The sequence below is a fragment of the Paenibacillus lacisediminis genome (assembly GCF_046567315.2).
Genome location: NZ_JBKIAX020000003.1, coordinates 1 through 56261, shown reverse-complemented (window position 1 = coordinate 56261; position 56261 = coordinate 1). Strand labels below are relative to the sequence as shown.

59 protein-coding genes, 1 pseudogene and 1 riboswitch are annotated in these 56261 nt (G+C 53.5%); of the genes and pseudogenes, 16 read left to right on the top strand and 44 right to left on the bottom strand.

The genetic code is table 11. The features are described 5' to 3' along the window. The first annotated feature begins 192 nt into the window (after positions 1 to 192). A complete protein-coding gene (locus ACLD72_RS06475) occupies positions 193 to 375 on the top strand; it encodes a hypothetical protein (RefSeq protein ID WP_128633346.1) in 183 nt (60 codons plus the stop codon). A 70-nt stretch (positions 376 to 445) separates the two neighbouring features. Here ACLD72_RS06475 and ACLD72_RS06470 read toward each other — a convergent pair whose 3' ends face one another. The 5 genes from ACLD72_RS06470 to ACLD72_RS06450 form a co-directional block, all read right to left on the bottom strand. Beyond that, positions 446 to 1534, bottom strand: a complete 1089-nt coding sequence (locus ACLD72_RS06470) for a GerAB/ArcD/ProY family transporter (RefSeq protein WP_411000999.1) — start codon at positions 1532 to 1534, stop codon at positions 446 to 448. Between the two features lie 20 nt (positions 1535 to 1554). Next, positions 1555 to 2808, bottom strand: coding sequence for a Ger(x)C family spore germination protein (locus tag ACLD72_RS06465; RefSeq protein ID WP_411000997.1), 1254 nt, complete (start codon positions 2806 to 2808; stop codon positions 1555 to 1557). Positions 2809 to 2818: 10 nt separating this feature from the next. Further along, positions 2819 to 4390, bottom strand: coding sequence for a spore germination protein (locus ACLD72_RS06460; RefSeq protein ID WP_411000995.1), 1572 nt, complete (start codon positions 4388 to 4390; stop codon positions 2819 to 2821). Between the two features lie 157 nt (positions 4391 to 4547). Then, on the bottom strand, positions 4548 to 5795 hold the full coding sequence (locus tag ACLD72_RS06455) for an MFS transporter (protein WP_411000993.1): 1248 nt from the start codon (positions 5793 to 5795) through the stop codon (positions 4548 to 4550). Further along, positions 5792 to 6271: a MarR family winged helix-turn-helix transcriptional regulator gene (locus tag ACLD72_RS06450; RefSeq protein ID WP_411000991.1), complete on the bottom strand. Its 480-nt coding sequence runs from the start codon at positions 6269 to 6271 to the stop codon at positions 5792 to 5794. The genes ACLD72_RS06455 and ACLD72_RS06450 overlap by 4 nt, the downstream gene beginning before the upstream one ends. A gap of 176 nt (positions 6272 to 6447) precedes the next feature. On the opposite strand from ACLD72_RS06450, the gene ACLD72_RS06445 reads away from it, so the two are divergent. Next, the gene (locus ACLD72_RS06445) at positions 6448 to 7224 is read left to right on the top strand and encodes a YheC/YheD family protein (RefSeq protein WP_411000989.1); all 777 of its coding nucleotides are present in this window, start codon (positions 6448 to 6450) and stop codon (positions 7222 to 7224) included. Between the two features lie 62 nt (positions 7225 to 7286). On the opposite strand, the gene ACLD72_RS06440 is transcribed toward ACLD72_RS06445, so the two are convergent. Further along, the gene (locus tag ACLD72_RS06440) at positions 7287 to 8363 is read right to left on the bottom strand and encodes a glycosyltransferase family 4 protein (protein WP_411000987.1); all 1077 of its coding nucleotides are present in this window, start codon (positions 8361 to 8363) and stop codon (positions 7287 to 7289) included. Positions 8364 to 8458: 95 nt separating this feature from the next. Beyond that, positions 8459 to 8641 (bottom strand): hypothetical protein, encoded by a 183-nt coding sequence (locus tag ACLD72_RS06435; RefSeq protein WP_411000985.1) that lies wholly within the window; start codon positions 8639 to 8641, stop codon positions 8459 to 8461. Positions 8642 to 8844: 203 nt separating this feature from the next. Between ACLD72_RS06435 and ACLD72_RS06430 the strand changes: the two genes are divergently transcribed. The 6 genes from ACLD72_RS06430 to ACLD72_RS06405 all read left to right on the top strand — a co-directional run bounded on the left by ACLD72_RS06430 (position 8845) and on the right by ACLD72_RS06405 (position 15094). Further along, positions 8845 to 10650 carry an ABC transporter substrate-binding protein gene (locus ACLD72_RS06430; protein ID WP_411000983.1) on the top strand — a complete coding sequence of 602 codons (1806 nt, stop codon included), beginning with the start codon at positions 8845 to 8847 and terminating at the stop codon, positions 10648 to 10650. A 35-nt stretch (positions 10651 to 10685) separates the two neighbouring features. Continuing rightward, complete coding sequence (locus tag ACLD72_RS06425; protein ID WP_411000981.1) at positions 10686 to 11885, top strand: DUF4062 domain-containing protein; 1200 nt, start codon at positions 10686 to 10688, stop codon at positions 11883 to 11885. Then, positions 11882 to 12073, top strand: coding sequence for a hypothetical protein (locus ACLD72_RS06420; protein WP_411000979.1), 192 nt, complete (start codon positions 11882 to 11884; stop codon positions 12071 to 12073). The genes ACLD72_RS06425 and ACLD72_RS06420 overlap by 4 nt, the downstream gene beginning before the upstream one ends. A gap of 208 nt (positions 12074 to 12281) precedes the next feature. After that, a complete protein-coding gene (namA, locus tag ACLD72_RS06415; protein ID WP_411000977.1) occupies positions 12282 to 13289 on the top strand; it encodes an NADPH dehydrogenase NamA in 1008 nt (335 codons plus the stop codon). Between the two features lie 333 nt (positions 13290 to 13622). Continuing rightward, a complete protein-coding gene (locus tag ACLD72_RS06410) occupies positions 13623 to 14258 on the top strand; it encodes a futalosine hydrolase (protein WP_458475642.1) in 636 nt (211 codons plus the stop codon). Continuing rightward, positions 14255 to 15094, top strand: coding sequence for a 1,4-dihydroxy-6-naphthoate synthase (locus ACLD72_RS06405; protein WP_411000973.1), 840 nt, complete (start codon positions 14255 to 14257; stop codon positions 15092 to 15094). The genes ACLD72_RS06410 and ACLD72_RS06405 overlap by 4 nt, the downstream gene beginning before the upstream one ends. Positions 15095 to 15663: 569 nt before the next feature. On the opposite strand, the gene ACLD72_RS06400 is transcribed toward ACLD72_RS06405, so the two are convergent. The 3 genes from ACLD72_RS06400 to ACLD72_RS06390 all read right to left on the bottom strand — a co-directional run bounded on the left by ACLD72_RS06400 (position 15664) and on the right by ACLD72_RS06390 (position 18466). After that, positions 15664 to 16548 (bottom strand): radical SAM/SPASM domain-containing protein, encoded by an 885-nt coding sequence (locus tag ACLD72_RS06400; protein WP_411000971.1) that lies wholly within the window; start codon positions 16546 to 16548, stop codon positions 15664 to 15666. Positions 16549 to 16999: 451 nt separating this feature from the next. Then, positions 17000 to 17416, bottom strand: coding sequence for a metallothiol transferase FosB (fosB, locus tag ACLD72_RS06395; protein WP_411000969.1), 417 nt, complete (start codon positions 17414 to 17416; stop codon positions 17000 to 17002). Between the two features lie 87 nt (positions 17417 to 17503). Next, complete coding sequence (locus ACLD72_RS06390) at positions 17504 to 18466, bottom strand: DUF4183 domain-containing protein (protein WP_458475641.1); 963 nt, start codon at positions 18464 to 18466, stop codon at positions 17504 to 17506. A 358-nt stretch (positions 18467 to 18824) separates the two neighbouring features. Here ACLD72_RS06390 and ACLD72_RS06385 point away from each other — a divergent pair, with 358 nt between their 5' ends. The 4 genes from ACLD72_RS06385 (at position 18825) to ACLD72_RS06370 (ending at position 21349) form a co-directional block, all read left to right on the top strand. Next, positions 18825 to 19238 (top strand): DUF4183 domain-containing protein, encoded by a 414-nt coding sequence (locus tag ACLD72_RS06385; protein ID WP_411000965.1) that lies wholly within the window; start codon positions 18825 to 18827, stop codon positions 19236 to 19238. Positions 19239 to 19305: 67 nt separating this feature from the next. Further along, positions 19306 to 19366, top strand: a riboswitch (Fluoride riboswitch). A gap of 41 nt (positions 19367 to 19407) precedes the next feature. Continuing rightward, positions 19408 to 19797: a fluoride efflux transporter CrcB gene (crcB, locus tag ACLD72_RS06380; protein WP_411000963.1), complete on the top strand. Its 390-nt coding sequence runs from the start codon at positions 19408 to 19410 to the stop codon at positions 19795 to 19797. Further along, on the top strand, positions 19794 to 20168 hold the full coding sequence (crcB, locus tag ACLD72_RS06375) for a fluoride efflux transporter CrcB (RefSeq protein ID WP_411000961.1): 375 nt from the start codon (positions 19794 to 19796) through the stop codon (positions 20166 to 20168). The genes crcB (ACLD72_RS06380) and crcB (ACLD72_RS06375) overlap by 4 nt, the downstream gene beginning before the upstream one ends. Before the next feature lie 86 nt (positions 20169 to 20254). Continuing rightward, positions 20255 to 21349 (top strand): hypothetical protein, encoded by a 1095-nt coding sequence (locus tag ACLD72_RS06370; RefSeq protein WP_411000959.1) that lies wholly within the window; start codon positions 20255 to 20257, stop codon positions 21347 to 21349. 60 nt (positions 21350 to 21409) lie between these two features. On the opposite strand, the gene rpoD is transcribed toward ACLD72_RS06370, so the two are convergent. The 6 genes and pseudogenes from rpoD to ACLD72_RS06340 form a co-directional block, all read right to left on the bottom strand. After that, on the bottom strand, positions 21410 to 22303 hold the full coding sequence (gene rpoD, locus ACLD72_RS06365) for an RNA polymerase sigma factor RpoD (protein ID WP_251587871.1): 894 nt from the start codon (positions 22301 to 22303) through the stop codon (positions 21410 to 21412). 260 nt (positions 22304 to 22563) lie between these two features. Then, entirely contained in the window at positions 22564 to 23202 is a 639-nt protein-coding gene (locus ACLD72_RS06360; RefSeq protein WP_411001151.1) for a DsbA family oxidoreductase, read from the bottom strand. A 123-nt stretch (positions 23203 to 23325) separates the two neighbouring features. Continuing rightward, positions 23326 to 23481 carry a hypothetical protein gene (locus tag ACLD72_RS06355; protein WP_251587872.1) on the bottom strand — a complete coding sequence of 52 codons (156 nt, stop codon included), beginning with the start codon at positions 23479 to 23481 and terminating at the stop codon, positions 23326 to 23328. A gap of 168 nt (positions 23482 to 23649) precedes the next feature. Continuing rightward, positions 23650 to 24075, bottom strand: coding sequence for a VOC family protein (locus ACLD72_RS06350; protein WP_411000958.1), 426 nt, complete (start codon positions 24073 to 24075; stop codon positions 23650 to 23652). Between the two features lie 87 nt (positions 24076 to 24162). Next, on the bottom strand, positions 24163 to 24957 hold the full coding sequence (locus ACLD72_RS06345; RefSeq protein WP_411000956.1) for a helix-turn-helix domain-containing protein: 795 nt from the start codon (positions 24955 to 24957) through the stop codon (positions 24163 to 24165). Between the two features lie 194 nt (positions 24958 to 25151). Next, positions 25152 to 25381 (bottom strand): annotated as a pseudogene (locus tag ACLD72_RS06340) (IS4 family transposase); the annotation flags it as partial. Positions 25382 to 25467: 86 nt separating this feature from the next. On the opposite strand from ACLD72_RS06340, the gene ACLD72_RS06335 reads away from it, so the two are divergent. Beyond that, positions 25468 to 25623 (top strand): hypothetical protein, encoded by a 156-nt coding sequence (locus ACLD72_RS06335; protein WP_411000954.1) that lies wholly within the window; start codon positions 25468 to 25470, stop codon positions 25621 to 25623. Positions 25624 to 25640: 17 nt separating this feature from the next. Next, positions 25641 to 26543, top strand: a complete 903-nt coding sequence (locus tag ACLD72_RS06330; RefSeq protein ID WP_458475640.1) for a transposase — start codon at positions 25641 to 25643, stop codon at positions 26541 to 26543. Positions 26544 to 26997: 454 nt separating this feature from the next. Here the strand turns inward: ACLD72_RS06330 and ACLD72_RS06325 are convergent, their stop codons facing one another. From ACLD72_RS06325 to ACLD72_RS06315, 3 genes are read right to left on the bottom strand one after another with little or no spacing between them, the layout of a single operon-like run. Continuing rightward, entirely contained in the window at positions 26998 to 27510 is a 513-nt protein-coding gene (locus ACLD72_RS06325; RefSeq protein WP_411000952.1) for a hypothetical protein, read from the bottom strand. 29 nt (positions 27511 to 27539) lie between these two features. Further along, positions 27540 to 28283, bottom strand: coding sequence for a hypothetical protein (locus ACLD72_RS06320; protein ID WP_411000950.1), 744 nt, complete (start codon positions 28281 to 28283; stop codon positions 27540 to 27542). After that, positions 28283 to 29599, bottom strand: a complete 1317-nt coding sequence (locus ACLD72_RS06315; RefSeq protein WP_411000948.1) for an SPFH domain-containing protein — start codon at positions 29597 to 29599, stop codon at positions 28283 to 28285. The genes ACLD72_RS06320 and ACLD72_RS06315 overlap by 1 nt, the downstream gene beginning before the upstream one ends. A 180-nt stretch (positions 29600 to 29779) precedes the next feature. Between ACLD72_RS06315 and ACLD72_RS06310 the strand changes: the two genes are divergently transcribed. After that, the gene (locus tag ACLD72_RS06310; RefSeq protein ID WP_411000946.1) at positions 29780 to 30478 is read left to right on the top strand and encodes a metal-dependent hydrolase; all 699 of its coding nucleotides are present in this window, start codon (positions 29780 to 29782) and stop codon (positions 30476 to 30478) included. 71 nt (positions 30479 to 30549) lie between these two features. Here the strand turns inward: ACLD72_RS06310 and ACLD72_RS06305 are convergent, their stop codons facing one another. From ACLD72_RS06305 to ACLD72_RS06260, 10 genes are all read right to left on the bottom strand, one after another. After that, positions 30550 to 31791, bottom strand: coding sequence for an MFS transporter (locus tag ACLD72_RS06305; RefSeq protein ID WP_411001147.1), 1242 nt, complete (start codon positions 31789 to 31791; stop codon positions 30550 to 30552). Between the two features lie 80 nt (positions 31792 to 31871). Next, positions 31872 to 32372: an N-acetyltransferase family protein gene (locus ACLD72_RS06300; protein ID WP_458475638.1), complete on the bottom strand. Its 501-nt coding sequence runs from the start codon at positions 32370 to 32372 to the stop codon at positions 31872 to 31874. A 53-nt stretch (positions 32373 to 32425) separates the two neighbouring features. Further along, entirely contained in the window at positions 32426 to 32728 is a 303-nt protein-coding gene (locus ACLD72_RS06295) for an antibiotic biosynthesis monooxygenase family protein (protein WP_411000942.1), read from the bottom strand. Positions 32729 to 33114: 386 nt separating this feature from the next. Further along, positions 33115 to 33912 (bottom strand): ABC transporter ATP-binding protein, encoded by a 798-nt coding sequence (locus tag ACLD72_RS06290; RefSeq protein WP_411000940.1) that lies wholly within the window; start codon positions 33910 to 33912, stop codon positions 33115 to 33117. Beyond that, the gene (locus ACLD72_RS06285) at positions 33912 to 34826 is read right to left on the bottom strand and encodes an ABC transporter permease (RefSeq protein WP_251587891.1); all 915 of its coding nucleotides are present in this window, start codon (positions 34824 to 34826) and stop codon (positions 33912 to 33914) included. Before ACLD72_RS06285 ends, ACLD72_RS06290 begins: the two co-directional genes overlap by 1 nt. 30 nt (positions 34827 to 34856) lie before the next feature. Further along, entirely contained in the window at positions 34857 to 35939 is a 1083-nt protein-coding gene (locus ACLD72_RS06280) for an ABC transporter substrate-binding protein (protein WP_411000938.1), read from the bottom strand. 210 nt (positions 35940 to 36149) lie between these two features. Beyond that, on the bottom strand, positions 36150 to 36647 hold the full coding sequence (locus tag ACLD72_RS06275) for a metallophosphoesterase family protein (protein WP_411000936.1): 498 nt from the start codon (positions 36645 to 36647) through the stop codon (positions 36150 to 36152). A 66-nt stretch (positions 36648 to 36713) separates the two neighbouring features. Continuing rightward, on the bottom strand, positions 36714 to 38411 hold the full coding sequence (locus ACLD72_RS06270) for a glycoside hydrolase family 13 protein (RefSeq protein ID WP_411000934.1): 1698 nt from the start codon (positions 38409 to 38411) through the stop codon (positions 36714 to 36716). Positions 38412 to 38569: 158 nt separating this feature from the next. After that, positions 38570 to 39550, bottom strand: a complete 981-nt coding sequence (locus ACLD72_RS06265) for a hypothetical protein (RefSeq protein WP_411000932.1) — start codon at positions 39548 to 39550, stop codon at positions 38570 to 38572. A gap of 56 nt (positions 39551 to 39606) precedes the next feature. Further along, entirely contained in the window at positions 39607 to 40545 is a 939-nt protein-coding gene (locus ACLD72_RS06260) for a Gfo/Idh/MocA family protein (RefSeq protein WP_411000930.1), read from the bottom strand. Between the two features lie 157 nt (positions 40546 to 40702). On the opposite strand from ACLD72_RS06260, the gene chrA reads away from it, so the two are divergent. After that, positions 40703 to 41944, top strand: a complete 1242-nt coding sequence (gene chrA, locus ACLD72_RS06255) for a chromate efflux transporter (RefSeq protein ID WP_411001145.1) — start codon at positions 40703 to 40705, stop codon at positions 41942 to 41944. A 25-nt stretch (positions 41945 to 41969) separates the two neighbouring features. Here chrA and ACLD72_RS06250 read toward each other — a convergent pair whose 3' ends face one another. The 15 genes from ACLD72_RS06250 to ACLD72_RS06180 form a co-directional block, all read right to left on the bottom strand. Beyond that, positions 41970 to 42368 (bottom strand): hypothetical protein, encoded by a 399-nt coding sequence (locus ACLD72_RS06250; RefSeq protein WP_411000928.1) that lies wholly within the window; start codon positions 42366 to 42368, stop codon positions 41970 to 41972. 88 nt (positions 42369 to 42456) lie between these two features. Further along, positions 42457 to 42618 (bottom strand): hypothetical protein, encoded by a 162-nt coding sequence (locus tag ACLD72_RS06245; protein WP_411000926.1) that lies wholly within the window; start codon positions 42616 to 42618, stop codon positions 42457 to 42459. After that, positions 42615 to 43724 carry a winged helix DNA-binding domain-containing protein gene (locus tag ACLD72_RS06240; RefSeq protein WP_411000924.1) on the bottom strand — a complete coding sequence of 370 codons (1110 nt, stop codon included), beginning with the start codon at positions 43722 to 43724 and terminating at the stop codon, positions 42615 to 42617. Before ACLD72_RS06240 ends, ACLD72_RS06245 begins: the two co-directional genes overlap by 4 nt. A gap of 148 nt (positions 43725 to 43872) precedes the next feature. Next, positions 43873 to 44151 carry a DUF6597 domain-containing transcriptional factor gene (locus ACLD72_RS06235; RefSeq protein ID WP_411001143.1) on the bottom strand — a complete coding sequence of 93 codons (279 nt, stop codon included), beginning with the start codon at positions 44149 to 44151 and terminating at the stop codon, positions 43873 to 43875. Positions 44152 to 45101: 950 nt separating this feature from the next. Next, complete coding sequence (locus tag ACLD72_RS06230; RefSeq protein WP_411000922.1) at positions 45102 to 45656, bottom strand: nucleotidyltransferase family protein; 555 nt, start codon at positions 45654 to 45656, stop codon at positions 45102 to 45104. 56 nt (positions 45657 to 45712) lie between these two features. Beyond that, positions 45713 to 46918, bottom strand: coding sequence for an MFS transporter (locus ACLD72_RS06225; protein WP_458475635.1), 1206 nt, complete (start codon positions 46916 to 46918; stop codon positions 45713 to 45715). A gap of 32 nt (positions 46919 to 46950) precedes the next feature. Beyond that, positions 46951 to 47793 carry an aldo/keto reductase gene (locus ACLD72_RS06220; protein WP_411000918.1) on the bottom strand — a complete coding sequence of 281 codons (843 nt, stop codon included), beginning with the start codon at positions 47791 to 47793 and terminating at the stop codon, positions 46951 to 46953. A gap of 669 nt (positions 47794 to 48462) precedes the next feature. Further along, a complete protein-coding gene (locus ACLD72_RS06215) occupies positions 48463 to 48954 on the bottom strand; it encodes an RNA polymerase sigma factor (RefSeq protein WP_411000916.1) in 492 nt (163 codons plus the stop codon). Between the two features lie 127 nt (positions 48955 to 49081). Further along, the gene (locus ACLD72_RS06210; protein WP_411000914.1) at positions 49082 to 50203 is read right to left on the bottom strand and encodes a sensor histidine kinase; all 1122 of its coding nucleotides are present in this window, start codon (positions 50201 to 50203) and stop codon (positions 49082 to 49084) included. Next, complete coding sequence (locus ACLD72_RS06205; RefSeq protein WP_411000912.1) at positions 50193 to 50903, bottom strand: response regulator transcription factor; 711 nt, start codon at positions 50901 to 50903, stop codon at positions 50193 to 50195. Before ACLD72_RS06205 ends, ACLD72_RS06210 begins: the two co-directional genes overlap by 11 nt. A gap of 104 nt (positions 50904 to 51007) precedes the next feature. Beyond that, positions 51008 to 52069, bottom strand: coding sequence for a sensor histidine kinase (locus ACLD72_RS06200; RefSeq protein ID WP_411000910.1), 1062 nt, complete (start codon positions 52067 to 52069; stop codon positions 51008 to 51010). Next, on the bottom strand, positions 52066 to 52746 hold the full coding sequence (locus tag ACLD72_RS06195; RefSeq protein ID WP_411000908.1) for a response regulator transcription factor: 681 nt from the start codon (positions 52744 to 52746) through the stop codon (positions 52066 to 52068). Before ACLD72_RS06195 ends, ACLD72_RS06200 begins: the two co-directional genes overlap by 4 nt. A 13-nt stretch (positions 52747 to 52759) precedes the next feature. Next, a complete protein-coding gene (locus ACLD72_RS06190) occupies positions 52760 to 54586 on the bottom strand; it encodes an ABC transporter ATP-binding protein (RefSeq protein WP_411000906.1) in 1827 nt (608 codons plus the stop codon). 103 nt (positions 54587 to 54689) lie between these two features. Beyond that, entirely contained in the window at positions 54690 to 55403 is a 714-nt protein-coding gene (locus ACLD72_RS06185; RefSeq protein WP_251587932.1) for an MgtC/SapB family protein, read from the bottom strand. A 518-nt stretch (positions 55404 to 55921) separates the two neighbouring features. After that, positions 55922 to 56261, bottom strand: a 340-nt coding sequence (locus ACLD72_RS06180; RefSeq protein WP_458475633.1) for a hypothetical protein, incomplete at its 5' end; no start/stop codon positions are given.

Genomic DNA, 56261 nt, shown 5'->3' with positions numbered 1-56261 from the left:
AAGTGCAAATCAAGCCTTACGTTTTCGGTCGTTGGATATGAATAGCAAGGATGTCCTTAATTGTATTTTATTACAATTGGACAAGATGTGAAAGCAAGCCGGTAAGCGCTAAAATGTTTGTAATTGCACGGATCGGGAAACGATAAATAAGGCAAACTACCACTACAGCATGAAACAACAAGGAGGAACAGCATGGAACAGCAAAACGGGCAGCATTCCCGCGACGAAGCGAAACTTCGCAATAAAATCGATCCTGCCGGCGACTCTATGGCCGAGAAAAAGAAAATGAAAAGCGGCGTGGACATCGAACCGGAAGCCGACGAATGGGTGGCCAAACCGGCGCCGTTTGCCGATACCGATTCCGCAAAACAATAAGCCGTCGATAACGATCCGCGTGGCCGGTGGCCATAGCGGATTTTTTTAGAACATCGCGGAGACGTTTTACTTACTGCGGCAGCTTCTTTTTGCGCTTGATCAGCATCGCCATGAACAGCAAAGCCGGAGCACATATTTGAATCAGCGGGTACCATTTCAGCACAACTTCGAGGCCGACCCATATAAAATGCGAATAATTCGGAGATGTTAAAGCAGCACCAAAAATCGCTATGCCCACCGGAATGATCCATTTTTTATAAGAAACTCCGGTAACCCGATCGCATCCCTTCACGGCGCCGATATAAAACAGAAGCATTTTGGCGCCAAGCCCCATAAACAAAACAATAACAAACAGCACATCCATTCTCTCAAACACTTCAGCCAATTCGATCAGTTGCACGGTTTGCAGCAGCGGAAAGGCTACCGCGCTCGCCAGTTTGGGGCCGAGCACCAGCACGTTGATTTGATTGACGGCTATCAGGAACACGGCAGTGCACCCATAAGCGATCAAAAAAGCCTTACGGGCATTTTTCTCCGTTTTCAGCCGCGAAAAAAATACCAGAAACAGCACCGGTTGAGCGAAAGGGAAAGAAATAATGTTCGGGACTTCCTTCCAAACGGGCTTTAAGCCGTTTTCCAATACAGGAAGCATATTTTCAAAGTGCATTAGCCCTAGCCCCCCGATCATCGAAATGAGTATCATATAACTTAAAACAACGAGCGGAAACAAGACAAGACCACAAAGGAACACGACCCGAATGCCGTATCTGGCACTGTTGGCCACGATAGCGATCCCGATGAGCATAATGACCACCAGCGGAGTTCGGTTCAGAAGCACATAAGCGGCCAATTCTCCCAAATCGCGTAAATTACGTGAGGCTTCATAAGCAAAATAAACGACGAATAAGGCGGAAAGCAGCGAACCCGCCGTTTTCCCCAAATATTTTCGGCACAATTCGAACAGATCAAGTTCAGGGTCGCGGCGATGAATAGCCCAGTACATCATTAAAAGAATGAAGCCGGCAACGGCGGCGATGGCCATGGCGGCCCACGCATCTTGCCCGGCATCTCCGCCGATTTGAAACAACGTGGTGCTCCCGACTTCAAACAAAACAAATCCGCCAATCAATTCGGCAAGTCCGGATTTCTCCTGCTTCATGAGTTAACCTTCTTCCTGCTTCATCCACTATGGCCGCTTTGGTTAGATAGCTGTTTAAACGATTTCTTCAACAGACCGGGACGCTCGATTTTTACCGTCACATGCACTTCCAGCTCGATCTTGGCGAGTTCCTCGTCCCAATTGTCCTTCAGCTCTTTCCAGGATTTCGGATCTTTGCGGTGAATTTTTCCGGCAAATCCCGGCAAATCGACGCGCATTTTTTGCGCGGCTTCCCATCCCGTATTAACCGTGTCGATAATCGTAGCGCCAACTTCGCGCTCGATCGCCTGTATCGTCTTGGGATTGAACGGATCGCCGCCGCACATGTATTCCAGCAAGTCTCCACTGGCTTGAATGCGAACCTTCATTTTATAATGATCCCCCGCCTTTACGGGAGTTACTTTCGTTTTCGCCTTATTTATGCGAAGGGAGCCCCCAAGATTGCTCTCTGGATCACTGCGCGGACAAGCAAACGACAGAGTGCTGCCCTTTACCTGATCGGTAAGCCAGGCAATGCCGTAGCTCTGCTCCCGGCTCAGCCACCCCGCCAGCCGATCGCCTTTGAATACTCCCAGGCGCACGATTTTCATTTTAACGGGCGGAGAGGTGGTTTTGTTGATATCCAGGGATTCTAAGGGCTTTTCACTGCCTTCGGGAACACTTATGGCCGGAACGCCAGCCGCCCGCGAGTCGGACGAAATTTTTTGCGCCAGTTGAAACAGGTTAATAACTGGAAAATAGGAGGTATTGGCTTGCTGTTTGTGCATAATATCTGCCAGCGCGCTGCCCGGCATTTTCTCCGGAGGCACCATATTTCTCAAAATATCCGAGGCCTTGCGGTCCGTTACGGCAATCAGTACGGTTTCACGCGCTTCAACATTGCGAAAGTATAAATCTAAAATTTCGTTGATCCCCGCTTCCGCCGCCTCTTTGCCGATAACCGTAACTTCGGTATGGCCGAAGTATAGCCGGCGCGGGTTCTCCACATACCCAAAAGCGGCCGCTTCCCGAATCGTCTTGCCTTTCGTCGTAAACACGGTTACGCTGGGCTGGGAGCCTCCGCCTCCGCCCCCTCCTCCTCCCTGGCTTGTCCCCGTGGCGGAAGGAACGACAATCTGATAGGATATTTCCCAATCGTTTCCGGACCGGTCGAACCCCGTGGCTACGGTGATGCCTAGCTCATTCAGTTCCGTACGATTCCAGCATCCGGTTGCAGTAAGACATAGGACCGCTGCAGCGCAACACAACAAAAACACCCGCATAATGGCGCTCATTCTCATTCCCCTACTTTTTAATCAGCCCGTCGTTCGGTACGGAGCCTTGTCTTGTTTTGTTGTCTTCGTTAATGTACGCCGGCCGCTTCTTCATCTTTGGCCAGGGCGCCCGAATAAAGACATCCTTCATATTACTAAAACTCAGCGGGGCGACCGGCAATAAATAAGGGACGCCAAACGAGCTTAAGGAAACAAGGTGCAGCAGGATCGGAATCAGGCCGGCCAATATGCCGTACAACCCAAACGTTCCGGCCAGGATCATTAATCCAAACCGGATGAGTCTGACCGCGGACGACATGCCGAACGTAGGGATGACAAAATTGGAGATGGCCGTAAACGATACGATGATGACCATCGCGGCGGATACCAAACCGGCTTGCACCGCAGCCTGCCCCAGGACGAGCGCACCGACGATCGAAATCGCCGACCCGACCACCCGCGGCATGCGAACCCCGGCTTCGCGAATGACTTCAAACGTAATTTCCATCAGCAACGCCTCCAGCAGAGCAGGCAAAGGAGTGCCTTCACGCTGTGCCGCAAGACTAATCAGCAGTGTGGTCGGCAGCATTTCCGGATGGAAAGTGGTCACGGCGATATATATGGAAGGAAGCAGCATAGCGACCAGGAAGGCAAGCAGCCGGATCCCGCGCAAAAAGCTCGAAATATCGTAACGTTGATAATAATCTTCGCTGGACAAGAAAAATTTGAAAAACGTGACCGGGCAAATCAGCACAAACGGACTTCCGTCCACCAGAATGACAACCTGTCCCTCCAATAAACTTCCCGCCGCGGCGTCGGGACGTTCCGTGTTCATGATCGTCGGAAACGGGGTGAACGTTGTATCCTGGATAAATTCCTCGATATAACCGCTTTCCAAAATGCTGTCCGTATGAATGGCATCAAGGCGGTTAAACACCTCTTGAAGCACGGCGGGATTGGCAACTCCCGCGATATAAGCGACGACAACCTTCGTTTGCGTATAGGTCCCCACCGTCCGGCTTTCGAAACGCAGAGCGGGAGACCTGATCTTTCGTCTCAGCAAAGCCATATTCGTGGACAATTCTTCGGTAAACCCTTCCTTTGGCCCGCGAATGACGGTTTGGGTCGAAGGCTCTTCGACCGATCTGCGCGGCCCGCCCGGAATGGAGGCAACGATGGCGCCTTGCGCCCCGTCGATAACGATCGCGGCGGAACCGCTTAAAATGGCGGAGATCAGATCGGTCCCGCCTGAGATCCGCTTCACGTTTCCGGCTCCGATTTGGTCGGCGAGCGGCTCGCTTGGATAGTCCTGATCCACAATAAAGAAACGCTTGTCCAAATCGTCGATCAATTTGCTTAAAAGCATTTGATCGATAAGCCCGCCAATATAACAGACGGCCACGTCCTCCCCTGCCGGGCCGCGGTTTTGCAGCCGGCGAATGACGACATCGGAGCTGCCACCCATCTTTGAGCGCAAATAAGAAATCGTCCCGGATAATGAACTGTCCAGTCGCTCGTCTGCTTGTTGCCCCGTTTCCCGATCCGCTAAGGCCGCGGCTCCTGCACGGCTGCTTTTTCGTAGATTTCGGCCTAGTTTCCTCATGACGCGCCTCCAACCCGTGAACTAACAGTAATATGGCACATATCCATAATTTGTATTCGATGGGGAAGCTTATTTTTGCTTCATTAAAAAAAGAGCGAAACGCGAGGGAATGCCCCTCGGCCCGCTCTTTTTGAACTTTTCACTTCAGATTGCAAATTTATCGCTCATTGGCTTTTGTGATTGCCTTAGCTTGACCAGCCCTGGTTGCCGCTATGACCAGCAAATAAATGACAATAAACATTCCCATAAACCCGGCGGAATACCGATACATAACGGCGTAATCCGTGGCGGAAGCGATCGCTCCCAAAATCACCGATCCGATCGCAACGCCGAAATCGGTGGAATTATAGAACATGCTGTTGGCTGCGCCATATTGCTCAGGCGAGCTGCTGCGAATCATCCAAGCCTGTAACGTCGGCTGAATTGCGCCAAAGCCAAGTCCGTACAGCAGTGCCGACAAAATCAGCATGCCCAGCGAGGTTGTGAACGATAGGATCACCATGCTGGCGATCACCGAAGCGGCCGCGGGCAAAAGCACGGCAGCGTGTCCCTTACTGTCGAAGATACGTCCGGAAATAGGCCGAATAATGACGATTGTAATGGCATTAAACAGGAAAAATAACCCCACCTGCGAAAGATGAACAAACTCTCCATAAAGTGCGATAAAGCTGAGCAACCCGCTGTAAGTAATCGCCAATACGATATTTAAAAAGGCCGGGAACAACAGCTTGCGGTTAAAACCGCGGGTTTGCTTGTCTTCGCTCTCCTTCCGGCCGCCTGACGCCTCCTTTTGATTAGCCTTGCCTGAATCCCGGCCTTGGGAAGCGGGAGGCAGCGCCCGGGTCAGCAGCAAAAGCGGAATCATGATCACCACGGCGGCCGCACCGGCCAGCGACAATGTGCCGAATCCAAACAGCCCCATCACGTTAAGTCCGAGCATCGGTCCAACCGACATCGCCAAGCTGGTGGACAAGCCGAAATAACCGATGCCTTCGCCCATGCGCCGGAGCGGGATGATTTGCGAAACCAGTGTCGGCAAAATCGTGCTGGCGATCCCAAATCCGACCCCGTATCCCGCCCGCATCATCAATAACGTCCCGACGGATCCGGCCAGGCTGTTCAGCGCGGTCATTGCCGCCGCGATGATCAGGCCGATGAACAGCAGGCTGTTCGAGGACATTCTTTTTAACAAGGCCGCCGCCAAAAAGCGCGTCACGATGGCGGAAGCCGCAAATACGCTGGTCACCAGACTGACCTGCAAATCCGTGGCGGCCAGTTCGTTTTTGACGTAAGCGGAAAACGAAGACAACAGCATATGCAAATTTAAAAACAGCAAAAAAGTAGAGATCGTTAACGAAATAAACGACCTCGTCCACAACGGTTCGGATTGAATTGATTCCTTCATCTCTGATTTCTCCCACTCTCTGTCTGATTGTTCTCCAGTTGGCCGGTGATGTGCGCGTTGACCCGCTCCAGCAAATTCAGCAGCACGCGGTACTCCTCCTCGGACATGCAGCGCTTCACTTCCTCCGTGACTCCTTGCTCTAGCGCAATCGTTTCCCGGATTAACGTCCTGCCGCGTTCCGTACTGAACACCGCAAAGGAGCGGCGGTCCTGCTTTCTGGTCTGCTTGTGGATTAAGCCTTTGCTTTCCAATAAATCGAGAATGCGCGTGGTGGTAGGCTTGTCCTTGCCACAGCGGTCGGCAATCTCTTTCTGAATCAAACCTTCGGATTGGTCGATCTGATGGAGCACGGACCACTGCTCCGGTGTAATGTCATACTCCTTTAATCGCTGCTGCAGTAATGACGCGATTTTCCGGTAAGTCACGCCCATAATGAAGCCGACAGCCAAGTCAGCCCCATGTTGATTTACCCCCATCCGCAAAACTTCCCTTTCCGCAAATTAGTTGTTATGACAATAATATTATAACTAACTTTTCTTGTAAAGCCGTACGCGGATTTTTTTGCCGCCAAATAGGTTATCATCTCAGCCCTTTTCCATCCAGCCGGAATACACTGCCTATAAGAAAAACTCCATAAAGGGGATTTTAAATCATGAAATTAGGCCGGCATCCGCGCCATGTTATCAGTAAATGGAAAAAAAACAAAGCGCTTCTGCAAAATAAAGAACTAAAGCCATACCTGCCGGAGTTGCGAATGTTCAATCGGGCCAACCTGCTTAACATGTTAAAGAAGCACAAAATGGTGTACGTCAAGCCGGTTAACGGCTCCATGGGAAAAGGAGTAATGAGAGTGGAGCTGAAGCCGCCGGCAAGCAGCGCCCCATACCGCTACCAGCTCGAGACAAAAGCCCGTTCCTTCAATACTTTCGACGAGCTTTACGCCTCCATCCAACGGTATAAACGAAAGGGGGACTATCTCGTTCAGCAGGGCATTCACTTGCTCACCTACCAAAACCGCACGTTTGATCTGCGGGTTATGGTCCAAAAAACGCCGCAAAAAGTCTGGAAAACAACCGGTTATATCGGCAGGCTGGCCCATCCCCAAAAAATCGTCACCAACTATCATAGCAACGGCACCCTGGTGCCCGCGGAAAAACTGCTCTCCCCGCATGTGAAGGGTCCGAAGGTCAAATCATATTGCAGAAATTTGCAAAACATTGGCGAAGATGTGGCCAACCACCTTCATAAGGTTTTTCCCGGGATTCGCGAGATCGGCGCGGATATTGCCATCGACCACAAGCTGCGTCCCTGGATCCTCGAAGTCAATACGTCGCCGGACCCGTTTATATTCAGGAAACTAAAGGACAAAAACGTATTTCGTACAGTCATCCGCTATTCCCGTGCGAACGGGAGATTTCAGCATAAATAGTGCCCTATTCTAAAAACGGAGGATTGCCGCAGGATACCTGCAGCAATCCTCCACCCTTTTTTTCAGGATACATACCGGTTATAAATCTTCATCAGCTTTGCGGCGGTTTGCTTCCAACCGAATTTGGCTACCGCGTCCCGTCTGGCCTGTCTGGACATTTTGCCGGCCGATTCCGGGTGTTTCGCCAATTGCAAAATCCACTTGGCGTGCTCCCGGGGGTCCGAATAGACCTTCACCAAATAACCGTTGTGGCCATGGTTTACGACCTCCCCGATCCCGCCGATATCGGATGCCACGACAGGCAGTCCGGATGCCATCGCCTCCACATTGACCAGCCCAAACGCTTCGTGCTCTTGAGAAGGACAAGCAAAGCAGTCGGCCTGGCGGAAACGACGGTCGATCAGCCGATGCGGAACCTTCCCGACAAAACGGACGGGAACCCGGTGTTTGCCGGCCAACCGGCGAAGTTCCCGCAAATACCCGGCTTTTCCTCCTCCGACAACCGTCAGGCTCGCTCCGGATTTTTCCCGCCGCACCAGTTCCATGGCTTTGATCAGAACGGGAATTCCTTTACGGGGAATGACCCTTCCGGCAAAAAGCACGCGAAATGAACCTGATGGGACTGTGCGCCGGGCCGGGGGTCTAAAACGATGGGTGTCAACGCCCAAATGCACCGTATGAATTTTGCCCGCCAACCTGCCAAATCGTTCATTCAATTTCGCCTTCAGCGAATCGCTGTTGGCGACGATGAGATCGGCTTTGGCCATGCTGAGAGCTACCGCAGCCGTATTTTTCACAAAGGTTAACGAATGAAGGAACAGCGACACCGGTGTGCGCGGAAACGCGGCTTTGACTTTGGCCGCATAATGGGGACGATTATCGACCTGGATCAGGTCATAACTTCTCCCTTTCACATAACGCAGCACGGAAGCGATGTATCGGCCGGAACTGCCCGATGGCACGCGGACGATCGTCAATTTTCCAATCCGGCTTACCGGCGGCAAACTTCCGGATTTTCTGCTGATGATCGTCACGGTATGGCGGTCGGCCAGCTCTTTGGCGATGGCCAGCATGCAGATTTCCACCGACCCGTTCCCCGGAACCGGAATCTGCTCGGGGGCAACCATTAAGATGTTCATGTTCTCCTCCTTACGCATAGAATCACAAGGCTTATTCACCATATGCGTTCAGACCTGTGGTTGCTTCCGGGGCAAAGGCCGGATTTAGAGTTCTATCATTTGACCATTTGAAAAAACGCCCGGAGCGTCTTCACCCACGCGGTTTCCGCCCTTTTGCCCTTGCCGCACCGTTCCCGAATGATCTTGTCGTCTATATGCCAAGCTTCGTAAAGCTTGCTTTTTGTTTCATGAAAATGCTTCAGCTCCCGCTCTCTGCGGTAAAATTCATCGAAACTCATGCTTGTGACCTCCTTACGGCTTCCCGTTTTATCCTAGCCGCTTTGACTGCCTTCATTATCCGCTTTAAAAGCAGGAAGAAAAAGTGTACACTATTGCAAAAGCACTTCCCCTTTTAGGCAAATAAACGGGACATGTTCGGGAATATACGGTTCTTTGTACTTGCAAACATCAAGATAATATCCCTTGTGGAGGCGATACTCACATGTTGACGGCAGAACGTTATGTAACATTGCTTAATCATTTTTCCGGGCCGGAATCGTTGGAAACGCGGGAAGTTGAGGTGGCGCTGGAGGATTTGACGGAGCTGTTTCACTGCACCGAGCGAAACGTCAAGCTGATCATCCGCAAGCTGCAGGAAGAAGAGCTCATCGAGTGGCATCCCGGCCGGGGCCGCGGCCACCGTTCCCGGCTCGTGCTCCGCATCGGCCGGCCCGCTTTTCTCCTGCAGCTGGCGCAAACTCTGGCGCAAAAGGGGGAATACCGGGAGGCGTTTGAGTTCCTCAATCAGCATGAAGAGGATAAGCCGGTGGTGGAGCAGTTTATTTTATGGCTGAACGAGCAATTCGGGATCGAGCAGCTCGCTGCCGGCCAAACCTGCAGGGACATTTTCCGCCTGCCCGTTTACAAGAAGCCGATGACGCTTGATCCGGCCAACCTGTTTTACGGGTTCGACTCGCATTTGGTCCGGCAATTATTCGACCGGCTGGTCCAATTCGACGGAACGCTTGGCGAAGTCGTGCCGATGATCGCGCACCATTGGGAGCATAGTGCAGACGGTGACGAATGGACGTTCCACCTTCGTAAAGGCGTCCGTTTTCACCACGGCAAGGAGTTGACCGCGGAAGACGTCATGTTTACCTTCGGCCGCCTAAAAGACGGTTCGGCCAACCTCTGGCTGTTGGCTACCGTGGAACGCATGGAGGCGCCTGACCCGAGAACGGTCACATTTTTCCTGACCCAGCCGAACTGGCTGTTCCCTCGCCTCCTCTGCTCATCCTGCGCTTCCCTTCTTCCCTCCGACCTGATCGGCCGGGATGAACAAGCTTTTTGGACGCAGCCGAGCGGCACGGGCCCTTTCCGCCTGACGCACTGGAGCGACAGCCGGATGGAGCTGGAGGTGAACCCGGCGTATTTTCTCGGCAGAGCTTATCTGGACGGCGTAACCCTCGTGTTCCTGCCCGACAACATCCCGAATTCCTCCCGAATCAAATGGGAGCAAATTATCGGAGGCGATACCCGCATTCCCGATCGTGCCGGCACAGACTGGGAACGGATCGAACAGCTCTGCAAAGGATGCAGCCTGATCAACTGGAACCGCAACAAAAAGGGGCCGCAGCAGTCGCTGGCTTTCCGTCAGGCGGTCAATCTGATCATCGACCGTCCCGGGATGCTCGCGCATACCGGAAAACCGGGATACCCGGCCCGCAGTTTCCGCCCGACCGAAGATGCCGCACTTGGCATCCACCGCCACGATCCCGCGGCGGCCCGGCAGCTGCTGGAGGAGTCCGGATACGACGGTACCCCGATTCGTCTTGTCGCCAATTATCTGGACCGCGATGAGGCGGAATGGATCCGGTGGCAATGCGCCACGATCGGAATTCCTGTGGAAATCCGCTATGCAGACAAATCGAATATGGCCAACACGGCCGATCTTTCCCAGGAAGCGGACTGCGTTTTGTCCTGCCTCGTCTTCGCCGAAGACGAAGTTTGCGAGTTGGAATGCTATTTGATGGATAACAGCTTCCTGCGCCGGACGATGCCGCCGGAACTGACCCGGTGGGTGTTTGGCATGGTGGCCGAGGTGCTGGCTTCCCCTTCCGCGGAACGGCGCCAGGCTTTGCTCCGGCAAATCGAATACCGGCTCCAGGAAGAAGCCCAGGTGATGTTTTTGGTTCACCAGAAGCTGCACACTTATGTTCACCCGTCGATTCGGGGGCTCGCGATCAACAATCTCGGTTGGATGGATTTTAAGGATATCTGGTTGACCTCTGCGCTGCCGGCGGGATAAAACGGTGATGTCCAATTCCGCCAGGCTGGGGTATAATGGAGGAAAATGCTGGTAAATCCGATCCGGGAGTGTATTTAGCCGTGGCGAAAACAAAGGTGTTCATTAGCTCCGTGAACGAAGACGGGTTGAAGCCTCTTCGCAAAAACGCGTTCCGGGAACTGGCCGCTATGGGGCATGAACCGGTCATGTGGGAGGAGAATCTTGGCCCGTGGCCGGCCGGGACCGATCCCGTGATCCGCTGCCTTGAGGCGGTGGAGGAATGCGACATTTATTTGCTGTTTATCGGCGGCAAAGCCGGCACCTATGATCCGGGTGCCGATCGAACGGTCACTCATCTCGAATTCATCAAAGCGTTTGAGGCCGGGAAAACGATTCTCGTTTTTGGCGACGTACAGATCAAATCGCTGTTTTTCGGCAGCGTCAAGCCGCTGCTTGAACCGTTCATCGACCGGTTTATCGCTAAGGAAGAACAGTTTCCAAGCTCCCGGCAGATCATGGATATCCTGGCTGCCGAGCGCAGCCTGCCTTCCTATATCGATCCTTACATATGGTTTCTGCTTTACGACATCGCCATACGCAAAATCTACATCGACGATCTTTCGCTAGGCGTTCCGCTCGATTGGCACGGATATTTCAGCGATTTGCTCAGGCGCGGCGCTTTGCTGCTTCCGCTGGAGCCGTCGATCGAACAAAACAGTGAGCGTCTGGAGCAATTCGATCATGCGTTCGAGCTGATCAGCGGTCTGCTTCCGCAGCTGGAAATCGGCGGCCTGCGGGAGCCGGAAGCGTTTCTTCAGAGGCTCATCTCCCCTTTTGAAGGCGGAATGATCGAACACCGATACGGACAGTATATTAGCGAACAGGTCGGTCATTACAAGGATTGCAGCGCGGCCACACTGTACGTCCGGTCAGGTGATAGGCTGAAGGCCGTGGCTCAGGCCGGCGAGGCGAACGGACCGGCTGAATACACTCTCGACAACAACAGCTCCTACGCCGTGCTAACCTACCATTTGGGGAACCAGCAGGAGCAGGTTTTTTTCACGGAATCAAAAAGCATGTTCTACTACTGCATCCGCTCGGGAGAATATGTGCTGACACTGCACTTCCCGGCCGACCCGGCATGGGACTACAGGAAATTCATCCGCTACAAAGAGAGCGCCAATCATGCTATAATGAGTAAAAATCCGGTCATCATTCAATTTGTAAAATTATGTTTAGGAGGGATGCCGTCTTGAGTCGCGGCGTATTCGTATCCAAAAACGGAGTCGTCTCCAAAGCCGTCGGTTTTCAGCCGAAGGAAGCGCTGCTGTTTGCGCCTTCGGATAAAAATTCCTCCCAAATTTTACGCGATCAGCGTTCGGCGATGAAACGCAACAACAAACAAATTAAGGACCGTTTTGCCCAGGCCAGCAAAAAGGCTTAAGTTTTCCAAGCCATAAACCGCTTTGCTCCGACACTAAATGCCGGGCGAAGCGGTTTTTTAGCATTTAGAGCGGCTGGCGGAAACAGTATAAAAAAGTATACTATACAACAAAATTGTGCGTACTTGTATCTTCGTGTGGCGTGAATTACGATGGTATAGAATGGGTTTTTTTGAGTGAAAATCGATAAATAAAGAAGGAGTGGTTGTAATGAGCGCCAAGCTGTTTTCCCCATGGACGGTAAAGCAGGTTACCTTAAAAAATAGAATCGTCATGTCCCCTATGTGCATGTATTCTTCGACGAAGGACGGAAAAATCGCCGACTGGCACCGGGTTCACTACGCCAGCCGGGCTGTCGGCGGTGTTGGACTCATTATCGTCGAAGCGACCGCCGTTGTCCCCGAAGGACGGATTAGCTATGACGACCTCGGCATCTGGAGCGATGAGCATGTCGCCGGGCTGAAGGAACTCACAGACCTTGTTCACCAAAACGGTGCCAAGATCGGGATTCAGCTCGCGCACGCCGGCAGAAAAGCAGTGCTGGACGAAACGATCGTCGCTCCGTCGGCCATCCCGTTCCCGGACATGAAAATGCCAAAAGCCGCTGACACTGACGATATTCGGCGGATCGTTGAAGGCTTCCGGGAAGGGGCGCGCCGGGCGAAGGAAGCCGGGTTCGATGTGATTGAAATCCACGGCGCCCACGGCTACCTGATCCATGAATTCCTCTCCCCGGTTTCGAACGGGCGGGACGATCAATACGGCGGCGATGCGGACGGCCGCTACCGTCTGCTCGGCGAAGTGATCGACGCGGTAAAAACCGTATGGAACGGCCCGCTGTTCGTACGGGTTTCGGCCAATGAATACACGCGGGAAGGAAACTCGCTGGATCAATATATCGATTATGCCCGGCGAATGAAGGAACAGGGCGTCGATTTGATCGACTGCAGCTCCGGCGGGCTCGTGCCGGCGTCGATCGACGTGTTCCCCGGCTACCAGGTGAACCTGGCGGATCGAATTCGTGCGCAGGCAGGCGTTGCTACCGGAGCGGTCGGTTTGATCAACAGCCCACTCCAAGCGGAAGAAATCATCGGGAACGGCCGCGCCGACCTCGTGTTCCTCGGCCGTGAATTGCTGCGCAATCCATACTGGCCTTACGAAGCAGCGAAGGAATTGCGCACGACGCTGGAGCGTCCCGCCCAATACCAGAGAGCCTGACCGCCGTTAGGATTGGCAAAAGCTGCTTTTTATAAGCCGGACCTTGAGCTTTCGTACGCTGGTTTGCGTAGGCTCAAGGTCCGGTTTTTGCTGCCGTTGCCCGGGCCGGCGCGACCGCTGTCAAATGCCGCAGTTGCTCCGCGGATTGGCCCTGAATTTCGCTGGCCCTGGCCAAACCCCGCTTGGAATTCACGGGACAGAGCTATATAATTTGAAGAGTGAGTTTGGTTAAGGAGTTGTCAAGCTGTTATGAACCTTTCTGATTCTATAAATCGTCCCGGGTCCTCATTGGCTGGTCCCCCTTCGTTACGTGCGCCGAAACGCGTCCTGATCATGACGGCGGTGGAGGCGGAGCGGGATGCCGTGCAACGCGGCCTAGGCGGACATGCCGGCGCCGAGGTGCGGCTGGCCGGCGTTGGTCCGGCATCGGCCGCCGCGGCGACGGCGGCGGCGCTCGCTCACGCTGGCGGCGAATACGAGCTCGTCATCAGCGCGGGCATCGGCGGCGGTTTCGCCGGGGTCGCCGAGGTCGGTTCGCTGGTCGTCGCCAGCGAAATCATCGCCGCCGACCTGGGCGCGGAGACGCCGGACGGCTTCTCAAGCGTGGACGAGCTTGGCTTCGGCTCCGCGCGGATCGCCGTGGAACGCGAGCTTGCGGCCCGCTGGGCGGACGCCCTTGGCGCTGCCGGGCTCCCGGCTTATTACGGGCCGGCGCTGACACTGGCGACCGCCACCGGCACGGCGGAAACGGCCGCAGCGCTGCGGGCCCGCTTCCCCGGCGCGGGAGCCGAAGCGATGGAAGGCTACGGCGTCGCCGAAGCGGCGCGCCAGTTCGGGCTTCCGGCGCTGGAGCTGCGCGCCATTTCCAACGCCGTCGGCCCGCGCCAGCGTGAGCTGTGGAAGATCGGCGACGCCCTGCAGGCGCTGGAACAAGCCTGCTCTATACTACCGGAGGTGCTGCTATCATGAAAATCGCTTTTTCCCCTTGTCCCAACGATACTTTCGTTTTTCACGCCTGGGTGCACGGTCTGATTCCCGGGGCGCCCGAGCTGGACGTGACTTATGCGGATATTGACATTACGAACGGCCTGGCGGCATCCGGTCATGGACCGGATGTACTTAAGGTGTCCTACGCCGCTTTGCCTTGGCTGCTGGACGAATACGCACTGCTGCCCTGCGGTGGCGCTTTGGGACGCGGCTGCGGGCCGCTCGTGTTGACCGCCGGAACGGATGGCGGCGCGGAAGGCGCGGCTGCCCTGTCCGGACGCCGGGTAGCGGTCCCCAGCGAACGCTCGACCGCCTATCTGCTGTTCCGGCTGTGGGCGGCAAAGCATGTTCCGGGCGGCATCGGTCAAATCATCGTCATGCCGTTTGACGAGATCATGCCGGCCGTGCAGCGCGGCGATATCGACGCCGGGCTGGTCATTCACGAAGCCCGGTTCACCTATCAGAACTACGGGCTGGCGATGCTCCAGGATCTGGGCAGCTGGTGGGAAGCCGATACAGGGCTGCCGATTCCGCTGGGCGCCATCATCGCTCGCCGCTCGTTGGACCTGCCTGCCCTCGCCCGCTGGACGCGGGAATCGGTTGAATACGCCTGGGCGCATCCCGAGGCGTCCGCCGAATACGTGATGAGCCACGCGCAGGAGATGTCGCCGGAAGTAACGCAGGCGCACATCAACCTGTACGTCAACCGCTACACGGCAGAGCTGGGCGAAGACGGCTATGCCGCCGTAGCCGCCCTGCTCGACCGCGCCGCGGCCGAGGGACTCGTCCCCAAGGTGAACCCCGCGAAGCTGCGATAAAGGCAGTCGGCCGTTGGTAGGTATGCTGATTTGCGGCGAGTATGCTCATTTGTGGTGGGCCTGCTCATTGCGGTGGACCTGTTCATTTGTGGTGGGCCTGCTCATTTGTGCTAGGCCTACTCATTTGTGGCGAATATGCTCATTTGTGCTAGGCCTACTCATTTGTGGCGAATATGCTCATTAAGCTACTCCTATACGTGCGGTTTACAGGTTGGTTCTACCCACTGTACCCGTGTGGACTCTCCCCCTTGCTTTAAGCGTGGAGAGGAAATGGCCGTCCCAGAATAGCGGTAATTTATGTCGTTATTTTTTCGATTTTTCCTTTCTCTTACAAAATAGCGGTACTTTTGGGGCCTATTTTCCTGCTAACCTTGAATAAAACGCCTTTTTTGCCCCACTCGGCGAGAATAGAGGAAAAAAGTTCCGCTATTTCCCCCGAACTCCTACTTTGGCAAAAATAGCGGCCATTTTTACCGTTATTTCCGCGGGCCCAAACATGGGCTGCAGCGCCTCTTCAAAAAGGAGCCGTATCGGCTCCTTTCATATTTCCCCTTTTCTCTATTAAACTCCTAAGCTTCGCCGCCAAAGCGCTGGCGGTAGCCGCATTTCCGGCAAAGTTCCTCGACCGCCACCCGGCGCGAAAAACCTTCGTACAACCGGTTGGCCCGTTCCCCTTCGATAATTTCCGAGAACGGGGTTTTGTACACGTTGCCGAGGTTGATCACCCCTTCGCCGTCAAGGCAGCAAGGGATCACCGTACCGTCGACCAAAATCCCGGCCTGATTGCGGAGCGCATGGCAAAAACCTTTGCCGTCGTCCTCCTGCGCTCTCAAATCCGGCCAGGCGAATTCATGATCCTGATTCAGGTAAATCCGTTCGGCCAATTTGACCCCGCTGCCGGGTACGACTTTTTCCTCGATGCGGTAGTCCAGACCAAACTCTTGTTCAATCATTTCCAAAGTCTCCCGGTTACGTTTTCGCTGCAAATTCGTCTCATTGTCCTTCGTCAAATTCCAGAGCCGGAACGAAACGATCAGATCGGAGGAAGCGACGGCCTCCCGGACGAAAGACAAAATGGAGGACAGGTAACCCTCCCGGTCCGTGGACCCTTCGTGCCCATCAAAGCTGTGCAGTGAAAAATTCATTTGGCGCAGCGCCGGCTTGCCGAGCAGTTTATGCTTGACCTTTGGAATCAACGTGCCGTTGGTCGTGATGTTCACCTGGAAACCTTTTTCATGGCTGATGTCCAGGAGCTGGTCGATTTTGGGATGAAGAAGCGGCTCCCCTTTTACGTGGAAATAAATATAATCCGTATGAGGTTTAATATCATCCAAAATTTTGCTGAAGTCTTCCGTTTTGATAAACTGCGCATTACGGTGCGTTGGCGGACAAAAGCTGCACGCCAAATTGCAAATGCTGGTCGTTTCGATATAAAACTTTTTGAACTTTTTCATGTACTTGAGCCTACTTCGTGTTAGTTTAGTGTTCGGAATTTGTCTGCACTAGCGTTGCATTTCATCTGACAAGATACATTTTTCAAGCCACACTAGCCTCACAAATATTCTAACGGATGCCACAAGCGCTATTTGTGCCAAAAACGTTGATTTCAAATTGTAACGGTTGCCATAGCGCTTATTTCACTTATATCCGGCTATTTTTGCTTCGATTCAGGTAAATAACGGCGCTCACGACCGTTAGAATTTAGAACAGGTCTTTTTTCGTAAAATAGCAGCTGCTACAACCGTTAGAGTTCTGGGAGCTGTTACGGGAAATTTTGAGCTAAAGTTAATGCAACGCTAGTGATTTGTCTGCCGATTCAAGAGATATTTGATCTTTGCTTGTTTTTATTCTAGCTTAAACAGGGCAAAAGCCCAACAAAAAAATGGCCCGAACCGCCGAAGTTTATCAGTAAAAGGTCATGTGGCTTTTTTCCGCCCGGTAGTATTCGAGACGATCCCCCAGCGTTCCCGTATGGAATTCAAACAGATGCCCGTCGGGATCGAGAAAATAAATCGACTTTTTGTCCCGGACATCCCTCTCGCGCCCCGGCAGCACTTCAACCTTCAATTTGCGCAGCTTGTCCAGGAAAGCGTCAAAATCCGCTTCCTCAATCGTAAACGCGATATGCGTGTATGTACGGTTTTCTATGTCCCGGGCAATGTCCTCTTGGTTCAACGCGATCCACAGCCCGTGCAAATCGAAATAAGCGAGTTTTCTGCCCTTCACGACCATTTTTGCCCCAAATACATGTTCATAAAAAACGATCGACCGGTCCAAATCGGATACCGAAAAGCAGAAGTGATTAATCCCTTTGATTTCCATATGTCTCCTCCTTGCAAAAAATCAGGGCAAAGCAATAACGCCTCGCCCTTAATCGACACGCAATATGCAACAGAAACGATGTTCAAACTATGGCTTGGCTTGGGCCGTAATCTGCACGATTTCAAGAATGATCGGCGTCCCCGCCAATATCATATCCTGACCGAGAAAAAGCGTCAAAGCAGCGGGGGACACTGAGTACAGGCTGCCTTCCTGCATAACGCCGTTTATATACAAATTTGCATATGATTCGCTGCCGACTCCGGAAAATGCGGCCTGTGTATTTCCCTGGTCATCCGTAAACTCGCTGGCGGGGATGATGACATCTCCTTGCAAATTGTCAGGAGGAAAATAAAAGTAGCGGAACACGCTGGGTGTGACCTGAATCGCGCCGCCGGGAGGCCCGGGTGGTCCAGGAGGTCCCTCAGGCCCTTGCGGCCCTGTTTCTCCTACTGGTCCCTGCGGACCTGCCAGGCCCTGGGGCCCTGCTTCTCCCGCTGGCCCCTGTGGGCCTTCCGCACCTGGGGGACCCGCCTCTCCCGCTGGCCCCTGTGGGCCTTCCGCACCCGGGGGACCCGCCTCTCCCGCTGGTCCTTGCGGGCCGGCCGCACCCGAGGGCCCCGCTTCTCCCGTGGGTCCCTGGGGACCCACCGGCCCTGAAGGCCCTGCTTCTCCTGCCGGTCCTCGCGGACCCACTGGCCCTGGGACCCCTGCTTCCCCCCTCGGCCCCGGCGGCCCGGCTTCTCCCATCGGCCCTTGCGGGCCGGCCAGCCCCGGGGGCCCTGCGTCACCTGCTGGCCCATTCGGACCTGTCAGCCCCGGTGCACCCGCTTCGCCCCCTGGTCCCCGCGGCCCCACTGGACCCATCGCGCCCCAAGGCCCTGCGGCCCCTTGCGGTCCGGCCGGCCCCGCATTCCCCACAGGACCCGGTCCCGCTGGAGGGCCTGCCGGGCCGCTCGCCCCCGGCGAGCCGGGGGCGCCGACGCCGCTCCCATCTCCCGGATGGTTCATTTGCCCGCAGTATTGATTAAGCAGCTGTTCTACTCGCCGCATCCGTTTCCAACAAATGACAAGACGACTGCGCAATCTCCGGTTTTGCGCACGCAGAGCGCAATATGCGGCCTTCCTCTTTTTGCCGCCTCGCGTACCTTTCCTCCTTTTTTGCCCGGCAGCACATTTCACTTTCCCCATCTGCCATTCCTCCCATACGGAAATGCTGTACTTTGCCTCGTTATTCGCCCGCATTATCATATGTGCTTGCGCGTAGAGGCGAAATAGACAAATATCCTTGCCACGACGCTAAAGAATAAATATTTCCCTATGAAACAACGCCGTTTCTATTACGAGAATCCGATCATTATATATGATGTATCGAATCTTTCGATAACATTCTAGATTAGGAGGTAATACCATGCCAGTAGTAAAACCCGTCTTTACCGCCACCGCTTCCGTTCCGGTAGCCACAGGGGGAGCCGTCACCACGACAGTTACTCCAACCGTCAGCCGTTTTTTCGCCACGATTACGGCAGCCATGATCGGAGCCACGGATACGACCATCCCGGCGGCAAGCTTTGTCGATGATGCGGACGGAGCCGTGACCGCTTTGCCCGCCTTGACCGGCAGCGACTTCTTTAACGTGTATGTCAACGGCGTGATCCAGCAGCAGTCGCTGTCCACGTTGACGACGGCAAGCTTGGTTTTGGCCACGACGGATATCAGCGTAGGCGTTCCCGTTCAATTGGAAGTCAACAGCTTTGGCGATGTCACTTCAACGATTTCGACGCAGCCTACAATCTCCGCTCCCACGATCACCATCACGTCATAAAGTGATCATGTAAAGCGTATTGACTCACTGTATTGACTCTCCCCGTACAATCGACTAAAATGAATCCAATATGATAGGCGATGGAGTTCGCCTGAACCGCTCCCCGAGCTAATGACTCCTACCAGTTCTGCTGGTAGGGGTCTGTCTATTTTTAGGAGGATGATCGCTTTTGGATGTAATCGCACTGATCGTTGGCGGATTTTTCGGTTCGCTGCTGCGTTATGGATTAGGGGTTGGGATTCCTTCTGTAGGATTCTTTCCCCTCTCTACCGTCATCATCAACTTGACCGGCTGTTTGTTCCTCGGATGGTTTTTTACCATCGCGCCGCTGCGGAAAATCCCTTCCCATCTTCGTCTAGGCCTGGGGACAGGCTTTACCGGAGCATTTACGACCTTCTCCACCTTTTCCGTGCAAACCTTGGACGCACTAAGCTCCAACCGCCCCGGAACGGCGGCCGCTTACGTGCTGGCGAACGTGATTGGCGGCCTGCTTATGGCCGGATTCGGCGTGTGGATCGCCGGAAAGAACCAAAGCAATCAAGGGGAGGGGCACGCATGATCGGCATCATCGGCGTTGGCGCGGGCGGCATTTTGGGGACGCTGCTGCGGTTCTATCTGGGCAAATGGATATCCGGTAAAATGGGCAGCGGATTCCCGTACGGGACTTGGCTGATTAACATTAGCGGCTCCTTTCTCCTCGGTCTTTTATCGGCCCTACATAATCATCGCGGGATGCCCGAATGGAGCTGGCTGATGTTTGGGGTCGGCTTTTGCGGAGCTTATACGACCTTCTCCACGTTCGGATACGAAACGATTGGCCTGATCGGGCAAGGGCGGAAGCAACAAGCGATCGTTTACGTAATATCCTCTGTTTTGCTGGGCATTTGTTTTGCCTGGCTGGGATACCGCTGTATCCGCCTAAGTCAATAAGCCGGCAAACTTACGGACAGTCAACCTTTCCCGCCGCTGCATATGATAAAGCAAATCCGCGAAAAAGCGAGAAAAGGTGATACCTATTGGCCAGTTTTCGTAAAGCTTATTTGCTGAAGCGGCGCATTGCCAGACGTTTGCTCAAACGTAAAGGCATCCACGGCGTCGGTGTCGGCCTGCATGATCCCAATCGCCCGAAAAAAGGGGCCGCCATCATCGTATATGCCGAAGCCCTTTCTTCCACCGCCCATAAAAAAAGAAAAGTCAAAAAACGGCCAACCGCTGTGCCGCAACAGCTAAAATCCGCATCCGGCGTACCGTTTCGCATCGTTCGTTGCCGGCGCTTTTGCAAACACGGCAAATTAGGCGCCCGCTCCAAACGAGCCTTCACCGGCCGTATCCGTCCAGTCATTGCCGGGTATAGCGTCGGCACTCCCGACGCATCGGGAACCGCCGGACTGATCGTCAGCGATCGTTCAGGTGGCAGACGTATCCTAAGCAACAATCATGTGCTGGTAAATAACAACACGTCGCGTTTCTCCGCCACGCTTCAGCCAGGCGGAGCGGATCGCGGGCGCAGACCGCAGGACCGGATTGGAAATATGGACCGCTTTGTTAAGCTCCGCAAAAAAAGCGCCAACTATCTGGATGCCGCCACATCAAAACCGCTGCGCCGGGGTTTGCTCAAACCGGCCTACGCTGTTTTCGGAGCCGTCCCGGGGCATGTCGTCACCTATAAAGTCGGGGACCGATTCAAAAAAGTCGGACGCACCACCGGGGTCGTCACCGGCACCGTCGAGTCGATCCATACGGACATCCAGGTCGATTACGGCGATTACGGCAACCTCGGCACGATTACCTTCAAGGACCAAAGCGTTATCCGCGGCAAAGGCCCGGTATCGCTGGCAGGCGACTCCGGCTCCGTTTGGCTGACCGCACGCGGCAATCAGGCGGCGGCCGTCAATTTTGCCGGTTCCGAAAACGGCCGCCTGTCGATTTCCTATCCGGTGCAATGGTTTATGCAGGTGTTTAGAGCGCGAGTGGCCCGTCCCGGCAAATCCGCGCTTCTTCGCGCACAGCGGGGCCGGAAGCTGAACTATCGCTATGTTCGTCCGCTCACCTCGAAAGTCCTGGGGCGAATTAGCTTGATGAAAGGGCGCGCTCGTTCAACGCGAAAATAATTTCAGGCAAAAAAAGCAGCGGTCCATCAGTCTCAAACCCTGATGAACCGCTGCTTCGGTTTATTCCATAAAATCTTTCAGCCGTTTGCTGCGGCTGGGATGTCTCAATTTACGGAGCGCTTTGGCTTCAATCTGCCGGATCCGTTCTCGGGTAACGCCGAATTCCTTGCCGACTTCCTCGAGCGTTCTCGTCCGGCCGTCGTCCATGCCGAAGCGCAGCCGAAGCACATTTTCTTCCCGTTCGGTCAGCGTATCGAGCACCTCTTCCAACTGCTCCTTGAGCAGTTCGTAGGCCGCCGCTTCCGCAGGCGCCGGGGCATCGTGATCCTCAATGAAGTCGCCCAGGTTCGAGTCGTTCTCCTCGCCGATCGGCGTTTCCAGCGAAACCGGCTCCTGCGCGATTTTCATAATCTCGCGCACCTTATCCGGCGAAATGTCCATTTCTTTGGCGATTTCCTCCGGCGTTGGCTCCCGTCCGATTTCTTGCAGCAGCTGCCGGGAAACCCGGATCAATTTGTTGATCGTTTCGACCATATGCACCGGAATCCGGATCGTTCTGGCCTGATCGGCGATCGCTCTCGTAATCGCTTGGCGAATCCACCAGGTTGCATAGGTGCTGAACTTGAAGCCTTTGGAGTAATCGAATTTTTCAACCGCTTTGATCAAACCCATGTTGCCTTCTTGAATCAAATCCAGAAAAACCATGCCGCGCCCGACATAACGCCGGGCTATGCTGACGACGAGCCGTAAATTCGCTTCAGCCAAACGGCGTTTGGCTTCTTCATCGCCGTTTTCGATCCGCTGTGCAAGTTGGATTTCCTCTTCGGCGGATAACAGTGGAACGCGACCGATTTCCTTCAAATACATACGTACCGGGTCATCGATTTTTATTCCTGGCGGCAGCGTCAGGTCGTCGGTAAATTCCGTTTCATTATGCTTCAAGTCCTCCGTCATTTTCAGACCCCCACCCTAAATAAATAATTGCCAAGTCTTTCTATCTGAGTCGCGCAAATCCATTTGACAAATCATTGATATTATGCTATTATTGAGTAGATTATTGTATGAAGCATTTGTGATTTGGCTATCCGTCATTGTACCATAGAGTGTGAAGTAATACAAGTTTTATTTTAATTTCATAATTACATAAAGGTAAACACACGCTGATCCTTACCGGATCAGCGTTTTTTTGGTTCTTTCAGTGTATTCATTTCCGGTTATGCCTGATCCTCCCAAGCACGCTGCAGCGCTCCCTGAAAAATTTCCAGCGGCTGAGCTCCGGACACCGCGTACTTGCCGCGCAGCACGACAAACGGGACGCCGCGAATGCCAAGCTGTCTGGCTTCCCGTTCATCCTCGCGCACCTGATCGGCGTAACGGTTCTGGTCCAATACTTCCCCGGCTTCCCGGCCGTTCAGTCCGGCCTCTTCCGCTAGCCGGATTAACGTCTCCCGGTCGCCGATATGTAATGAGTCCGTAAAATAAGCGCGGTATAATCTTTCCGTCATCTCTTTAGCTTTTCCCTTTTCCCCGGCATAATGCGAAAGCTGGTGCGCATCAAACGTATTTGTCGGAATGGCCGTATCAAAATGATAATCGAGCCCCTCGGCCTTGGCTTGAGCCGCCACGTTTTGGTTCGATTCCTTGGCCTGAAGCAGGCTTAAGCCATATTTGACGGCAAGCAGCTCATGGATGCTTGATTCCGTATCCTTTGGAGCTTCCGGATCCAGTTCAAAGCTGCGGTACACCACTTGGACCTCATCCTTGTGCTCAAAGGCTTCGAGCGCCTTCTCCAGGCGTCTTTTCCCGATATAACAAAACGGGCAGCTAAAATCCGACCAAACTTCAATTTTCATCATTCATTCCTCCCACCAAGAAGCCGTCCGCACCCTCAGGAAGCATGCGGCGCCATAGTCTATACCCCATATTAACCGTCCGCTCCCGCAGAAGCAATCCATTCCTTGAGGACTAGGACTCGTTTAATGGATCAATCCGTAATCCCGGGCCTCTTCTTCCGTCAAAATAAACTGCTCCCGCTCCCATACCTCATCCTCTTCGGACAATCCGAATTGTTTTCTGATTTTGGCCCAGATTCCCTTCTCGACGGCTTCGCTTTGCGTAATGATAATTTTCATTTCTCCCACCGCCTCCTTACGCTGTAGTTCTTTTTTAAGCGTGCCCCGTTTCGGAATCTTCAACCCGCCGCGAAATGAAACTTCACTCCAAAATCATATGGTAATTTCAAGCATTTATGAAAAAAGAACGCCGGAATTTTAGATCCGGCGCCCCTCTTGAAAGGATTATTAAATGTTTCTTTCCGTGAAGATTTGAAACGGTACGCCGAACTTGTCGGTAAGCGAACCGTAAGCCGGGCTGAAAAAAGTCTCCTGCAACGGCATATCGATTCGGCCGCCTTCAGCCAGCGCATCAAACATGCGTTTCGCCTGTTCGGCGTCATTCGTCGTCAGGCAGATCGTGACCTGATTTCCGCTTTGGTGGGGCTGGCCCGGAAACGTGTCCGAGAACATCAAATCGGTTTCTCCGACCTTGAGCATAGCATGGGAGACGCGATCCTTCGCTTCCTCCGGCAGCGGAAATTCGGGATTTTCCGGCATTTCTCCAAATGATTGCGCGAAAACGACCGTAGCTCCCAAAGCTTTTTCGTAAAATGAGATGGCTTCCTTGGCGTTCCCGTTCATCACGAGATAAGGGGTTAATCGCATTGTCATCTTGTACCTGCTCCTCTGGTGTTGGATTCTGACTACCTCATCAGTATGTCCTATAATATTGAACCTTTTTTCCGAGCCGAAAATTTCTTACCGATTGCTTTTTTGCAGTGACTCGCTTAAAAAACGATTCATCAGCACGGAAAGCGATATCAGAATCGGCGGATCGTCCGCTTTTGGAGGGTACAGCATTACCTCTTGATAGGGAACGTGAACCCCCGGTTTGACGGCGATCGGATGATGAAAACGCGTTCGCAGCGTACTTTGCGGCAGCAAAATATCTTTGGCATCTGTGCCCCAATCGAGGGAAGTCGCCATCAGATAATAAGTTCCCGGCTTGATGCCGGTGAAGCAAAACTCGCCCAAGGAAAACAACAACGTTCCGTAAAGAGGCAGCCCTTCAGGAATTGGCTTGGCAAACAGCCCAATAAAGATCACGCCGGAAAAAGGAGCCGCCGCTTGCACCGTTCCCCCGATCACGCCCGGCCGGTTCATCTTCCAGCGCCCCAGCCTGCCTGCGTTAAAATGCTGCAACGAGCGCAGCAGATCGAAGGCATGCCGGGGGGAATTGCGAAAATCCGACGGGGTCATACCAACCCGTTCAGTGAAACGGGTCGTGAAGGTGCCCAGACTCTGTTGGCCGATTTCCAAACCGATGTCGCGGATCGTCATGTCCGTCTTAAGCAACAGATCCTTAGCCTTCTGCAAACGCATGGCGGAGACGTAATACAGCGGGGGCAATCCCAACCGTTCTTTAAAAATGCGCGAAAAATGAAACGGACTGTAAGCCGCGTATTTGGCCAATCGGGACAACGGGAGCGGCTCGTGAATGTTTTGCTGAATGTAGGCGATGACTTCGTCGATTTCAGGATACCGTTCTGTCATCCGGACCACCTTCCTTCGGGGCTTCAAGAACCTGTCCAGTTAAAATTTCCATTTCTAGTTTATCTGCCAGCGGCAGGTTAGTCTAGCATTACTTTTTAGAATTGCTATAAAATTTATCACACAACTTCCCCAGCAAAAATCTGCAGGCAAGCCTTGATGTAGCTCGCGAAGTGGAAGAGCAAAAAGGTCTAGTCGTTCGCCCAGCCCATCGTGAGATCGGAGATCCCTTGTAAAATGTGCCGGTGGCATGATCTCTAAATCGGGCAAGCAACTCGACCGCTTTACTGCGATTCCGCTCAAACATGGAAGCACGCAAGCGTCAATGATGAAGAGGGGCGCCACGATTCGCCGAGGTCAGCGCAGCTACTTTTTGCACCGTAGCCATTTCGAGCAGTACCACAAATCGACGCCAGGTGTGAGGGGCTGTCTAATGGGTCCGTGTCTTGGGGGCTTGGGGGCCCTGCCTGCAGCCTTTGCACGATTATCCCTCTCGTTCAGGGAGCAAGGAGCTTGGGGTGGGGGCTGAAGCAAGTTCCAATAAAAGAGAGAAGAAAAAACAAAAAAGATGAAGAAAAATGCGGCGGTTCAGGTGAGATTTTCGGCTTGAAAAAGGAACATACGTTTGGTATAATAGAACAAATCGAACACACGTTCTTAAACTCTTGATTCGGGGGCAAATGAACATGGAGGTCAATACGGGAACGGAACTTCAACCATTCACCAACCGTTTTAACAGCGAGCAGGCTTGCATGGAGGCGCTGATCGCGATGAAGTGGCCGAACGGCTTTGTCTGCCCGCGCTGCGATCACACCCGGTGCAGCCGTCTGACCTCCCGGCATATCCCCTTGTTCGAGTGCGGAAAGTGCAAGCATCAAACGTCGGCTTTGGTCGGCACGATTTTTGAAGGAACACATCTGCCCTTGCTCAAGTGGTTCGAGGCCCTGGATTTGTTCCTGCTTGAGGGCGGCATCTCGGCGATGCGGCTGAGACAGGTGATCCGGGTCACCTACAAAACCGCCTGGTTGATGCTGCACAAAATACGCCATGCCGTCGGGGAGTTCGATGCCAGGAAGCTGCTCAGCGGAGACGTGAAGGTGAACAGCGATCTGTATGGGTGTAATCCGTCCCGGTGTCAGTTTTCGCATCCGTATGCCACGGCGGTCGTAGCGGGATGCACGGTAACGGAGTCGGGAGAGCCGGAGCAGGTCAAAATCCGCCTGGTGCCGCATAAAAGAGGAGACGGACAAAGGGCAAACCGTCACGAACTCGCTGCGTTCATCAACGGGCATGTAGATGTCCGTACATCGGCGGTACAGTCGTTTCCTCTAGCCTATCGGCTGTATACGCCCTTGCGGAAAGTGGTGAGAGAAGCGTGGGAATCGCTGAAGAGTACATATGGAGCCTTGGGACTGAAGCATCTGCAGGCGTACCTCAACGAGTACACCGGACGCCGCCAGCTGCACCTGCCCGGAGCGGAAAAAACGATGCGGCAGAAGTTGCTGCGCATGTGTGTGGCAATTCCGGCGATCCCTTACCGCCGGCTGATCGCGCGCCAACCGAACCAACCCCTTGCGACTGCGGCCTGATCGATACGCTGGAACGGTGGGGGGAGTTTGACGCAGATCAACTTAATGGGTGGGGGTTAGCTTAATGCGGATCAACTTGATTGGTGTGAGTTAGCATGAACGGTGCGGGCGTTGCTGCAAATGGAAGGGTTCAGGCTACAGCAAAATCACGGTCTTTTCGTTTTCCTCGCGTCTTGTCCTTGGTCTCCTGTTTTGATCTCTTGGCCGGCCTGTTTCACCTCCTCTAAACCTGATTTCTTCTCCTAAATCCGTCTAAATTACCTCGAACCGATCTGCTTCTCCACCTCCCGAACTTGTAAGTTTCTCTGCTACCTGAGCAATTGTTACCTGATTAAACGGGATAATGGTGCAAAGTCTCCGTACAGCGAGTGTTGATCTGCCGCCCGCCCACCCACTTCCCTGTACTCAAGCTTTCAACGCCCTTGGCAGTTGATTTAGGTCGGGCTGATTCTGATCAATCCTTATATGGAATAACCGTACCGCAGTACTCACAAGTCGCTGGTTTATCGGGATACACCACCGTCTTGGATCCACAGCCCGGGCAATCCAGGGAAACCGGCTCCTTTGGCGCAGGAGTGCTCACTGTTACAACCGTTTGCTGCCCGCCAAAAAGGGAACTCATAAATTCGGCGGCGCCTTTGACCGCCTCAGGATCAAAGTCAATAGGCGTCGATGATGGCGAAGAAGCCCTCGGCGAAGGCGAACCCGGTCTTTGCCTTTGCTCGGGGTAAGGACGGGGCCCAGTCGGCCCCAAATAATTTGGAATCGCCGTTTTCTTGGAGCCTTTGAATAACAAAATGCCAAGAAAGAGAAATAGGCCGGCTGGAAGCAGCAAAATTAAAGCTACAATTAATATCGAAGACGGATCTCCATCGGCGGCGAGAAGAACGATTAAAAATAAGCTTCCTAAAAGGCCGGCCAGGACCGTGCAAATAACTCCGAAGAAACTTTTAAAGAATGATTTCATGTGTTCCTCCTAATCAACTGTATACCAAACTATTTGGAAAGCAGCAACCGGGCGTTGCGGTCATCCAGCAGCTGCTTTAGCTCTTGCAGACGCAAAAGAACGGACTCTGCAGCAAGACTTTGCTCCTTCCCTCCTTGCCCAAGCTCCTCTTTCAACATATCGATCCGGAACAAAAGATCCTGATCCAGATATGCCAGAGCATCCGGGACGACCGGATCGCTGAAGCGCACTTGTTCGATCAGTTTCGTCAGGACCGCTTTGATTTCTCCGGCTTCCGCCTCTCCGTATGCCTCGATGCTCATGAGCAGGCTTTTGAGACCAGATTCGAGCTCATACAAATGAATAACCTGCGCTTGGGTGGTATCGTCACTTTTCAGCGCGTAATTCAGGAACAGCAAAATCGTTCCTCCAAGCAGCACGGCAATCGTCAAGGTTAGAATGTGCAGCAGAACTAATCCGCTCAAAAACCGGTCAGCGATCCCCGCAAAAAACGAATACACGAAAACGGCGATCAAATAACCCGCGGCGACAGTTCCCAGTGCCACAAAACCTGGAATATTCTTCTTGACGCGTTCGTAATGGTTTATCCAATAGGAAACATATTGCCATATCACGGTTTCGGCCAAAATCAGGGCGCCTAGGGAAATCCACGCCGAAAAAGCATCCATTCTCCCCTGCCAGATGATGGCGAATGCCGAAATGGTGGAGGCAAGTCCAACAAGGTACAGGATAAATATGATAAGTGAAGCGGCCGTATACCGTCGCAATCGCATTATCCTTCGCTCCCCTTCGATTGATCGGAGCCGCATTCAGGGCAAAATTTTTGCTTGGACTGAAGTTCATGTTGGCAGTTGTAGCATTTTAACGTTAATTCCGATCCGCAATTTCCGCAAAATTTGCTGTCTGCGCTAACCTGCTGACTGCATTTGGGGCAGCGTTTCGGTAAAGGCGATTTGCAGTTGATGCACTCGGCAGCGTTCTCGGGATTATCCGCCCCGCAAGTGGGGCATGCGTTGTACGGGTCTCCGCAGTTTGGGCAGAACTTGGAGCCTTTCATTAAAGCGGTGCCGCAGCGATTGCAAGTGATCACCGGTTCTGCCGCCGGCTTCTCTCCCGCTCTGGTCAACGAAACGCCGCACTGGCTGCAAAAAATCGATTGATCCGGGTTCATATGCTGGCAATTGGGACATTGGCAGGATTCTCCCGATGCCCGCAGCGCTTGGGACATGCGGGACATTTCATTGCCGATCGGACCACCGATGCTATAACCCATACCCATGCCGATGCCGGCCCCCATGATTCCCGCATTCGCGCCTCCTTCATTTTTGGCCGCGCCTTCCAGGGTATCAAACGTTCTTTCCTGCTGATAGTTAAAGCCGATGATATCCATCTCAGCCTTTTTGGCCAAAGCATCCCGCAAACGGACGACGGACGGGTCATCCTCAGGCACGTTAATGCTGTTGACGTAAAAGTTAAGCAAGCCAATACCGTATTCCTCAAGAACAGGGGTCATTGCCGCCTGAAAATGCATGGACATTTCGCCGATGTAGGCGTTGATTTCCAAAATGCTCACTTTTTTATGTACCAAATAAGAGGTTAAGGTCGAATTGATATTCATCGTGACGACGCCCCGGAAATACTCGACCAAATGTTGTTGATTAAATTCCGGAAGCGTGCCGATCAGCTTCACCAGGAATTTTCGGGAATCCGTGATCTGCACCCCAAACTGCCCAAAGGCTCTTACGGGAACGAGGACATTGTACTTGGGATCCTGCACATGGATCGGTTTGGGCGTCCCCCATTTTACATCAAGGGCACTTGCTTTGTTGACATACCAGACCTCGGCCGCAAATGGAGAGGTTCCCCCAAAAGGCAGATTAATAATATTGTTTAAAATCGGAATATTCGCTGTCATCAGCGTATGTCTTCCGGCGCCAAACAAGTCAAGCGCTTTGCCATCCTTGAACAAAATTGCTTCCTGCGACTGGGCCACGATCAGCTGTGTCCAAGTGCTAAGTTCCGCCTCGGGATGCTTCCAAGCGAAAACATCCGGAGATCCGTCGTATTTTACTACATCAATCAAAGCCATTTCAAATTCCCCTTATTCAAAATAATGACAAAATCCGCTACGTTTATATTCGGGATATCCAGGGTCATATCCTGCTTTGTGACTAGGATTTTGGTATGAAACCTCTATGGCATGTGACAGGCTCGTGGGCGGAGGGTATAATACTTTAGGAAGGATATCTTTTCCAATGAGGTGATAGGAATGAAAATAACATATTTGGGTCACTCCTGCATTCATTTGGATACGGGAAAACAGCAAATCATCATCGACCCTTTTCTGACCGGCAACCCGCTGGCGGGGATGCCGGCCGATGAGATCAAGGCGGATTACGTCCTGCTGACGCATGGGCATTCCGACCATATCAGCGACGCGGACAGCATTTCAAGACGCAACAACGCCCCCATCGTCGCCATCGTCGAGCTGGCGAATTATTTCGCGCACGCCGGGCTGCAAACGATCGGGATGAACCTGGGCGGTTCCATCCAATTGCCGTTCGGCAAACTGAAATGGGTTCCGGCGCTGCACAGCACTTCAGTGACCCGGCAGGACGGCGTCAGCCTTTATTTTGGCGTTGCCGCGGGCATTGTGTTGGAGCTTGACGGACTGACCATATATCATGCGGGCGACACGGCCCTGTTCAGCGATATGAAGCTGATCGGCAGCCGCCGTCCGATCGATCTGGCGTTTCTGCCGATCGGCGACCATTACACGATGGGACCGGAGGATGCGCTGGTCGCAGCCGAGTGGGTCAATGCCAAACACGTCGTCCCGGTTCACTACAACACCTTCGATTTGATCCGTCAGGATGGACAACGTTTTGTCGCCGAATTGCAGAAAATCGGGATTCAAGGCCACTTCTTAAAGCCAGCAGAAACCCTGCATACCGAAACTTGGAGTTAAACCCCGTTAAGCGGCAGGCCCCCGAACGATACTTTCCGAAGTATCGGCCGGGGGCCTGCTTTTTTCCAAGATCAGTCCGCCAATTCCTTTCCTTTCGTTTCTGTCCCCAGCCACCATACGGCCAGCGCCCCGATGACGATCGTTACGAAAAACAGCCAAAAAATCGAACCGATCGCCACATGCCGGGCAACGAGCATGCCGACGAGATAAGGCGCGATGATCCCCCCGACTCGTCCAAATGATGCGGCCATACCTACTCCCGTCGAACGAACCGAGGTAGGATACAGTTCGGGCGTATAGGCATACATGCCGCCCCATGCCCCCAGATTGAAGAAGGACAAGCAAATGCCGGCGGCCATCAGCATGCCTTCGCTGGTGGCGCTGCCGAACCAGGCCGCGCTTGCGGCGGTAAGCAGCAGGTAGAGCACCAGCACGAATTTGCGGCCGAACTTCTCAATGAAGTACGCGGCGGTGAAGTAGCCGGGAAGCTGGGCCAACGTCATGATCAAGACGTATTCAAAGCTTTTGACTAGGCTGAAGCCCTTTAGCACCATCACCGAGGGCAGCCACAAAAACATGCCGTAATACGAAAAAACGACGGTAAACCATAGGACCCACAGCATGACGGTGGAACGCCGATACGGCCTTTCCCAAACGGCAGCGAACCGTTTGCCGAAGGATGGAGCCTGCCCTTTCCTTCCGGCGACCTGTTCCCGGTAGCGTACCGGCTCTTGGATCGATTTGCGCAAATATAACGCGTAAAGCGCCGGAACCGCTCCGATCAGGAACGCCGCCTGCCAGCCCCATTTGGGAATAACGAAATAGGAGATTAATGCCGACGCAATCCAGCCGGCCGCCCAAAAGCTTTCAAGCAGCACCACCGCCCGCCCCCGCTCTTTGGCGGGAACGGATTCGGAAACGAGCGTGGAGGCCACCGGCAGCTCTCCGCCCAGTCCAAACCCTGCGATAAAGCGCAGCACGCATAAAACGGCGAACCCGGTCGCCGCCGCGGACAAGCCGCTCGCCACCGAAAAAATAAGCAGTGTCCACAACAGCACGGATTTCCGCCCGAACTTGTCCGCCATAAACCCGGCGATCGCCGCTCCAAAGGCCATTCCGACCGAATTGATGCTCGTAAAAAATCCGGTTTGCTCCGGAGTCAAACTCCACTCTGCCGCCAAAGCGGCGGCGATAAACGAGATAATGCCGACGTCCATGGCGTCGAACATCCAGCTGAGTCCGGCGCTCAGCAGCAGTTTTCTTTGTTTTGGCGGTGCCTTCGTTTCCAAGGCGTCGCCTGTTGTCGCATTCATCATCCATTGCCCCTTTTTGTAAGCCGCTACGTCAGCAGCAGAATGGATCAACTTATTTTTCCCCAATCGCAAAAAATTCGCTACGGTTCCATCCTTTTCCCCAATATTACGAGGTCCCGCTCCACACCGTCCAAATTGGCCACGCGCGGCAAAAGCGCCCACTGCTCGAAGCCGTACTTGCGCAGCAGCGCCAAACTTGGCTCATTATGGGCAAACACAAAACCAAGCAACGTTTTTACCTGCAGGCCGGGGCAAGCGGCAATCGCCTTGTTCAGTAATATCCCCCCGATCCCCCTCGAGCGGTACTCGCCGGCAATATAAACGCTGATTTCAGCGGTGGCGTTGTAAGCCGGACGGCCATAGAAGGACTGGAAGCTGAGCCAGGCGATGATGCGGCCGCCGGTTTTCATCACCCACAGGGGGCGAAAATCCGGGGAATGCTCATCAAACCATTTCTGCCTGCTGTCCACCGTAACCGGCTCCAAATCCGCCGTGACCATCCGTCCGGCAATCGTTTCGTTATAAATGGCGACGATTGCCGGCAAATCTTCCAGGCCTGCGTCTTCAATCGTATATTCCATGTCTGTAAGCATACGTACCTTCTCCCGTTTCCTTTTCTCCCGTTATTCTTCCATTAATCCGTTTCAAGCTTGATTTGAACGTAGTGCTCTACTGTTGGAAAAGGATCGTAAAAATGGTGCAGCAGCGCTTTCCACTCCTGGTAACGGGGCGACTTGCGGAAGCCGACCTCATGCGCCGTGATCGACTGCCATCTGACGAGCAGAATATATTTATTTTCCGTTTCCACGCATTTTTGAAGCTCATGTTCAATATAACCTTCCGTCTGGGCAATGATCTTCGACGCTTTGCGGAAATTGCTTTCGAATTCATTGATCATCCCGGGTTTTACGTGCAGCTCGGCTATTTCAAGAATCATTCTCTTCATCTCCTTCGTAAGGCTGATTATAGCACGGACTAAGCGCTTTATGAATCCAAATTGCCGCGGGTCGCCCCGTCTCCCTATCAATGTATTCGGACCGCCCGCACACCAACAACGCCATCGCCACGCTGATCGACGCCGAACGACGTACTTTCGAAGGGGAAAATCCCACGAAATGCAAAAGTGCGGGCGAATTTCGTCGAAACTCCCCGAAACGGACGGTGCAAATGCAAATGTGCAGTTCATCCCCGGTTAGAAGTCACTTTTTTATCAAATCGCTGATATTCAGATGCACTTTTGCAGTTGATCCCCATCAGTCCATTAACAAAAGAAGCCTGCCCCGCGATCGATCCGCCGGGAAGGCTTCTTTGTTAAGGCACCGACTAGCCGCCTAAAACTACGCGGTCGTCGGACAGCTTATGGCCGCTGATGCGCTCGAATTCGCCGAGCAGGAGCTCCATGGTCAAATCGCGTTTGCGCGACTCGTCCACGTCGAGGATGATGCGCCCGCCATCCATCATGATCAGGCGGTTGCCGAGGCGAATCGCCTGCTCCATATTATGCGTGACCATCAGCGTCGTCAGCTTCAGTTCGCTGACGATGTCGCGGGTCAGCTGCGTGACCAGCTCGGCGCGGGCCGGGTCAAGCGCGGCGGTGTGCTCGTCGAGCAGCAAAATTTGCGGCTCGGTGAACGTCGCCATCAGCAGGCTAAGCGCCTGGCGTTCGCCGCCGGACAACGTGCCGACTTTGGCCCGCAGCCGCCCTTCCAGCCTGATCCCGAGCCGGCTAAGCTGCTCCTGAAACATCGCCCGCCGCTTGGCGTTGACGCCAAAGCCCAGGCCGCGCCGCTTGCCGCGGGCATAAGCCATCGCCAAGTTCTCCTCAATCGTCATATGCGGCGCGGTTCCGGCCATCGGGTCCTGAAACACGCGGCCGATCCAGCGGCTCCGCTTGTACTCCGGCAGATGTCCGACATCGGCGCCGCCGATGCGGATTTCGCCGGCGTCGGGCTTAATGACGCCGGAGATCATGTTCATCAGCGTCGATTTACCTGCGCCGTTGCTGCCGATGACCGTTACGAAATCCCCTGGAGCGAGATGCAGATTAACGTCGATCAGAGCGATTTTCTCGTCCGGCGTTCCGGGGTGAAACAGCTTGGACACACGGGAAAGCTGCAGCATCAGAGCCCACCTCCCAGGCTTTTGTGCCCGGATGAACCGGTAATTTCGGCGGCCCGTTCCCGGGCCTGACTTTTTTGCTTAAGCGATCTGCGCACGGTCGGCAGCACGAGGGCGATAATAACGATGATCGCCGTGATCAGCTTCAAGTCGGTTTGCTCCAGCCATTCGACGCGCAGTGCGAGCGCTACGACGACCCGGTAAACGATCGAACCGAGCACGGCGGCCAGCGTCGCCCAAAATACCGTACGTGCTCCGAAAATCGCTTCCCCGATAATGACGGAAGCGAGGCCGATGACGATCATCCCGATCCCCGAAGAAATATCGGAAAATCCCGATTGCTGAGCGATCAGCGCCCCCGACACCGCCACGAGTCCGTTGGACAAGCTGAGGCCCAAAATAATCGTGTTGTCGGTGTGGGTGCCGAAGCTGCGGATCATCCGCTGATTGTCCCCGGTCGCCCGCAGCGCGAGGCCAAGCTCGGTGCGCAGGAACAGGTCCAGCAGCAGCTTGATCGCAATCACCACGAACGGCATCAGCACAAGCGGCGAAATCGATGTGAAAATCGTATCTTCCCCGAGCAATGCGACGTTCGGTTTGCCCATAATCCGCATATTGATGGAGTATAACGCGATCATCATCAATATCCCGGACAACAGGCCGTTAATGCGGCCTTTGGTATGAATGAGCCCGGTCAGGGCGCCGGCGGCCATCCCGCCGATGAAAGCGGCCGCGGTCGCGATCCAGGGGGAGATTCCCCCCGTGATCATCACGGCGGCAATGGCGCCGCCAGTCGTAAAACTGCCGTCCACGGTCAAATCCGGAAAATCCAGAATCCGAAACGTAATGTAAACGCCCAGCGCCATCACCGCATAGAGCAGTCCGGATTCCAGCGCTCCCAGCAGTGAATTTAACATGTTAGTACCTCCTCAAAAATTACGGAGCCGTTATTCGATAATGTTGTTTTCTTTGTCGACCACTTGATCCTTCATCGCGTCGGTCACTTCGATGCCCTGCTCTTTGGCCGCCTTCAGGTTGAGAATAAGATCAAGCTTATCCGGCACCGTCACTTTCATATCGCCGACCTTTTTGCCGTTTTTCAGTACATCCACGGCCATTTGCCCCACTTGATAACCGTGATCGTAGTATTTGAAGCCGACGGTGGCAAAAGCACCGCGTTCAACCGTGTCGCGGTCGCTGGAGAAGAAAGGAATGTCGTGTTCGTTGGCGACCTGGATGACCGTGTTGACGGCTTCGACGACGGTGTTGTCGAGCGTAATGTACAGCGCGTCGACGCGTCCGACCAGCGATTCCGCCGCTTGTTTTACTTCCGAGGTGTTTGTGACCGTAGCTTTAACCAGCTCAATGCCATGGGCCTTCAGCGCCTTTTCGGCCTGATCCGTCATGACGACCGCGTTGGGTTCGCCTTGATTCAGCACCACGCCGACTTTTTTGACATCCTTGAAATTCGCAGCGATAAAGTCCATCAGCTTTGTGATCGCTTCGGGATTTGTATCGGAAGCGCCGGAAATGTTGCCGCCCGGATGATCAAGGTTGTCAACCAATTTGGAGTCAACTGGATCGGTTACGGCCGCGAACAAAATCGGCGAGTTCTTCACCTGCTGGGCGACAGCCTGGGCCGGTGACGTAGCGATCGCCAATACCAGATCGTAATCTTCCCCGGCGATTTTTTGCGCGATGGCCATATTGTTTGGTGGATCGCCTTGCGCGTTATTGTAATCCAGCTTCAGGTTCTCGCCTTCCACGATCCCAGCGTCCTTCAGCGCCGCCATGAAACCTTCACGGGTCGCGTCCAGCGATGGATGCTCGACGATTTGCGAGATGGCGATCTTGTAAGTCTTATTGTCCGTCCCGCCTCCCGAACCTGCATTTTGCGTATTGCCGGCTTCGGCTGCTCCATTGCTTTGAGCGTTTGCACCATTCCTCGAGCTTGCACTGTTGCTGCCGCAGCCAATCACACTAAGCAGCATGAGAGATACCGCGAAAAATAGTCCGATTTTCTTCCTCATCTTCATTTTCCCCTTTCAACCATGATCAGGCCCTTTACAATAGAGCTGTAATGCACGATCCCGTTGACGCTTTCATAGATGAAAGTGATAAAGCGCGCGGGAACATGAATACGCTGCCCCGATTAGGACATGAGTATGACTTCTATATTAAATGGTGGTCAATTTTCCGTCAATAACCGGCTCCCGGCCAATTCTGGAAACCGCCGCTGCTTATTTTATAAAAATATGCTTTGCTTTCAGTCCTTTTGCCCCAAGCTCCAATATCCCGAAGCTGTATTTCTCCTCCCGCCGTTTGTCGGTTGGGGAACCGGGGTTAAACAGCAGCACGCCGCCGCTATGGGCGAGCAGCGGTTTGTGCGAATGGCCGAACAGCACGGCGTCGAGCTGCTTGCCGGTGAAAACGCGCTTGGCGTTGTCCAGGGCGTTATGCCCGCCTCCCGGCAAATGGCCGTGGGTCAGGCCGATTGTTTTCGATCCGAGCTCCAGCACTTTGTGGTAGCCGAACCGCCGGACGATGTCCGCAGGATCGTTGTTCCCGGCCACACCGTCAACCGGCGCGAGCGCGGACAACTGCTCATAGACCTCGAATGTGGTCCAGTCCCCCAAATGCAGGATCAGATCACAGCTTGCAAACTGCCGGATCAGGGCAGACGGTAGCTCCTTGCCCCGGCGCGGCAGATGCGTATCCGAAACGACGCCGATTCTCATGGTCCAGCCACCGAGGCCAGGCCATTGTATTCGTTTTTTTCCATGTCCTCACCCCAATTCAATGTGTTATCCGCGACCCTCTACCTGTAAATACACCCTTGCCTCATAAGGACGGAGCCGCAAATGACGAAGATCTTCCCATTTGTCCGGCTTATAGTTGGATATCAGAAGCTCGATCCCTTCGATCTTGACGGAATCGGGCCATTCGAATTCAGGTTCGCCCGAGGAGAAGTTCAGGATCACGAGCAGCCTGGTATCCTCAAGCGTCCGGGTATAGGCATAGATCTCCGGATGATCCTCCAGCAGCAGCCGGTACTCACCGTATACAAACACCTCATACCGCTTCCGCAAACGGATTAATTCCTTGTAATAGTGATATACGGAACCGCGGTCCCTTACCGCCTGGGCCGCGTTAATCTCCGCGTAATTGGGATTTACTGCGATCCACGGCGTCCCCGTCGTGAAACCCGCCTGTTCACCCGCCTCCCACTGCATCGGCGTACGGGCGTTGTCCCGGCTTTTCAGGTGAATGGCCCGCATGATCTCTTGCTTTGGCACCCCGGCCTGATGCCGTTCCTTATAATAATTCAGCGTTTCCACGTCCCGGTATTCTTCGATCGAGTCGAAAGCGATGTTGGTCATCCCGAGTTCCTCGCCCTGAAAAATATAAGGCGTCCCTTCCAGCGTATGGATGAAAGTGGCCAGCATTTTGGCCGAAGGAATCCGGTACTGTCCGTCATTTCCGAAGCGGGACACGCTGCGGGGCTGGTCGTGATTGCACAGATAGTTGGCGTTCCAGCCTTTTTCGTGCAGGGTCGTTTGCCAGCCGGTCATGACCCGCTTGAGGTCGGCCAGCTTCCATGGCACGACCTCCCATTTGCCGGTGCCGGGAGAAGCCGCATCCAAAAACATATGCTCAAACTGAAACGTCATATTCAGCTCCCGCCGGCCGTTCCCAACGTAATCGAGCGCTTGCTCGGGCCCCAGGCCCGAGGTTTCCCCCACGGTCATAATATCATAGAAATAAAGCACCTGATCGTGCAAATTTTGCAGCAGCGTATGGACGTGGTCCAGATTCGAAAACATTCCGTACGCCCGCACAGTCGGGGAATTGCCTGGATTGTCGGCGTCAGGAAGCCCTTTCGCTTTTACGATATGCGCGATGGCATCAAAGCGGAAACCGTCCACTCCTTTTTTTAGCCACCACTGGATCATGTTGTGCATCTCACCGATGACGGCCGGGTTCTCCCAGTTTAAATCCGGCTGATGTTTGGAGTACAAATGCAAATAATATTCGTCCGTCCGCGCGTCGTATTCCCACACCGAACCGCTGAAATACGACTCCCAGTTGTTCGGAGGGCCGCCGTTTTTCCCTTTTCGCCAGATGTAATAATCCCGTTTCGGGTTGTCTGTGGACTGCCGCGACTCCAAAAACCAGGGATGCTCGTCCGACGTGTGGTTCAGCACCAAATCCATCATCAGCTTCATTCCGCGCGCATGCAGCCCGTCCAGCAGTTCGTCGAAATCCTCCATCGTGCCGAATTGCGGTTTAATCTCGCAATAGTTGCTGATGTCATACCCGTTGTCGTGCCCGGGCGATTTGTAAATCGGACAGATCCACACCACATCGACACCGAGGTCCTGCAAATAATCCAGCTTGGAAATGATGCCGCGCAGATCGCCGATACCGTCGCCATTGGAATCTTTGAAGCTGATCGGGTAAATTTGATAAACTACGCTTTCCTTCCACCAAGTTCGCTTCATGCTTGCCGCCCTTTCTATATCTTTCGAATCCGCATCCGGCCTGTAGTATAACTATTTACCTCAGGCCCGAAATGTATAACCGGGAATTGGGCGCGTCAAGCCGAACCGGCTTAGCACAAGCAACCCGGGGACTTCGGCAAATCCCCGGGTTTAGAGCGTTATCTGTACTGCTCTACGATCTGCACGTATTTTCGTGTTAACTCGGCAAGCTCGCTTTCGGCCTTTCGTTCGGCGGCGTCCAGCTTCTGCATCAGACGGCCCACCTCGGATTGCTTCTGCTCGACCTGCGCCAACGTCTCGTGAATCCGGCCTTGCACCAGCCAATCGGCGATCAAGCCGTCAAAAAAATAGTCGGCAAACGTCAGCATCCCGCTGATTTCCATGTCGATAGGCAGACCGCCCCCCACGTCGCGAAGCTCGCACTCAAACCGGGCCAGGCTGCGTTGGGCCTGATAGATATGATCCATCGCCTCGTCGATCCGATTGTGCTTAATATGCGTGGATAACATGCCTCCGCCCAGCATATCGTACGTACCCCAATTTTTGGCGGAGTGAAGATCTTCCTCGGCGGCGCTTAAATCACTTTGCACCGATTGGCCGGCTAGGATTGCCTCTTCCAGCTCCTTTAATTGTACGCTTAGCTCGGCCCGCCGGTCGGCCAGCTCCGCAAGCTCGCTGTTTTGCCCCAAAACCTGCTGCTCCTTGGCCTGAAACGCACGGTCATAGGCCGATTTCCAGTTGCGGACCTCCTGCCACTGCTTTTCGAGCTGAGCTATTTGCTGCTCCAAGCTCCGAACCGTGCGATCGGACTCATCGTATTTCACTTTCGCTTCCAGTACCTGCCGCTGCTCACGGTCCAGCTTTTCCGCCTTGTTGCCGAGAATCGTAGCCAGCAGATTGGACAAGGACATTCTCGACAGCTTACGGACATCCTCTTCCTCGTCGGCCAGCTTACGCCGCCACCGGTCTCTGGCGCCTTCCGCTTCAGCCAGCTCCTTTCTGTACTGCTCGAGCCGTTTTCTCCACTTTTCCTCGTTGCGCCCTTTTTCCTTCAATTCCGCCAGTTGCCCGGTTAACTCCTCAAACAAAAGAATCCCTCCAAAATAAAGCGTATAAAGCGCCAGCATCTTTTGTTGCACGATATTCCCCTGGATGCACCTATGCTTTTAAATACGCACCGAACGGCGTTTATGTTTCACCTCGCGGTTCCGGGGTTCCAAGGCTCGGCTCCGCTGGCTTCCGCTTGCCTCACGATCTCCTCGCACAGCCTATGGGTTTCGAGGGCATCCTGCAGCGAAATGGCCGGCGTTTTGTCCTCCATCACACAGGCGATAAAATGATCGATGATACTCACGAATCCCCGGCGGTACAGCACCGTATCCCAATCATTAAATTTAAGCAGCCGCGCTTCGCCGCCGGCAAAATGTTCCGTCGTATTCAGGCCGTCGATTCTCCATTTGTTGCCCGGGCTCATCACTTCCACCGTTTCGTCGTTCGCTCCCGAGTCGCGGTTCATAATCCCCATGCAGCTAAATCCGTTCCCTTCAAGCTGGAGCACGACATGATAAAGCTTCCCGTCCTGTATATGCGCCGACACGCGGACGTCGTTGATTGTGCCTGGTGCTAAAAAGCGGATCGTATCCACGACATGGATAAAATCGTCGAAAACGAAGCGGCGGGCGTAATCCGGCGAGTGGGTCCGGTTCTTCTGCATCAGCACAAGCCGGCGGTGTTCCTGCGCTTTCATCGCGGCAACCATCGGGGCATAGCGGCGGTTGAAGCCCGTCATCAGCTTGACGCCTTTTTGCTTTGCTAACCGGCTGACGCTTTCGGCTTGTTCATAGTTGTAGGCGATCGGCTTATCGATATAGACATGGACGCCATGGCGGATCAGTTGTTCGGCCATCGCGGCATGTGATTCCGTTGCGCTGTGAATAAACGCGGCTTCCACCCCGGTTTCAATCAGTTGCTCCACGCTGTCCGCCGTTTTCGCAATGCGGTATTTGGCGGCCAGCCAGCCTAATGTATCCCGGTTCCGGGTACAAAAAACGAGCTCGATATCCTCTCTGCCCGTCATTACCGGCAAATACGCCTTTTGTGCGATATCGCCGAGCCCGATAATTCCTATACGCATCAAAAATCCTCCTCGTTATTCTATTGCTCCAATTCACCGATTGTCGTATCCAAGCTGGCTCCAGCAGTTTGCCCTGCGTTAACAATAGTGTGATAGAGTGGTGGGAAACGCCTCAACCAAGTTGGGGAGGCGGCAAAAAAGGAGCGGTATTATGAAAATGAAGACGCTTGAACCCGCTGCGCCCGCACCTTCTCCTCAAGGCGCTTTTCGCCGCGCAAGGGAGATTTTTGCGGTTTCCGCCAAGCTGGGGCTTACTTCGTTCGGAGGGCCAATCGCCCATCTCGGTTATTTTCATGAAGAGTACGTAAAAAAGCGGAAATGGCTCAGCGAGCAAAAATATACGGAATTGGTCGCCTTGTGCCAGCTCCTCCCGGGCCCGGCAAGCAGCCAGGTGGGAATGGGGATCGGCTTGTACCGCGGCGGCGTGCTCGGAGCATTGGCGGCCTGGGCCGGCTTCACCTTGCCTTCCGTCTTGCTGCTTGTGCTGTTCGCGCTGCTGCTCAAAGGTTCGGAATTGGCGAACAGCGGCTGGCTGCACGGTCTCAAGCTCATCGCCGTGGCGATTGTGGCGCAAGCCGTCTGGAGCATGGGTCAAAAGCTAGCTGCCGGACGCAGCAGGGCCACGATCGCCGTGCTTGCGGCCGCCTGCGCCTTGTTATGGCCAAACGGGCTTACGCAGGTGCTGATTATTCTCATTTCGGGGTTTATCGGCATATGGTTGTACCGCGACTTGCCCAGTGCGCCGTCCCCGCGCGTGGACGAGGAGCCATCCACAGCGATAAATATCGGCAGGAACTGGGCCTTTGCCGCTCTGGCGGCTTTCTTTGGGCTGCTGGTGATCCTCCCGCTCAGCGGTTGGTTATGGCCGGTCCCCGGCCTACAGCTGTTCGACGGCTTCTACCGGGCCGGTTCGCTCGTATTCGGCGGCGGCCATGTCGTGCTCCCGCTGCTGGAAAGCACCGTTGTGCCCCGGGGATGGATCGGCGAAGCGGATTTCCTCGCTGGATACGGTGCCGCCCAGGCGGTTCCCGGGCCGCTATTCACATTCGCCTCATATTTGGGAGCGGCGATCGGCGGAGTATTTGGCGCTGTGCTGGCCACGGTGGCGATTTTTTTACCGGCTTTTCTGCTCGTCATCGGGGTGCTCCCGTTCTGGAGCCGCCTGCGCGTCATGCCGAACATCCACCGCGCGCTGCAAGGCGTCAACGCCGCAGTGGTCGGGATTTTGCTCGCCGCCTTGTACGATCCGATCTGGACATCCTCCGTCCGGCATACCGGTGACGTTGTGCTGGTGCTTGCCATGTTCGCCCTGCTCGTTTATTGGAAGCTGCCCCCCTGGATCGTCGTCCTCGCCGGCGCTGCGGGCGGCGTTGCGCTCGGCTGGGCCTATGGTTCGTAAATCTAATTTCGGAAGCCAATCGAGATTATTTGCTGGAAAACAGGCTTTTCATTAAGGAGTAGCCGCTGAGCAGGCCAATAAAGAACAGCTGTACCTGGCCCACCCATTGACTGTATCCGACGATGCGGATTTGGTTGATATAAATCGTTATAAGCGGGTACAACAGCAGGATGAGGCTGGGCAAAAATACGAAAAAGAACAGCGGGCGGTGCAAGCTTTTCCGGCGCGGCCATCCGCTCAAAAAGCTCAAGTATAGTCCGAAAACAAAAGAATAAACGATATCCCCCAGCAAGCTGTAGTCCATTCTGTACAACGTGCCGGTCTTTTGATCCATCATGTGGGTAAACTGCTGTCCATAATACACAAGCACGATCGCCCCAACGATCCAAACCAAATAATAAAAATATCCTTTCGAGTTGTTCATCGCTTCATTCCCCTATCAGTAAGTATTCTAAGAAGCGTCATATGCGGGTCACTCAAATTTTATCACAAATCCGGGCGGGGGCGTTGAACTAAATGATCGTACGGCAGAGGCGGCCGGGTGAAATGTTCTTTCGAATGTAATTCGAGCAGAACAGGGTCAAATATTCAAAGCTGTTGCTCGTGTGGGGACGCTCGTCTAAAATTCCGGCTTCGCCAAGCGCGGCGGTTGCCCCGCAGTATGCGGATTTCATAGGTATCCTCCTTTTGTCCCGTTCTCCTCGATAATCACTTGAGATACAGGCAGATGAACAAATTCGCCGTACCGCCGGGCCGCCTCGATAACGCGCTCTTTCCTGCTCCCCAACGCAGTGAACGGACGGATCACGATATCGATTCCGCTTTTTTTGACCGTTCGTTTCCAGGTTCCTGCAACCTCGCCATTAACAACAAGCATTGGCATAAAAACGCCGTTGTTGCCGGGAACAATCAACGGAGCGTAGTCTGGATCCAACACAGCGCTCCTGTCTTTGTAGCCAAGTAAATATTCGTCATAACCCGGCAGCAAGCAAATGATGGAGTCCTCCACGTTTACCTGGGCGTCATCCGGGCCCATCCAGTAGTCAACGCCTTCGATTTTTTCCGAATAGAGCGTTTTTTGTACCGACTCCAGTCCATTCCGTGCCTCCGTGATCGTCAGCCCCGACCACCAAGCAAAATCATGAAGCGTTGCAGGTCCATGTCCGGTAAAAAAACGTCGCGCCAGCTCTCTAAGCGATTCCTCTGCGGAAAGCTTGTTATGGCGATAAACCCAATCTTCCAGCAACACGAAGGTTTGTTGCTTCCCCTCCACGGGCCCCAGACATATCAGGCCCGTCTGCGCCAAGTACCACAACAAATGATAACCGCGCTGTTGTTTGGTGTCGATCCCGGCATCCTCCAACAATTTCATCAAGTCCGGACGAGAGAGCCACCGCTTTTCTTTTAATGCGCTGTAAATGATCTTTTCGGATTGGGTTATCCGCTTCGGGTCAAGCTCGAGCTGCTCCAGTCTGCGTTTATCCTTGGCCAGGATCCGGGGCGTGAGCAGTTTGAGCATCCAGTTCAAATCTTCCGCAGGCACAAAATGCAGAGTACCGCGCATAGCCCAGGTAAGTATAATATGTTTATCGGCTATAGCCTGTTCGATCTCTCCGGCGCTCGCGTTCTGCATGCGCAGTCCGATCGCCCATAGGGCTTGCGTATAATCCTGCGCCTGTAATGCGCCCAATCTTCTTGTCACTTCGCTAGGCGTTTTCTCCTTCAACCAGGCAATACGTTGGTTACGCAGCCGGCGATAAGCTATTTCTTTGTTTGCCATTTCTTTACCTCCAAATCATTTCAACGCTGTCTGCCAATATATTAATGTGTGGGAGCAGGATTGTATTGTAAATTTTCTCCCTTTTTCCCGCTTGCTTCGTTTGTCTTATAGAAAGAGAGGAGCGTTGCGGTATTCCAGCAAAGCAAATTCAATTGCCGAATTCGGTCAGCCGCTCATTCGAATTTTCCATCACAAAATAATCCGATTGGGGACCGCAAATGACGGAATGTCCCAATACATTGTCCTTGTTGTGCCGGTCATATATGCCGATGTTGTCTTCACGAAGATTTATAATAAGATTGGCCATACCTTCAGGTAGATTCAGTTCCTTAGTGCCCGGCGGGTTAACTCCTGAGAAAAACCAGAAAAAGTCAACCAACGACGACAACGGTTCTCGTGGAACATAAGTCTTGTATAATTGGAAAATTTTATTTTTAGTCTGATAATAACACCTTTTTCACTAGCGTTGCATAAACCTCACATAAATTATCGAGAGGACAAGAGTTCCACTTATATAACGTTTAACCTAATCATCAGTGCTTGACAGTCAAGCCGGCAACTGACCGTGGCCTGAAGCGAGACTCGTGATCCGGGGGCTTTGCACGATTATCCCGTTTGATCGGGTGACTTGGCTTCCCGAACTAGAGGGATAATCGTGCAAAGTGATTTGGAGAGACAACACCCCCTATCTCCGTCATCTTTTATTTTGTTAAGCACTGCTTTTGGTCTTGAGCCTATATAAACGTTGCCTTATGACGAAAAAAGCCTGTTCCTACTTAGAGAAAGCAGAAACAAGCTTTGGGTATATCGGATAAATCCCGAGTTTACCTTAAATCATACAGAAGTTCTTCCTTAGCCGCATATATTTCCATCATCATATCAACCCAACCACCCCAAGCTGAAACCAGTTGATGAAAGTGGCTGTGGCATATATCGACTCGGACTGACCACGCAAATCGAGCATTGCTTCAAGCTGTGATTAAATGTGCAGTCAACCTTTTAGGTAGTTGCGGGGAGGAATTGGCGATTTCTTTTGCGAGGAGTGCCGCTTCCTTTTTACTTATGGATTATCGGACTTATTCGACTACATTCATATCTTCCCCTCCTTTGTTACTATATAACGTTATTTCGCAACAACATAAAACGTGCGTTCTTTTTTTTAAGCCGAAAATCTTACCTGAACGCCTCATTTTTTTCTTATCTCTTTTTTCTTTATCCCGTACATTTGCCCCTCTGAACAAAAGGGATAATGGTGCAAAGCAGCATGCAGGGATACCAAGACACGAACACTATAGACAGCCACAAGCACTGATCTCGGTTTTCTGCAAGTTAGTTGCAGAAACCGGCCAATTATCCTCTAGGCGTAAGGTGCTTACGTTATTCTTCGATCAGTTGAAGACGAGGCCAGACACGCAGCCACTCTTTGGCTGCCACTCGCTGCCTAAACGCCACGCTGTCCCGGAAGTACGGGCTTTGCCGAACCTTCAGCGAGAGCAAGTCGTCCAGCCCCAATGGCGTAAGAAGCTCAATATCGACCGCAGTATGCAGACGAACTCCCACCGCAGTGGCCGTTTCGGGCCAATACCGCATCGCGTCTTCAACCGAACGATACGGTATCTTCTCCCCGTTTCGCAAATGCATGCGTGCCTGGTTTTTGACCGACCAATTCCGCAGCGGGCTGCGCGCTAGTAATGCGGCTTCATATTGTTTTTCCGCCGCCTCGTCCAAGCACTCGGGGTCATAATACAACACGTCCATGTCGTGCAGCGGCGTTCGATGAGTGTAACCATGCAGCACATCCCACGCGAAATTACGCACGTAACCGGCGGCGATGCAGCCTTGCGGCAGCCCGAGTTCGGCCACCACCCGCAAATCCTCCAGCATTTCCGGCTGTTGCAGGATCGCTTCCCGTAAACCTGTGGCATCGTTCATCGCGGGAGAACCCGATTCATATTTTGGATAATGTATGATAATGTATGATCATGGTTTCACGCCCCTTGCAGCGTTTTATCCTTGGGCAGCAGCACCGTCAGCAGACCGATCAGCGGCAGCAGCGAGCACAGCTGCATAATAAACAGGATGCCGGTCTGATCGGCAAAATTGCCGAGTACCGCCGAACCAAGTCCGCCAAGGCCAAAGGACAAGCCGAAAAACAGACCGGACACGAGCCCTACTTTCCCCGGCAGCAGTTCCTGGGCGTACACGACGATGATCGAAAAGAAGGAGGACATGATCAGTCCCGCAATCACGACAAGCACACCGGACCAGAATAAGTTGGCGTAGGGCAGCAACAGGGCGAACGGCGCCGCACCAAGAATAGACACCCATATGACATTCCGCCGTCCGTAACGATCCGCCAGCGGCCCGCCGAAAAACGTACCGACCGCAGACGCCGCCAAAAAGGCGAAAATATACCACTGCGCTGCTTCTTTGGTTACGCCGTAATGGTCCATCAGAAAAAACGAATAAAACGTGGAAATGCTGATAGAATAAACGTTTTTGGAAAATAACAGCAGCACCAAGATGGCAACGGCCAGTACCACTTTCCCCCGGCTGAGATTGGCATTGTGCACAGACTCGGTCTTAGCGGCAGTCTGCCGTTTACGGCGTGGCTGCAGATCCTGGGCGCCGTACCATCTCGCTACGAAAAACTGAATGACGATTGCCGCCACAGCAGCCAGCGTAAACCACGCGACGCTCGTCTGCCCTAGCGGGATAAAAATAAGCGCGGACATAATCGGCCCCAGGGAAGCGCCGATATTCCCGCCGACTTGGAAAATCGACTGGGCCAATCCTCTCCGGGGTCCGGCCGCCAAATAGGCGACGCGCGACGATTCCGGGTGAAACACTGACGAGCCGATGCCGATGGATGTGACGGCCAGCAAAATCAGGCCGTAGCTCGGGGCAAACGCCAGCATGACGATCCCCGCCAAGGTAAAGCATACGCCAAGCGGCAAAATATACGGGCGCGGCCGGACATCCGAATACAAACCGACCACCGGCTGAAGCACCGAGGCCGTCATATTCATCGCGAAGGAAATCCAGCCAATTTGGCCGTAAGACAACATAAGCGAATCGCGCAGAACCGGAAACAAGGCCGGAATGGCCGATTGCATCGTATCGTTCAGCATATGGACGATACTGATGGCGAACAATATCGGGTAGACCGTTAAAGCGGGTGAGGCGGGTTTCATAGCAGTTGTCTGATTCATCGTCCGCTAATTCGCTAAAAATTGAAATTGTCCGGGTCCGCCCCGAACCGCTTGTTTTGATTTAACCTGTCGATCGCCCGAATGTCCCCTTCGCTCAACGCAAAATCGAATATATCAGCGTTTTCGGCGATCCGCTCCGCACGTACGGATTTCGGAATCGTCACGACGCCGACCTGGAGATCCCAGCGCAAAATGACCTGCGCCGCCGTTTTGCCGTATTTTGCCGCGATCTCCCTTAACGTCTCATGATCAAGCAACTGGCCCTGACCCAGCGGCGACCATGCTTCCATTTGAATGCTCTTTGCATGGCAGTACTGCAGCAGTTCTTTTTGCGTTAAGTACGGGTGCAGTTCGACCTGATTGACCGCCGGAACGATCTTCGCATCCGCCAGCAAATCCTCCAGATGGTGGATTTGAAAGTTGCTCACCCCGATCGCACGCACCTTGCCTTCCGCGTAAATCTTTTCAAGCGCCCGCCACGTGTCCTTGTATTTTCCCTTAACCGGCCAATGCACCAGAAACAGATCGATATACCCAAGGTTTAGTTTGCTGAGACTTGTTTCGAACGCTTGCAGCGTCGATTCGTAACCTTGGTCGCTATTCCACACCTTCGAGGTAATGAACAGTTGATCCCGCGTCACCCCGTTTTCCTCCATCGCTTCCCTTACCGCCTGGCCGACTCCTTCTTCGTTGCGGTACAAGGCCGCGGTATCAATGCTGCGGTAACCGGCGCGAATCGCCGCTTTGACCGCCCGAATCACTTCTTCGCCCTCTTTAGCTTGATAAACTCCCAGACCGAACCAGGGCATTTCTACTCCATTGTTTAATGTAACGGTATCCTGCAAATGATTGGGCATCGGTCATTCCTCCTTTAAATCTTGAGATGGTCTTATTTTCCGTATCTCTTATTATGGCGGACCGTCAGGAGAATTCCAATCGTTTTCTTCATAAATTAATAATCGGCGCTTGACCGTGGGATAAGTGAAATAGCGTAAAAGCGTACGAAAAAAATCTAACGGTTGCCAGCGAGCCTATTTCCCGTTTTATCGGCAGCGAAGGGGCAATTTCGCCTAAATAAGCGCGATGACAACCGTTAGCGTAAAAAACGTTCCGGGAAGCTTGGCCATCATTTAAGATTAACCGTTATTCAAGCACCGATTTTTGATTTTTGGGTTGAGCCGAAAAAATAAGGACAAAAAATGTCGTTACTCCGGCGATATCAGTCCATTTGGGAGAAATAGAGGCAATTTACGTCGCTATTTTCTCGAATCGCAAGGAAATGCCCCCATTTTAGACCACTCTTGGGAAAATAAGTACAAAAAATTCCGCTAATAGACCTGTACATGCTAGGCTCCGGTTAATAAGTACATAAAGTTCCGCTATTTTGAGCACCAATGGTTCGTTCGTTTCAATAGCTGGCTGTAAAGTGCCGATTTCTAGGTTAAGCCACTATCAAACGCGAAAAAACCGCCCGGCAAAAGACCCGGCGGCCCACAGTTACTGCGCGCATTAACGCGATTATACAGTTACGCCGTTTTGCCGGCGCCGCGCAGCTTTTGTCTGGCACGGTACAGCAAAATTTTGAAGTGAGACAGCGTAATCCCCATCAGATCGGCGGATTCCTGATAAGAGAAGCCGTGTATGTCGTACAGCAGCACCGCATGCTGCTGGTTGGGTGCCAGCACGGTAAGCAGGGCGTACAGTTCCTTGCGGCTCTCCTGTCCCAGCACGCGTTGTTCCGGTGTATCATCGCTGGCGTAGCCGTAGAAAAATTCATTTTCATAAGACGAGGACCGGCTTTCTTTGCGCAGCTTGTCGATGTAGGCGTTATGGGCCACCCGCAGCAGCCACGCTTTGGCCTTGCGCCCTTCCGCTCCGTCCAAATGCTTGAGCGCCCGGCAGAATGTCTCCTGCATCAAATCCTCCGCGGTGTGATGATTGCGGCACATACTGTATAAATAGCGGTAAACGTCATTTTTATATTCGCGATAAAGAAGATCCATAGATCGGGTTTTCATCTTTTCCCCTCATTTCTATCCATTGAAATTTCGGCAGCGCCCCGTTTCGTACCGGCGCTTGCTTGGTTCCATGGTTCATTATGAAGGTTAGAGTTTGCGTCCCGTCTAAGAAATTGTTAAGTTTTCCTTAAGAAATTTCTTCATTTTTGTTAAACGATTCGGAATTCTGCGGCAACCGTACGGTAAACACCGTGCGGTACTCGTTGCTGTCCGCCGCTATCGTCCCCTGGTGGAGATCGACGATGTGCTTGGCGATGGCCAGGCCAATGCCCGACCCGCCGGTGTGCGACGCCCGGGATTTTTCCACCCGATAGAAGCGGTCGAACAGATGCGGCAAATCGGATTCGGGAATCGGGTCCCCGTAGTTGGCCACTTCGGTAACGGCTTCCTCCCCTTCCATCCAGCCGCGAATATCGATATATTTTCCTTCGTGTCCGTAGCGGATCGCGTTTGTTATCAGGTTCTCGTACACCCTTCTCAGCTTGTCCCCGTCCGCATGAACGTAAAGATGCCGCCCCTGCAAATACAACCTGCATTCCATGCTGCTCTCCTGCAGCTGCCAGCCGAAATGGGCGATGATTTGATCCAGCATTTCCGCCAGATTAATCCTTGTTTTCTGCAGCTTCATCTCCTTGTTCTGAAGCCGCGTAAACTCAAACAAATCCTGGAGCAGCTGCTTTAGCCGCAGCGATTCCTCATAAGCCATGTTGACATAATAGCGCAGCTCGACTTCATCTCGGTAACGGTCTTGATCGATCAGGCCGAGATAGCCGGTAATGGAGGTGAGCGGCGTCCGTAAATCATGCGATACGTTGGTGATCAGCTCGTTTTTCGTTTGCTCCGCCCGGCGTTCCTCCTCCATCGACGTTCTTAAGCGCTCAACCATGCGGTTGATGTCGGTGGCGAGCTGTCCCAGTTGGCCCACGTTTTCCACCGGTATTTTCCGCACGGAGCCTTCCTCGATCTTATGCACTTCTTCAATCAGCAGCGCGAGGTATTTTTTTTCGTGGCGCCGGACGCTGCGCCGATAGAAATACAGCGCGAACAAGAGCAAAATCGGCACTCCCGCCAAATAATAAGCCAGTGGAAAGCCGATGTTGCGATTGATCCAAACGATAAAGGTATTAACCGACATCTCCGGATACAACACGTAAAACAATCTGGCCAGCAAAATAAGCAGCAGCAGCGAAATCAGCGAAGCGACCGTCGTCCAAAACAGCCAGGTCAAAAAGCGCAGGCTAGCCTTCAATTTTGTATCCGACCCCCCACACGGTACGGATCAGCTTCTCTCCGTCCATCTCTTTCTCCAGCTTGTCGCGCAGGCGGCTGATATGCACCGTTACGGAATTGCTGCTCTCCAGAAATTTATCTTTCCAAATGAGTTCAAAAATTTCATCCGAACCGAACACCCGGCCAGGATGGCTGGCAAGCAAATACAAGATGCCGAATTCGATCGGCGTCAGCTTCAGCGGATTCCCGTCCACTGCAGCCGTATGCGTCTCCTTGTCGATCTGCAGCGAGGCGATCCTGATCATATGATCCTGCGGCGCCTGCGCTTGCACGGACGATTGCGCCTGAGCAGCGTACGAGGATCTGCGCAACAGCGATTTCACACGGGCGACCAGCTCAAGCGGATTAAACGGCTTAACCATGTAATCGTCCGCTCCGGTCATCAGGCCCGTAATTTTGTCCATGTCGCCGTCTTTAGCGCTCAGCATCAGAATCGGCGTCGTGCGGGTCTCGCGGATCTTCAGGCAAACGGAAATCCCGTCGAGGCCCGGCATCATGATATCGAGAATGACCAGATCGATCGTCTCGCGCTCCATCATATCCAGCGCCTTGAGCCCGTCCCCCGCTTTTACGACATCATATCCTTCGTTTACGAGATAAATTTCAATCAGTTTGGCAATTTTATCATCGTCGTCGACGATTAAAATTTGTTTGTTCATAGATCATTTCATCCTTTATTTGAAAACTGGAATGACACATCAGTACCATCATACCATGTTCACGCCACCCACTTACAAATAAAAGATTGTCATTAATCAGGAATTTAGTTCCAATCATACGGGACGGCAATATCAAACTTCGTCCCTTGATCCGGTTCGGACGCCACGGATACGTTCCCTTGGTGAATTTCAACGATTTTCTTCACGATCGACAAGCCCAGTCCGCTGCCGCCTGCGCTGCGCGTCCGCGATTTATCGGCTTTATAAAACCGCTCGAAAATGTGGACCAGATCCTGTTTGTCTATACCGATCCCGCTGTCGGCGATCCCGACTTCGGCATGCTTTTCCCCGCGCGAAAGCGTCAAGGTAATCTCCCCGCCGTGCGGCGTAAATTTGATGCTGTTGTGCAGCAGGTTCAACCACACTTGAGCGAGCAAATCCTCGACCGCCTCCACCTCAACAGGCTCCAGATCCAGATTGATCTGGATGTCTTTGTCCAGCCATTGCGGTTCGCAAGCCAAAACGACGGTCTTAAGCTGACGGTCGAGCCGAAACCGGTTGGCCTGAAAGGTGGCGCGCTCCGCCTCAAGCGAGGACAATTTCAGCAGATTGTCGCTCATCTGCGACAGCCTGCGGCTCTCCGCCTCGATAATTTCCAGGTAATGATCCCGTTTTTCCGGCGGCAGCCCCGGTTTCCGCAAAGCCCTGGCGAAGCCCTGGATCGAAGTAAGCGGCGATTGGATTTCATGCGAAACGTTGGAGATAAAATCCTGGCGCATCGTTTCCATTCGTCCCAGCTCGCTGGCCATCTCGTTAATGCTGTGTACGATCGATTCGAATTCCCTCAATTTCTCAAAACCCTCCAGCCTGACGGAGAAATCCCCTTTGGCGATCCGCCGGATCGCCGCGATGATCGAATTCAGCATCCTCATTTGGTGAGGACGGAACAAATGGCCGATCAGAAAGACGATGAGGATAAACAATATAACTCCCAGCAGCATGTTCAGCAAGTCGATCACAAAATCGGAAAAAGGCGGCTTCCAGTGCCGGTAGACAGCAGAGGTGGCCAAGCTGGCGGCCGTCCATGTCAGGATAACCCCGGTAAACACCGCCAGCGTCTTAAAAATGATGACCAGCAAACTCCAGATTTTCTTCAACCAGTTCACCGTTCCCCCGCCTCCAGGCGGTAGCCCAGGCCGCGGATCGTGCGGATTTTAAACCCGAACCGCTCCTCGGGGAAGCGTTCGCGCAGACGGTTGATGTGCACGTCGATCGTCCGTTCGTTCCCCTCGAAATCGTATCCCCAAATATCTTCGATCAGCTGCTCCCGCGTTAACGTTCGCCCCATGTGGCTGCCAAGTTTAAATAAAAGCTCGAATTCCTTCAACGGCAGCGTAAAGTTTTCGCCCGGGGCCGACACTTCAAACGTCTTGCGGTTGATTTTCAGTTCGCCGATCGCAACGACTTGGGACATCGTCACATGATAACGCTTGAGCAGCGCCTTGACCCGGGCGGCCAGCTCCGCCGGTTCAAACGGTTTGACCAAATAATCGTCCGTGCCCAGTTCGAAGCCTTTCACCACCTGCTTTGTCTCGCCTTTGGCCGTCAGCATCAAGAGCGGCATGTCATAATCGCGCCGCAGCTCGCGGCACAGCTCCCAGCCGTCCATATTCGGCATCATAATATCCAAAATGACCATATCGACTTTTTCCGTTTCCACCAGGGTGAGCGCCTCGCGTCCGTCCTCCGCCTCAAGCACCTGCTCGATTCCCGCTTCCTCCAGAAAAACCTTCACCAGTTCGCGGATGTGCTGATCATCGTCCACCACAAGTATTTTTGCCATAGCCTTTTCCCCTTTACGATAACGCCTCTGCGCGTTCGCCGGCTTCATCTTCGCGTTCCTCGGCTTCCGGAAGCTGTAGCTGCTGGGCGGCAAATTCCCGATACATCGCGTGATGCCCGAGCAGTTCTTCGTGCGTCCCCCGGCCCGTTACTTTCCCCTTCTCGATAAAAATCAGCTGATCGGCGCCAACGACGGTGGACAGCCTGTGTGCGATCACGATGGTAGTACGGCCCTGCATCAAATTGTTCAACGCCTTTTGCACTACGATTTCCGAACGGCTGTCTAGACTTGAAGTCGCTTCGTCCAACATGAGAATTTTCGGGTCCCGCAGGAGCGCCCGGGCAATCGCAATCCGCTGCCGCTGTCCGCCGGACAGCTTCACGCCGCGTTCGCCGACATCGGTGTCGAAGCCGTCCGGCAATTCGCCGATAAAGCCGTCGGCATAGGCCATTTCCGCCGCCCGCTTAAGCTCGACTTCGCTCACTTCGCGCTCGATACCGTAACATAAATTTTCCCGGATCGTTCCGGCAATAATCGGACTTTCCTGAGACACGTAACCAATCAGCCCCCGCCAGGAACGGAGCGAAAAATCATCAATCGGGTCGCTTCCCAGCTTGATCCTTCCTTCCTGCGGGATGTAAAACCGCTCGAGCAGAGCAAACAGCGTCGTTTTGCCACCCCCGCTTGGCCCGACAACCGCCGTCACCGTGCCGGGTTTCATCGTAAAGCTTACGTCCTCAAGCACCGGCTCGTCCGGCTTGTACCCGAACGTCAAGCCTTCGACCGCCAGCTGCTGGTTCGTGTCCGTCACTTCCTTGCCCGAAGCAAACGGCTCCTCCTCCGCGTCCAACGTCTCCAGCATTCTTTCGGTCGCCCCCACCGCCTTCTGCAGTTGGGTAAAAAACGTCGTCAATTGCGTCATTGGCATGACCGTCTGGATCAGATAAAGAATAAACGCTACCAGTTCACCGGCCGTCATTACGCCGCTCGACACCTGCATGCCGCCATAACCGATCACCACGACCAGCAGCATCATCATCACAAAGGAAGTAAACGGGCTGATCCAGGCCAACACTTTGCCCTCCCGGATGCCGAAGGACATCAGCTTGCCGATGGCGGCATAGCCGGTCTCATACTCCTTGCGTTCGGCATTGGACGCTTTGACCAGCCGGATTTCCGACAGCACCTGGCTAAGAACCGCTGTGAAAGAAGCGGTTTCGTCCTGCATGCCCAGCGAAATTTTATACATCATTCGCCCGAGCGGCACCATAATAAGCGCCGCGATCGGGATGACGACAAACATGAGCAGCGTCATTTTCCAGTTCAGATAAAACAACACCGCGACCGCCCCGATGATCGAAATGATGCCGGTGAAAAAGCCGGTCACATGCTCGGAAATCAGCGATTTGATAATGCCCGTATCGTTCGTCAGGCGGCTCACCGATTCTCCGGTACGGTTGTTATCGTAATAGGACACCGGTAGCCGGAGCAGTTTTTTCCACAGCCGGTCGCGCAGACTGGCCACCATTTTTTGCCCGGCGTAATTAAGCAGATAAATCGAAAGCCCCGAGGCGATCGACATGCCGATAAACGCGGCTCCGATCATCACGATTTGCTGCGTACTGATGGACGACAGCGAAAATCCGTCGACCAGATTTTTCGTAAACATCGGAATGACCAAGCTCACGACCGTTGAAGCGACACTCAGCAAAAGCGCTCCGATCAGCAGCCCCATATTCGGTTTCGTCTCGCGGATCAGCCGCAAGAACGCCCGCAGGCCGCCCCGTTTTTTTGCCGTCTGTCTATCAGGTTCATTGTATAAAGTTTCTCTCGCGCGCATACCCACTCTTCCTTTCCTTATGTCCCGTGTCGGATAAGCTTCTATTTAAGCTTAGGAAAAGAATACAATGGCTTTTTAAACTGAATTTAAACAAACCGCCGGACTATAAATTTTCCACCTCCACGCTGTGCACATGCTCGATCTTCCGCAGGAAATGGTAAATTTCCGTCGTGTATTCTTTCTCCGACGCGGTGATGACCATGTCGATCCGCTGTCTCCCATCCTCCAGGTCTTTGATTTTCAGACGGCGAATGCGATGGCGGTTTACCCTGGCTTCCCGGTTCTTTTCGTCCTTACGTCCAATAATGCGGATCAGTTCCGTGACATTGCCCGGATCGTCCATGACGATTTTGATTGAAACGTCGCGCTGGTTCAGCTTGTAGGGCCCCACCCATTTAATCACGGAGGGAATGAAGTTCACCGAAATGATCAGAAGCACGGTCGTAAGCGCCGCTTCAAGATAAAAACCGATGCCGATCGCAATCCCGATCCCGGAAGCGGCCCAAATCATCGCCGCCGAGGTTAGTCCGGATATCCCCTCGTTGCTCCGGCGCAAAATCGCGCCCGCGCCCAGAAAACCTATGCCGCTTACGATTTGTGCGGCGAGTCGCATCGGGTCCATATTCGGATGCTCGGGCGAAGCGAATTTTGCAAACGATTCGATCGATACGATCGTGACCAGACAACTGGCGATACAAATCACCATGCTGGTCTTGATACCGAGCGGTTTTTGCTTCAATTGCCGGTCGATACCGATAAACAGCCCGAACAATAAAGCCATGCATAGTTTAAAAGCCATTTCCCATTCCATCATCATATTGTACTGAATCTCCTTCATTCTATATAAAGAGAGTATAATTATTTTCTGCTGCTCTGTGCAATTGTTCTTAACTCAACATCAGACAGAGGTGTCTTTCATTGTTATAGACCATCAGCCCGACCTAAATCAACTGCCAAACGAATTAAAGTATTCTTTTCTTGGGGTGGGCGGCAGATCAACACTTACTGTCCGGACGCTTTGCATGATTATACCGTTTGATCAGGGTAGCAGAGAAACAGACAAGCTCGGGAGAAGAAAATACTTGGCGGAGAAGCGGATCGGTTCGAGATAATTTAGACGGACTTAGGAGAAGGAATCAGGTTTAGGGGAGGTGAAACAGACCGGACAAGAGATCAAGACAGGAGATCAAGGACAAGACGCGAGGGAAACGAAAAGACCATGATTTTGCTGTAGGCTGAACCCTTCCATCTGCAGCAACGCCCGCACTGTTCATGCTACCTCCTACCCATTAAGTTGATCTGTATCAAACTCCCATCGCCGTTCAAGCGTCTCGATCAGGCCGCAGCCGCAAGGGGCTGGTTCGGTTGGCGCGCGATCAGCCGGCGGTAGGGGATCGCCGGAATCGCCACACACATGCGCAGTAATTTCTGCCGCATCGTTTCTTCCGCTCCGGGCAGGTGCAGCCGGCGACGTCCGGTGTACTCGTTCAGGTACGCCTGCAGATGCTTCAGTCCCAAGGCTATATATGTACTCTTCAGCGATTCCCACGCCTCTCTCACCACTTTCCGCAAGGGCGCATACAGCCGATAAGCTAGAGGGAACGACTGTACCGCCGATGTACGGACATCTACATGCCCGTTGATGAACGCAGCGAGTTCGTGACGGTTTGCCCTT

What these genes read in the sequence shown, in the direction of transcription:
- ACLD72_RS06215 (WP_411000916.1), bottom strand. Translation starts at nt 48,954, where the DNA reads ATGAAAACCCGATCTATGGATCTTCTTTATCGCGAATATAAAAATGAC.
- ACLD72_RS06315 (WP_411000948.1), bottom strand. Translation starts at nt 29,599, where the DNA reads ATGGCTTTGATTGATGTAGTAAAATACGACGGATCTCCGGATGTTTTC.
- ACLD72_RS06360 (WP_411001151.1), bottom strand. Translation starts at nt 23,202, where the DNA reads ATGAAAATTGAAGTTTGGTCGGATTTTAGCTGCCCGTTTTGTTATATC.
- ACLD72_RS06430 (WP_411000983.1), top strand. Translation starts at nt 8,845, where the DNA reads ATGTTGACGGCAGAACGTTATGTAACATTGCTTAATCATTTTTCCGGG.
- ACLD72_RS06450 (WP_411000991.1), bottom strand. Translation starts at nt 6,271, where the DNA reads ATGGGGGTAAATCAACATGGGGCTGACTTGGCTGTCGGCTTCATTATG.
- ACLD72_RS06220 (WP_411000918.1), bottom strand. Translation starts at nt 47,793, where the DNA reads ATGCCCAATCATTTGCAGGATACCGTTACATTAAACAATGGAGTAGAA.
- ACLD72_RS06435 (WP_411000985.1), bottom strand. Translation starts at nt 8,641, where the DNA reads ATGAGTTTCGATGAATTTTACCGCAGAGAGCGGGAGCTGAAGCATTTT.
- ACLD72_RS06475 (WP_128633346.1), top strand. Translation starts at nt 193, where the DNA reads ATGGAACAGCAAAACGGGCAGCATTCCCGCGACGAAGCGAAACTTCGC.
- namA (WP_411000977.1), top strand. Translation starts at nt 12,282, where the DNA reads ATGAGCGCCAAGCTGTTTTCCCCATGGACGGTAAAGCAGGTTACCTTA.
- rpoD (WP_251587871.1), bottom strand. Translation starts at nt 22,303, where the DNA reads ATGACGGAGGACTTGAAGCATAATGAAACGGAATTTACCGACGACCTG.
- ACLD72_RS06350 (WP_411000958.1), bottom strand. Translation starts at nt 24,075, where the DNA reads ATGACAATGCGATTAACCCCTTATCTCGTGATGAACGGGAACGCCAAG.
- ACLD72_RS06460 (WP_411000995.1), bottom strand. Translation starts at nt 4,390, where the DNA reads ATGAGGAAACTAGGCCGAAATCTACGAAAAAGCAGCCGTGCAGGAGCC.
- ACLD72_RS06455 (WP_411000993.1), bottom strand. Translation starts at nt 5,795, where the DNA reads ATGAAGGAATCAATTCAATCCGAACCGTTGTGGACGAGGTCGTTTATT.
- ACLD72_RS06310 (WP_411000946.1), top strand. Translation starts at nt 29,780, where the DNA reads ATGAAAATAACATATTTGGGTCACTCCTGCATTCATTTGGATACGGGA.
- ACLD72_RS06410 (WP_458475642.1), top strand. Translation starts at nt 13,623, where the DNA reads ATGACGGCGGTGGAGGCGGAGCGGGATGCCGTGCAACGCGGCCTAGGC.
- ACLD72_RS06195 (WP_411000908.1), bottom strand. Translation starts at nt 52,746, where the DNA reads ATGGCAAAAATACTTGTGGTGGACGATGATCAGCACATCCGCGAACTG.
- ACLD72_RS06445 (WP_411000989.1), top strand. Translation starts at nt 6,448, where the DNA reads ATGAAATTAGGCCGGCATCCGCGCCATGTTATCAGTAAATGGAAAAAA.
- ACLD72_RS06465 (WP_411000997.1), bottom strand. Translation starts at nt 2,808, where the DNA reads ATGAGCGCCATTATGCGGGTGTTTTTGTTGTGTTGCGCTGCAGCGGTC.
- ACLD72_RS06405 (WP_411000973.1), top strand. Translation starts at nt 14,255, where the DNA reads ATGAAAATCGCTTTTTCCCCTTGTCCCAACGATACTTTCGTTTTTCAC.
- ACLD72_RS06190 (WP_411000906.1), bottom strand. Translation starts at nt 54,586, where the DNA reads ATGCGCGCGAGAGAAACTTTATACAATGAACCTGATAGACAGACGGCA.
- ACLD72_RS06390 (WP_458475641.1), bottom strand. Translation starts at nt 18,466, where the DNA reads ATGCGGCGAGTAGAACAGCTGCTTAATCAATACTGCGGGCAAATGAAC.
- ACLD72_RS06270 (WP_411000934.1), bottom strand. Translation starts at nt 38,411, where the DNA reads ATGAAGCGAACTTGGTGGAAGGAAAGCGTAGTTTATCAAATTTACCCG.
- ACLD72_RS06470 (WP_411000999.1), bottom strand. Translation starts at nt 1,534, where the DNA reads ATGAAGCAGGAGAAATCCGGACTTGCCGAATTGATTGGCGGATTTGTT.
- ACLD72_RS06185 (WP_251587932.1), bottom strand. Translation starts at nt 55,403, where the DNA reads ATGATGATGGAATGGGAAATGGCTTTTAAACTATGCATGGCTTTATTG.
- ACLD72_RS06345 (WP_411000956.1), bottom strand. Translation starts at nt 24,957, where the DNA reads ATGACAGAACGGTATCCTGAAATCGACGAAGTCATCGCCTACATTCAG.
- ACLD72_RS06290 (WP_411000940.1), bottom strand. Translation starts at nt 33,912, where the DNA reads ATGCTGCAGCTTTCCCGTGTGTCCAAGCTGTTTCACCCCGGAACGCCG.
- ACLD72_RS06205 (WP_411000912.1), bottom strand. Translation starts at nt 50,903, where the DNA reads ATGAACAAACAAATTTTAATCGTCGACGACGATGATAAAATTGCCAAA.
- ACLD72_RS06300 (WP_458475638.1), bottom strand. Translation starts at nt 32,372, where the DNA reads ATGGAATATACGATTGAAGACGCAGGCCTGGAAGATTTGCCGGCAATC.
- ACLD72_RS06295 (WP_411000942.1), bottom strand. Translation starts at nt 32,728, where the DNA reads ATGATTCTTGAAATAGCCGAGCTGCACGTAAAACCCGGGATGATCAAT.
- ACLD72_RS06250 (WP_411000928.1), bottom strand. Translation starts at nt 42,368, where the DNA reads ATGAACAACTCGAAAGGATATTTTTATTATTTGGTTTGGATCGTTGGG.
- chrA (WP_411001145.1), top strand. Translation starts at nt 40,703, where the DNA reads ATGAAGACGCTTGAACCCGCTGCGCCCGCACCTTCTCCTCAAGGCGCT.
- ACLD72_RS06260 (WP_411000930.1), bottom strand. Translation starts at nt 40,545, where the DNA reads ATGCGTATAGGAATTATCGGGCTCGGCGATATCGCACAAAAGGCGTAT.
- ACLD72_RS06330 (WP_458475640.1), top strand. Translation starts at nt 25,641, where the DNA reads ATGGAGGTCAATACGGGAACGGAACTTCAACCATTCACCAACCGTTTT.
- ACLD72_RS06245 (WP_411000926.1), bottom strand. Translation starts at nt 42,618, where the DNA reads ATGAAATCCGCATACTGCGGGGCAACCGCCGCGCTTGGCGAAGCCGGA.
- ACLD72_RS06355 (WP_251587872.1), bottom strand. Translation starts at nt 23,481, where the DNA reads ATGAAAATTATCATTACGCAAAGCGAAGCCGTCGAGAAGGGAATCTGG.
- crcB (WP_411000961.1), top strand. Translation starts at nt 19,794, where the DNA reads ATGATCGGCATCATCGGCGTTGGCGCGGGCGGCATTTTGGGGACGCTG.
- fosB (WP_411000969.1), bottom strand. Translation starts at nt 17,416, where the DNA reads ATGGAAATCAAAGGGATTAATCACTTCTGCTTTTCGGTATCCGATTTG.
- ACLD72_RS06285 (WP_251587891.1), bottom strand. Translation starts at nt 34,826, where the DNA reads ATGTTAAATTCACTGCTGGGAGCGCTGGAATCCGGACTGCTCTATGCG.
- ACLD72_RS06385 (WP_411000965.1), top strand. Translation starts at nt 18,825, where the DNA reads ATGCCAGTAGTAAAACCCGTCTTTACCGCCACCGCTTCCGTTCCGGTA.
- ACLD72_RS06440 (WP_411000987.1), bottom strand. Translation starts at nt 8,363, where the DNA reads ATGAACATCTTAATGGTTGCCCCCGAGCAGATTCCGGTTCCGGGGAAC.
- ACLD72_RS06225 (WP_458475635.1), bottom strand. Translation starts at nt 46,918, where the DNA reads ATGAAACCCGCCTCACCCGCTTTAACGGTCTACCCGATATTGTTCGCC.
- ACLD72_RS06275 (WP_411000936.1), bottom strand. Translation starts at nt 36,647, where the DNA reads ATGAGAATCGGCGTCGTTTCGGATACGCATCTGCCGCGCCGGGGCAAG.
- ACLD72_RS06425 (WP_411000981.1), top strand. Translation starts at nt 10,686, where the DNA reads ATGGAGGAAAATGCTGGTAAATCCGATCCGGGAGTGTATTTAGCCGTG.
- ACLD72_RS06240 (WP_411000924.1), bottom strand. Translation starts at nt 43,724, where the DNA reads ATGGCAAACAAAGAAATAGCTTATCGCCGGCTGCGTAACCAACGTATT.
- ACLD72_RS06400 (WP_411000971.1), bottom strand. Translation starts at nt 16,548, where the DNA reads ATGAAAAAGTTCAAAAAGTTTTATATCGAAACGACCAGCATTTGCAAT.
- ACLD72_RS06305 (WP_411001147.1), bottom strand. Translation starts at nt 31,791, where the DNA reads ATGAATGCGACAACAGGCGACGCCTTGGAAACGAAGGCACCGCCAAAA.
- ACLD72_RS06320 (WP_411000950.1), bottom strand. Translation starts at nt 28,283, where the DNA reads ATGCGATTGCGACGGTATACGGCCGCTTCACTTATCATATTTATCCTG.
- ACLD72_RS06325 (WP_411000952.1), bottom strand. Translation starts at nt 27,510, where the DNA reads ATGAAATCATTCTTTAAAAGTTTCTTCGGAGTTATTTGCACGGTCCTG.
- ACLD72_RS06280 (WP_411000938.1), bottom strand. Translation starts at nt 35,939, where the DNA reads ATGAGGAAGAAAATCGGACTATTTTTCGCGGTATCTCTCATGCTGCTT.
- ACLD72_RS06230 (WP_411000922.1), bottom strand. Translation starts at nt 45,656, where the DNA reads ATGAACGATGCCACAGGTTTACGGGAAGCGATCCTGCAACAGCCGGAA.